Here is a 57,671-nt window from a genome sequence, read left to right as displayed (position 1 = left end):
CCTGCCGTGGCGTGAATAGGCCACGATTTCCGGCTCCAGCCAGGGCTCGACGTGTTCGGGCGGGTAGCGCGTGGCGCGGTAAACGTTTATGTATTGGCCGCCGAAGAAGGGACTGTAGTAGTCCCAGACAATCTCGCCCGACCGGGTTACTTCGAACAGGTGCCCGCAGTCGGATTCGCAGATAAGGGTGTTGCCGTTGGGCAGGCGCTGTTGGCCGGCCCGGAACGGCGAGAAGAAATTCTCCCCGTCGGAGTATTCCCAGATCATTTTGTCGGGATCGCGGGGGTCGAATTCGCGCACGCTGGACCAGCCCCGCCGGGTGCCGTTGTCAAACAGCAGAATGTTCCCTTCCGGCGTCATCTGCGACTGGTGCTGGCCGTCCAGGGTGCCCAGTCCCCAGGCCCAGACGATCGCATGCGAGTCCTGGTCGACCACCGAAACGACATCCAGCTGGCGGTGCGAGAGCAGGAAGTTGCCGGCCCGGAAGCGCCCGTCGGCCCGGCCCACCGGCGTATCGGGCAGAACGGTGATCGTGTTGGTGTGGGCCCAGTCGGCGCGCAATTGCGGCAATTCCAACCCGCTCAACGCGCAGAGCTCGTCAACGTGGTCCGAAAGCCACCACTCCCAGTGCACGCGGGTGTCACGGTCCAGCTTGATGAGCAGGTCGTCCTGGATCGGGCCGCCCGCGAAGATTTCTTCCCGCCAGCGGTCTTTCTGGTAAAGCGTCAGGATGGAACCGTCCCCGTAGCGGTGAAAGTCGTGGTGGGTTCGGCCGTGCCAGCCCCAGGTCACGTTTCCGTCCACGTCGGATTCGAAGATCCCGCCGAAGTAGTTGTCCCAGAAGAGGGTCCCGTCGTCATCGAGCTCGGCCCACTGCGAGTGGACCACCGGCCACTCGTGCACGACGCGCCCGTTCATGTCCACCAGGTACTGACTGTTGCCGAACGCGCTGGAAAACAGCGTGTAGCCATAGAACGCTCGGTCCCGGTCCCAGTGGCGCAATCCGACCGGTCCCTGGTGAACCCGGGCCCGCTTGGCTTCGGCCGGCGGCCCGTAGTCGCGTCCGGGTTCGCGCTCGGTCCCCATGCCGACACGGTAGGACAGGCGGTGGCGGGGCTTGGGCATGATCAACTCCTGCTTTGGCTGGTAACCGAAAGGGTTGGGTGGACCGCGCCGCGCCGGCAGCCGGGAATCGCGCCGGTCACTCGGCTAGTCGCGGTTGACGAAGCTCTCGTCGATAAGGCGGTCCAGCAGCGGTTCGCCCTGGCCGCAGTTGCGCGCCCACTCGAACATGTGCCAGGCCGCGTTCTCCTGCAGCTGGGCGGTCATCCCGCCGTCGGCGACCACCACCGAACCGGTCATGTACGAGGCGTCCGCGCTGGTCAGGAAGGAAATCACCGCAGCCATCTCGGATGGCTGCCCGCCGCGTCGCAGCGGGTAGATCTGGCCCCACGTTTCCATGATCCCGGGTTCGTTGGCGATTGCCGCCATCATCCGGTCGGTAATGATCAGCCCGGGACAGAGCGCGTTTACGCGCACTCCGCGCGGGCCCAAGTCGACCGCCGCTACCCGAGTCAGCCCGATCACGGCGTGCTTGCAGGTGTCGTAGATCGTCCGATCGGCGGCCGCCATGAGACCGTGCACCGAGGCCACATTCACGATCGCCGAACCCTCCTGACGGCAGAGCGGCTCGGTGGCGTGGCGGATCAGCAACTGGGTCGCAACGATCATCACCTTGAACTGCTCGTCCCAGTCGGCAGCCTCGATTTCGGCGATCCGCACCAACGGCCGCATCGGCGCGGCGTTGTTGACCAGGATGTCCAGCCGGCCGAAGTTTTCCAGGGCGGTGTCGATGATCCGTTCCGGTGCCTCCGGATCGCTCAGATCGGCGTCAAGGTAGGCGGCGCGGGCACCGTCCGCAATCAGGCGCTCGGCCTGGGCGCGGCCTTTTTCCTCCTGAACGTCGACCAACAGTACCGCCGCGCCCTCGCTGATCAGGCGCTCGGCGGTGGCCAGCCCGATGTTCTGAGCGGCCCCGGTTACGATGGCGACGCGGTCATTGTGACGCATGGGCAAATTTTTGCAGAAGCACTGCTTCGGTTCCCGGGCGCGACGGGCTAATACTTAAAGAGGATCCGGCGGCGCCGACGGGGATTTCGGCATTTGAAAGAGGCAGTAGCCAGATGGGATCACTCGACGGACACACCGCGATAGTCACCGGCGCCGGCACCGGGATTGGAGTCGGCATCGCGCGCCACCTGGCCTCGGCCGGGGCCTCGCTGGTGCTTTCGGCCTACAACAGCTTTTCGGGATGCCAGGATCTGCAGCGCGAACTCGCCGCGGCCGGCACCGACGCGATCGCGATCAAAGTCGACCTGCGCGGTTCATCGGACGCGACCCAGCTCGTTGACGCCGCCACCGAGCGCTGGGGCAAGATCGACATCCTGGTCAACAACGCCGGATTCACCCTCGCCAAACCGTTCGTCGAATGCAGCGAACGCGACTGGGACGATCTTTTTTCTATCAACCTGCGCTCGATGTTCGTAACCTGCCGGGCCGCCGCCCCGGCCATGATCGAGCGCGGTTACGGCCGAATCATCAACATTTCGTCGGTGCACGGTGTTCAGCACATCCAGAACATGGTCCTCTACGGGGCGACCAAGGGCGGCATCAACGAGTTCACCCGCGGCCTGGCCGTCGAACTGGGTCCGCACGGCATCACCGCCAACGTGATAGCCCCGGGCGCCATATACGTTCCGCGCTACGACCGGGTCGGCGCCGACAAGTCGACGATGGCCGCCACCGTGCCCAACGGCCAGCTGGGCGACGTGGATGACATCGGCCGCACCGCCGCGTTTCTGGCCGATCCAGAGGCCGACTACATCAGCGGCGAAATCCTTTATGTCGACGCTGGACTGACCTCAAAAATGGCCCTGACCGGCGGCGCCCAGCGGACCTAGGGCGCCGCGCCCGCTAGGCTGCGCCTTCGAGAAAGCCGATCTGATCCGGCGAAAGCACCAGGTCGACCGCCGCCAGCGTCTCGGCAAGTTCGCGCTCATTGGCCGACCAGAAGACTCCCAGCGAATCAAATTCCTGGCTCAGCGTGTAGCTGAGCGCCACCTGCATCGGCGAGATCCCGATTTCGGCGGCCAGCTCCCGGGCCCGGTCCAGCCGGGCGAAGTTTTCGTCTGAGTAGTAGGTCGCCACCATCGGTTCGTTGGACCGGTCGGCGGGGTCGTAGATGCCGGCGAAGAATCCGCCGCACTGTGACGACCAGGCAAGGTTTGGTCGGCCGCTGGCGATCAGTCGCCGGCGCTGATCGGGCAGAAGGCTGACGCAGCCGGGCCAGCGCGGGGCCTGCTGGGTCGCCAGACCGAAGTGGTTGGAGAGCAGCGAGAAACCCTGCAGGCCGTTGTCGGCCGCGTATTGATTAGCTTCCTCGAAGCGGTCCAGGGTCCAGTTGGACGCCCCGATCGCCTTGATCCGGCCGTCGGCGATGTGGGCGTTGATGCAGTCCATGATCGGGGCCACTTCGACGTTGGGGTTGTCGCGATGGAACAGCCAGATGTCGATCCATTCGGTCCGCAGGGCCTCGAGCGAGGCGAGCACGTCGGAGTCGATCACCGCTTTGCTCACCCAACCCAGACCGGAGTCATCCCCGCCGCGCGGATGGGCGCCTTTGGTGATGATGGTGACCTGCTCGCGGTTGCCGCGTTCGGCCAGCCACCTGCCCACCACCAGTTCCGAGTTGGGCACCCCGTCCAACGTGGCGTACAGTCGCGCCGTATCCAGCGCTGTCCCGCCGCCGGCGATCCAGGCGTCCAGGATCCGGGCATGGTGATCGTACTGGTGTAGGAAATAGTCTTCAGTGCCCAGGACCACCCGCGAGACCGGCCGGTTGATGCCGGCAATGCTGGTAAACCGCATTAGCGTCCTCCCGCCTGCTACTTGAGCGCGTTCCGCAATGGAATTTAATTGTGCCGCCCGGCCGGCGCGGCACCGGTGTCGCGTCTATGTGTTGCCGCAATCCCCCGCAACGGCGGCGATGAACTCGTCGCTGGTGACGACCGCGTGGGCGAAGGCCGGCCAGTTGACGTTTATCGTGGCCTCCATCTCGGCCTCCGAGAAGGCCGCGATCGCATCCGCGATAAGGGTGGCATGGAATCCGAGTTCGACCGCGTAGCGACCGGTCGAATCGATACAGGTATTGGCCCGGTTGCCGGCAACAACGACGCGTTCGATCCCTCGCTGATTGAGCAAGTACTCAAGGTCGGTGTTGGCAAAACCGCTCGAAGTCCAGTGCTCCTGGGCGATCACATCGCCCGGCTGCGGAGTCACTTCGTCGATCACCCGGGCGCCGAAGCTGTCCTTTGCAAAAAGGCCGAATTCGGCGATTCGGCGGTGTGACGGCGTCGGATGCTTCCAGCCGTCGTAATCGCCACCGCGATTGCTGTGGTGGTTGGCATAGACGACAAGCATCCCGGCCTCGCGCGCGGCCGCGGTGACCCGTTCCAGGTTGGCCACGGTGTCGGCCGACTGCGCGGTCGCCCTGGTCCGCTCGTACAGCTTCCCGCCGGGTTTGAGGAATTCGTTCAGGGCGTCAACAAGCAGCAGCGCAGTCTGGCCGGGCGGGAAAGGTGGCGGCTGCGGCACGGGGGGCTCCATCGCGCAATCTGCTGGTCGGTTGCGGAAAGTCTAGAAGCCGTGCGCCGGGTCAAACCGGTTCGCCGATCCCCGATCACGCCGGGCCGCTGAAAGTGGCGCATTGCCGGGCGGGCGAAGATTGCTGCCAACCTGCCATGCTTGCCCCTGCCGGAGCTTCCCGGCGGGGCGGATTCTGGCTAGTTACTGATCTGGCGCTGATCCTCCGGCAAGCGCAGCACCCGGCAACGGCACGTGTCGCCCGCAAAGGTGAGCCGCACGCCCTCCAGGTAGCCGATGGGCCCACCCCAGGCCCGGTGCGGCCCGCCTGGAACGGCAGCCACCGCACCCAATTCGACGATCCCCCCGTGGGTAACGATCAACGCCTTCCCCGACTCCGGGATCTTTTCGACGATTTCGCGCCAGACGGCCAGCGTCCGGTCGGCAAATTCGGCCGCTGCGCCGCCCGCGCTTACCAGCTTGGATACGGCCGCGAAGGGAAGCGGCCAGCCGTCAAGTGCCCCCGACGGCATCCGGGCCAGATCCTCCACGGTCTGATTGACCTCGAATCCCATCGCGACCGCCGTTTCGACCGCCCGCGGAAGTGGGCTGGCAGCAACCCATTGGTAGGGGCCCGATCGGTCTCCCACCAGGCGCGCCAGTTCGATCCCCGGCTGCGAAAGATGCTGGCCGGGCTTGCGCCGCATCGTATGTCGACGCACGACTAGGGTCCGCATCAGCCGCTTTCGTGGATCCCGGTCGGCGGCTCCACCCGGTCAGCGCTCCCCTTGTTCAAGGAATCTGAGTTGCGCGGGTGAGAGCACCAGGTCAGCCGCAACCAGGCACTGATCCAATTCACCCAGATCGGCCGGCCAGAAGACTCCGAGCGACAAAAAGTCCTGATTGAGCGTGTAGGCCAGCGCCACCTGGGTGGGCGCCAATCCCAGCTCGCCGGCCAGGCTGCGGGCGCGTTCGCGCCGGGCGAAGTTCTCGGGTGTATGGAACGCGCGCCGAAATTCCGGATCGGGGTGCTCAGGCTTTCCCTGGGCAATGGCGAAGAAGCCGCTGCACTGGGCCGACCAGGCCTGGTTGGCCACTCCCAGGGCGGCCAGCCGGGCCCTTTCTTCGGGCGCCACGCTCCTGGTTCCCGGCCAGCGCGGCCGGCATGGGGTGGCCAGCCCGAATTGGTTGGAAAGCAGCGAGAACCCCTGCAACCCGTTCGCCGCCGCGTAGCGGTTGGCCGCTTCCAGCCGTTCGATGCTCCAGTTGGACGCCCCGACGGCCCCGATCAAGCCGGCATCGATGTTCGCGTTGACCCAATTGACTATCGGGGCCACATCGACGTTGGGGTTGTCGCGATGGAACATCCAGACCTCGACCCGGTCGGTGTCCAGACGCTCGAGACTGGTGCGGATGTCGTAATCGACGTAGGCCTTGGTCATGCGCGCGAGCCCGCGCCCTTTCGGCAGGCGGTGCGCGCCCTTGGTAACGATTACGACCTGGTCGCGGACACCGCGCTCCTTGATCCAACGGCCCAGGAGCAGCTCGGATTCGCCGTGCGCGTGCGGGCCGACTGGGGCCCCGATCCCGTACGTGCGGGCAGTGTCCAAAACGTTCCCGCCGCCGGCCAGGTAGGCGTCCAGGATCTCGGCGCGGGCGTCGTATTCGGCCAGGTAGTAATCCTCGGTGCCCAGCACCGCCCGGGCCATCGGTCGCTCGATCCCGGCAACCGGCAAGTAGCGCATCGTCTCATCCCCGCCCTTTCCATCTCGCCATCATCGCACCTCGGGCTGGGATGCGGCCCGAAAATAAGTCTTGACCGATCAACAACCGCTCAATGATTGGATTTGCGATTGGACGTTGGCGATACCGCACCCGATTTTCAGGTCCCATCAACCGGTGGAGGCGATTTTTCGCTGGCTGACGGGGTGACCGCCGGCCGCGTGCTGCTGGCCTTCTACCCCAAGTCGTTTACCAGCGGTTGCACCCACGAGATGGAGGTGCTGCGGTTCCTGCATCCGCGTTTTGCCGGCGCGGGGGTCAGCATCCTTGGGGTTTCGGTCGACAACCTGCAGACCCAGCAGCGGTTCAAGAAGACTCTGGGCCTGCCGTTCGAACTACTGGCCGATGATCAGACCGCCGCGCAAGCCCTCGACTGTCTGCGCGATTCCGGAAAGGCCGAACGCGACGTCTACGTGATCGGACCGGGACGCAGGATCGAATTTGCGATCCACAAGCTCGACCCCCGCAACGAAGACCAGTACCGGCAATTGCTCGAGGCCGTTAACGCCGACACCGAGGGGCTCTGAGGCGGTCCGGCGGCGGCGTTTAACCCGACTGCGGAAAATCGCGCCGCGCGGTGGCCAGGAAACCGAGCCCCAGCAGCACCAGCGCGTAGAGAGAGAGCAACCCGATCGACTCGGCCCGGGTGGGCCCCTCGTACTGGACCGAAAAATCTCCTTCGGCGGACAGCCCCGAAAAAACCGCCATCAGAGTTTCCTGGCCATAGGCGGTGGGCTCGAGGCGGTGCGGCAGGTAATTGGGCAGCTCGTCCCAGAACCCGTCGCCAACCGCGGACGCTATTTCGGTGATGAACGGGGTAAAAAAGCCAAAAACCAGCGGGATCGCCATGCCGGCGGCCGCCGACCGGGTCAATATCGCCACGGCGAAGGCCACCGTTCCGTAAAAGAGCAGCAAGCCAATCGTCCCCAGGTACCGGTCCAGCAGGTCCAGGCCGAAGTTGTTGGGCGGGGCGACCGCGATGGTGCCAAATGCAAGGTCGGCCACCCACATCACCACGCCCGAAATCAGCATCGTCAAGGTGACGGCCGCCGCCACCGAGCCGATCAGCGCCAGCAGCTTGGCCAGGATCACCTCGTGCCGCTGGGGTCCGCGCGCAAATAGCTGGCGGATCGTACCCCAACCGAACTCCGATCCGACAAAGAATGCGGCGAAGACGATCACCAACAGCGACCCGAATTCGACGTTCAGCGCCAACACCGCAAGATAGCCGTTGGGGAATCCGATCAGCGAACCGAGCGCCTCGGTCAGCCCGACGTCGTCGAGCTGGACCTGTGAAATCAGCTTGAAAAGCAGGATCGTGACCGGCCCGACCAGCTGCAGCAGGATAAGCAGGATCCAGGTCATCCGCCGGCCCAGAATCTTTTGGAATTCGGCCGCCACCAGCTGTTTCATGACGCTTCCCCGGCCCTGACCTTGTCCAGGAAAAACGTTTCCAGGTCGATGCTCACCGTCGCAATGGCGGTGACCTCGATCCCGCCTTGCACGAGCAACTGGTTTACCTTGCCGGCGTCCTCGGGTTCGATCTGGACGACCAGTTCGCCGTCGCCGGTGGCAGTCGCGGCGTAGTCGGAACCCGACAGCAGATCCAGTGCCCGCCCGGAGTCGCCGACACGGTAGCGCACACCGCGCCCTCCGGCTAGCAGCGTTGCAACGTCGCCCTGGACGACCGTGTTGCCGGCTACCAGGATCCCCACCCGGTCGCACACCTGCTCGACCTCGGCCAACAGGTGCGAAGAGAGCACCACCGTGGCGTCGGCGCGCTGTGCGACGCTGCGGATCAGATTCCTGAATTCATAGGCCCCGGCCGGGTCCAGGCCGGCGGTCGGCTCGTCCAGCACCAGCAGATCCGGATCCACCAGCAGCGCGTTGGCCAGCCCCAGGCGCTGGCGCATGCCGCTCGAATAGGTCTTGAATTTGGAGTCGGCGCGGTCGGTCAGACCGACCGTTTCCAGCACCTCGTCGATTCGCGCCGGTTCGATCGACCCCCAGTACCTTCCCATCACCTCCAGGTTCCGCCGACCCGAGAGATAAGGGTAGAACAGCGGCGTTTCAATGACCGCGCCGACCCGCCGCAACGCCTGCGGGCGATCCCGGGAGGCCGGTTGGCCGAAAAGTTCGAGCGAACCCGAATTGGGTTTGATCAGGCCCAGCAGGATCCCCAGGAAGGTGGTCTTGCCGGCCCCGTTGGGACCGAGCAGCCCGTAGACGCTGCCGGTGGGGACGTCCAGGTCCATGCCGGCCAGGGCGTGCACCTTGCCATAGCGCTTGTGCAGGCCGCGGGCCTTAATCGTCAGATCGTTACCTGGCACCCGCGGCTCGCAGCAAGCGCGGGTTGGCGGAGCTTTGCAATGCGGGCCAATCCGGGAGCGTTCGGGCGATTTTCGCAGTTTGCCGACCCGCCACGGCCGCCAGCCCCGGTTGCGAATTCGAATATGCCCCTGATCGGGCCACGCAATTGGCAATATGTGAGGAGCGCGCACCCGCGCAGCGGCCCAATTCGCCAAGGCATCGCCCGTGCAAACCAACCTCCTGATCAAGCGGCTGGCCCCGATTGCCCGGATCAGGGCGAGGCTCTACTCCCACTTCGTCGAGCACCTGGGCAACTGCACCTATCCGGGAATGTGGGTGGGTCCGGACTCGGCGATCGAAAACCTAAACGGCCTGCGCAAGTACACCCTTGACCGCCTCCGGAGCGTGAGCGAAGGGACCGTCTACCGCTGGCCGGGCGGGTGCTTCGCCGATCACTACCACTGGCGCGACGGCGTGGGCGACCCAGGCGGCCGACCGGTGACCCGCAACATCTGGTGGGGCGGTCCCGAGACAAACCAGTTCGGCACCCACGAGTTCGTTCGATTTGCTGCCGAGCTGGGCGCCGACACCTACATCTGCGGCAACCTGGGTTCGGGCAGCGAGGCCGAGATGATGAGCTGGCTCGAGTACTGCAACGCCGCCGAAGGCGAGAACTCTTGGGCGCACGAGCGCGCCGGCAACGGCCACCCCGCCCCGTTCGGCGTGAAGTGGTGGGGGGTCGGCAACGAGAACTGGGGCTGCGGCGGCAACATGACCGCCGCCGAATACGCCGCCGCCTACCGGCGCTACGCCAACTACCTGGACCGGATGGACCTGGGCGTTCAGCTGGTTGGCGTCGGGCACACTCCGGACTGGAACCGCGAATTCATGGAAGCCATGCAGCTGGAGCGGGCCCTGCCGACCCTGCACAACCTCTCCCTGCACCGCTACCTCTTCAACGGCGGCCCGGACATCGGGTTCTCCGACGCCGACTACTACGCCCTGATGAGCGAACTGCAGGTCGTCGAGGACGACATCATCCGCGCCGACGGAATCCTCTCGCACCACGAACTGCCGCAGAGTCCGGTCGGCATCGTGTTCGACGAATGGGGCGTTTGGTGTCGTTCGGCGGCCAACCTGGATTCGGGCATAGAGCAGGTAAACACCGTTCGCGAAGCAATCTGCGGGGCGGTGATCTTGGACTACTTCACCAACTGGTCGCACCGCGTGGTCATGAGCAACGTGGCCCAGACGGTCAACGTCCTGCAGTGCCTGGTCAAGGTCGACGGTCCCGACAACTGGACCACGCCGAACCTCGACATCTTCGAGTTCTACCGGGCCCACGTGGGCAATGACGCGGTTCCGGTGGGGATCGCCGACGCCCCGCTGTTGGCCGAGCGGGGCGACGCCGGCCGGCCGGTCCAGCAGCTATCCGTTTCGGCATCGGTCGCCCCCGACACCTCAAGCGCGGCGGTCTGCCTGACGAATCTGCACCTGACCGAGCCGCTATCTGTCCGCGCCCGTGTCGTCGAGGCCCAGATTGCCTCGGCGGGTGCCCGGGTGCTAACCGGCGCCAGCCCGCAATCCCACAACATCGCGCGCGATCCGGACCGGGTGCATGCCTCCGATCATCCGGTCAGGACCGAGGACGGATGCCTGGTGCTGGAGATTCCGGCCCACTCAACTGTCCAGGCAGACCTTGAACTGCTCGCCTGATCCGATACCTGCCGGCAGGGGTCTGAACCCGTGAACCTGGCAAGCAGTACAGTCGGCCTGCTTCACCCGGGCGCGATGGGCTCCAAGGTGGGCGCCGCCCTCGCCGGCAACGGCCACCGGGTTCTGTGGGCCTCGCAGGGTCGCAGCCGGGCCACCCGCCAGCGCGCCGCCGAAGCCGGCCTGGATGACGCCGGCACGCCCGGATCGGTAGCCCGGCAATGCGACGTTCTGCTGAGCGTCTGCCCTCCCGACTTCGCTCTCGAGGTGGCCGAGCAGGCGGCGGCGGCGGGATTCGGGGGCACATACGTGGACGCCAACGCGGTCTCTCCCGCGACCGCCCGGGCGGTCGCGGCGGCGGCCCTGGCCGGCGGGGCGGCCGGTTTCGTCGACGGCGGGATCATCGGGCTCCCGCCGAGCGAGCCCGGCACCACCCGCCTCTATCTCTCCGGGGACCGGGCCCCCAGCGTGGCCGCGCTATTTGACGGCAGCGTCCTTGGGGCCGTCCCGATCGCCGGCGGCGAAGGCGCGGCCTCGGCATTGAAGATGGCCTACGCGGCGTTTACGAAGGGGTCGGCCGCGCTGCTGGCCGGGATACTGGCGCTGGCCGAGGCCGAAGGCGTGGGCGAACCGCTGGCCGAGGAATGGGCGCTCTCGCAACCCGACCTTGCCGCGCGCGGCCGCCGCCGCGCGGTCAGCGGCTCGGCCAAGGCCTGGCGCTGGGCCGGCGAGATGGAGGAAATAGCCGACACCTTCGCCGGGGCCGACCTGCCGGACGGGTTTCACCGCGCGGCAGCCGAAATCTTCAGGCGCCTTGCCGAGTTCAAGGACGTTCCCGAACCACCGCCCCTGGCCGAGGTCCTGGCGGCGATCAATTCCGGCGCGCCGAAAATGACGGGTTCGCCCCGGGAAGCGACCTGATGCCGTCCGCCCGCGGGTCGTTCGAAGTGAACATCGAGCCGGAGCCGCCGTACCTGGAAGACGGCGGAGTGAAACTGAACCTGAACCGGGTCGAAAAGCAGTATTCGGGCGATATGGTCGGCAGCGCCCGGGCGCACATGCTGGCCGCCTACACGACCACACCCGGTTCGGCCGGATACGTCGCGATCGAACACTTTTCCGGCACAGTTAACGGGAAGAGTGGTTCACTGGCCCTCCAACACAGCGGGACGATGGACCGGGGGGAGGCCAGCCTGACGGTTACCGTCGTGCCTGACTCCGGAACCGGCGAACTGGCGGGCATTGCGGGAACGCTGGAGCTAAACAGCGAAGAGGCGGGGCACACCTATGTGTTTGAGTACGAACTCGCCTGAACCATACCGGCTCGAACCGGGTCGGAGGAGTTGATGAAACCGGCAGGATCAGGGTTGGCCGCCAGCCTCCATGCCGCGGGCCGGAACGGCCGGACCGCATGAAGATCCTGGTGGCCGGCGGGTCCGGCGACATCGGCTCGGCGGTGGTTTCGGCGCTCAAAGGGCGGCACGAGGTTTCGATCCTGGACCGGCAACCGTCCGAGGATCACCCCGAGCTGGGGTTGCTCAAAGTCGATCTGGAAAACGCCCGGATGACCGCCAGCCTGGTGCGAGGATTCGACTGCCTGGTGCACCTTGCGGCAATTCCCGACCCCTTTTCCGACCCCGGCGACGTGGTCTTTCGGGTCAACATGCAGGCCACCTACAACCTCCTGGAAGCTGCCCGCAGCAACCGGATCGCCCGAGTCGTCTACGGATGCTCGGAGTCGGCTTCCGGGTTCGGGATCCACAATCGCCGCTTCAAACCCGACTACTTTCCGATCGACGAATCCCATCCCTCGCTCCCGCACGAGGCCTACGGGTCCAGCAAGCTGCTGGGCGAAATACTAGGGCGCCAATACGCGTTCGCCTACGACATCGAGTTCATATCGCTGCGCTACGCCTGGGCCTGGGGCGGACGGCGCAACCGCGAGGACTGGTTCAGGATTCTTCGACACGGTTCCGGCGGGGGCGAAAAGGACTGGCTGGGCGCCTGGATCGCCCATGCCGACATCGCCCAGGCGGCGCGCCTAGCCTGCGAATACCAATTCCCCGACCCGCCACCGCGATTCGAGAGCTTCTATCTGACCGCGCGCGACAACTTCACCGACCTGGATTCGCTGGACCTGGTCGCAAAGCACTGGCCCCAGGACCCGCCCCGGGTGCGCAAACCGGGGCTCTATAGAAAAAACCCCAGGGCTTCGCTGTTTGACATTTCCAAGGCCCGGCGCTCGCTCGGCTACGAGCCGACGACCGGCGTCGGCGACCTACGGGAGCAGTTCGGAATCAAGCGCCAATGAGCACCCGGATCGCATTCCTGGCCGGGCTCGGGTTCGTCTGCTGGCCGGCCGACAAGGTGGTCAAGGCGCTTGGCGACCTGGGCTACGACGGCATCGAGTGGACCACCGCGCATTTCTCGGCCGCAGATCCCGACAAGGCGCGGCGGGCGGTGGAACTGACCCGTGACGCCGGCCTGGAGGTCTCGCGCATCATGGCGCACGAAGATTTCGTGTGCCTGGACGATCGCGAGCGCGAGCGCCGAATCGACGGGGTGGTCGGCGTGGTGCAGCTGGCCGGCGAACTGGGCGTGCCGACGGTGGGGTCCATGACCGGACCGGCGCCGTGGGACGAGCGGGCCCCGCGCATCCCCGCGGACATTTCCGAAGGCGAGGCCTGGGAGATGGCGCTGGACGCGCACCGCCGCATAGTCGCCGTCGCCGAAAACTCCGGCACCACGATCTCCTCTGAAGGCGTCTTCGGCATGCTGGCGCACGACTTCTACTCGCACCGGTATCTGCTCGACCAGATCCCCTCGGCGGCCCTGGGGGTCAATTTCGATCCCTCGCACGGGATCCTGAGCGGGAATTTCGACATCGCCTGGCTGATCGACCAATGGGGCGATAAGATCCTGCACTGCCACCTGAAGGACGCAGTCGGCATCTCGCAGCGACCGGGAGAGTTCATCTTCCCGCTGCTGGGCGAAGGCCGGGTCAATTGGACAGCGTTCTTCCGCGGCCTGGCCGATCGCGATTACGACGGGTTCGCCTCGGTCGAATTCGAAAGCTGGGCCTATTCCGAGCGGGTGCTGGGTAACGACCCGGCCCGCGCCGCCGCCATCAGCATGCGTCAGGTTCGCGCGCTGCGGGAAGCCGCCGGCGCCTAGCCCGGGACCGGCCGGGCTCCGATTGCGGGGCCGGATTTAGACTGCGGAACCGGACGCGGGGCTGCCCAAGCGGGCGGGGCCTCGGAATCGGCGATCGCCCGATGGTCCGGCGACGCAGAGCGCGAAGCAGCGGGGCGGGCAATGGCGCATCACCACCACCACCATGGTGATGGAGATTCCCACGGCCATACCCACGGGGTCGTCGACGCGACGATCGCCACCACCTCGCGCGGAATCTGGGCGATCAAATGGTCGTTCGTCGGTTTGGCAATGACCGCCGCGATCCAAATAGTCATCGTCATCCTGACCGACAGCGTTTCGCTGCTGGCCGACACCATCCACAACATTGGCGACGCCATGACCGCGGTGCCGCTGTGGATCGCGTTCCTGTTCGCGCGCCGGGCCGCCTCGCGACGATTCAATTTCGGGTTCGGGCGGGTCGAGGACCTGGCCGGGGCGGTGATCGTCCTGGTGATCGCGTTCAGCGCCGCGGTCGCCGGATACCAGTCGGTAGAACGCCTGATCAACCCCCGCGATATCCAGTACGTTGGCGCGGTCGCGGCTGGCGGAGCGATCGGCTTTCTCGGCAATGAGGCCGTCGCGCTCTTCCGGATCAGGATCGGGCGCGAGATCAACAGCGCCGCGCTAATCGCCGACGGGCAGCACGCCCGCATCGACGGCCTGACCAGCCTGGCGGTTCTGGTCGGCGCAGTGGCGGTCTGGGCCGGATTCCCGCTGGCCGACCCGATCGCCGGACTGATCATTACTGTGGTGATAGTCAAGATAGTCATCGATTCGGCGAAATCGGTCTTCGGACGCATGCTCGACGGCGTCGAACCCGAAGTCCTGGATCAAATCGAGCACCTGGCGTCACACGTTGCCGGGGCCGACGTGCCGATCCGGGCCCGGGCGCGCTGGATCGGCCATCGGCTGCAGGCCGAAGTTCGCATCGACATCGCCGGCGAGAAAACGGTCGCCACCGCCCGAGAACTCGAGAACCGGGTGGCCGAGGAAATTCGCGCCCACATTTCCTATGCCGGCGAGATCCTGGTGATCGCCCGCCCGCTGGATGCCGAAAACGGCCGTGAGCCCCGCCCGGCGCGGACCGCCGACGCCGATCGGCACGAATAGCCAGTAGGCGCAATACCGCCGGCCGCAGGGCCTTAATGCGTAAATTGCATGCAGCGGCGACCGGATGACCGCGGCAACACAGAGGAGCGAATCAGCGGTTTGGAACTAACTGAAGCACTGCTCTCGATCGGCCTGCTGATAGTTACGGCCAAGCTCCTGGAAGGGGTGTTCAAGCGGTTCGGCCTGAACGCGATCGTGGCCTATGCCACCGCCGGCGTGCTGATGGGGCCGTTGACCGGCCTGGCCCATCCGGGCCCGAGCCTGGAGATCATCCTCGGGATCGGCATCTTCATGCTGTTCTTCCTGATCGGCCTGGAAGAGCTGGACATCAAGGGATTCGTGGCGGCCGCGCGCGGCCGAATTTTGGTCGCGGCAGTGCTGTCGGTAACCATTTCGCTGCTGGCGGCTCTGGCGGTAACCACCGACACCGTAATCGACCTGGAACTGGGCCTGGAATTCACGCACGCGCTGGGGTTGGCCGGCGTGCTTTCCCTATCGAGCCTGGGGGTGGTCGCCAAGGTACTCGTCGACGAGGGGCGGGTCAACGACCGGGTCGGCGTGCAGATCTTCACGGTAGTGATCCTGGCCGAGCTGGTGGCGCTGTTCGTGGTCGGGTTCTCCATCAGCGAGCACATCCACATTTCCGGCAGCAACCCCGGACTCGACGCGCTCGAGGTGCTGTTGCTGATCGGGCAGATCCTGGCCTTTGCCGCCGTCACCTGGCTGGTTTCCACCAAGGTCCTGCCAAGGGTAATCGTCTGGTTGCAGCGCTTCTTGAGGGTGCCGCAGCTTTCGTTCGGCCTGCTGCTGGGCAGTCTGTTCCTGGTCGTGGTCGCCGCCGAGCGGGCCGGCCTGCACGGGTCGCTGGGCGCGCTGCTGTTCGGCGCCGCCCTCTCGACTCTTCCTTACCAGGTGCGACGCGACATCATGCCCGGCATGCGGGGTACCGCCGAGGGCTTCTTTGTGCCGCTGTTCTTCGCCTCTGCCGGTCTCTACCTGAGCCCTGACTTCCTGGAACTTCCCCCGCAGACGATCGTGGCGCTGGTGTTCCTGCCGCTATTTGGCAAATTCCTCGGCTCGATCTTCGGCGCCTACGTCACCCGCCTGGAAGCGCCCTTTGCCACCGCGACTGGGCTGATGGCCAAGGGCGTGGCCGAGGTTGCGCTGCTACTTCTGCTGCTCCAGACCGGGGCCATCAACCAGGCCGTTTTTTCGCTGCTGGCGCTGGTGATGCTCGGCTACATGCTCATCACCCCGCTCGGGATCAGTTTTTCGGTTCGGCGGCTCAAGACCCCGAAGCAGGCCGTCCCGGTCGGCGAGATTCCGAGTTCCTTCGGCCGATTCGCCCTGGAGGGCATCCAGGTTAACGACATCCTCGACCGCTCGCGCAGCCACGCCGACAAAGGAATGTCGGTGAAGACATTCGCCGAGCACTACCTTCTGCCGGAACAGAACGACTACGTGATCGTCGACGAAGGCCAGGTCGCCGGAATGGTGTCGCTGAGCATGCTGCGTTACCTGCCGCGCACCGAGTGGGACGATACCCCGCTCGAAAGGGTGCTGCGCGACCGGGTGGTCTTCGCCTACACCGACGAATACGTTGAGGACGTGCTGCAGCGCATGACCGAGAGTTCGGTATCAACGCTCCCCGTTGCAGAGCGTGAATCGGATGAATTCATCGGTTCGATTGCCAGCACCGAGGTGCTGGAAATGATCGTCGATTCAGCCAAGGGCCACGAGATCTAGGTCGGATTCGGCGTCAACGATCACGGCCAGCTACCCAAGCGTCACCGGCAGCTCCGGCCGATCCCGAGCCTGGCAGTTCATGAATTCAAGTGGCACTACAATAGTGCACACTGTTTTAGTGTATTCAATTGACTTTCGGCGGATTCAGCAATGCGAAACATCACCTTGAGCGCCGACGAAGCGCTCATCGACGCGGCCCGGCGCCGGGCTTTGGCCAACAACTCGACGTTGAATGCGCAATTCCGCTCATGGCTTGAAGAGTACGTAGGGCGAGACCGACAAGCGTTTAAGGCGATGGAGACGGTCGATCGGTTGTCGGCGAATTTGCGTACTGGGGGGCGTCGTTTTACCCGTGAAGAATTGAACGAACGTTGACGCACTTGCTTGACACCAACGTCGTCGTGTACATGTTCGACGACGTCAATACCGGCAAGCGCGACCGGGCCAGGCAGCTAGTCGGTGACGCGATCGGTTCAGGCGAGGGCGTGATCTCTCACCAAGTGGTCCAGGAAGCGCTGAACGTATTAGCAAGCAAGCTCGGAGCTACGGCCGGACAGCAACTGGAAATCTTCGACAACGTCCTTTGCACTCTGTGGCGTATTCCTCCGACTGCCGATTTGTATCGTCGCGCAGTCGCAGTCAGCGAACGTTACCGATTTGGTTTCTACGATTCGCTTGTGATTGCTGCCGCTCTCGAGTACGGCTGCGACTTTTTGTATTCGGAAGACTTGCAACACGGACAAGTCGTCGACACCGTCACCATCCGGAATCCGTTCCTGGATCTCAATTAGCCCGCCGGAAGGTCGCTTTCGTTTGTCGGCGCTTCATCGCACCCATTGGTTCCAAAAGCCGATTCGGGTCCAAATCGAAATTGAGGGATTGCACCCGCCAACTGGCGCCGCGGGAGTTGCTCGGCAGCGAACTTTAAGCGGGCAGGATCGCCAATCGCGGCTCAGGGAAACGCGGTCGGTGCGCATCCACAATCGCGGCTTGCTCTTGGGTCGAAATCGGGCGGAATTCCTCCGCCGCCTCCAGGAGCTTGGGAACTAAAGTCACCTCGCCGGTCGAGGGCGCGGTGTGAACGTCTTGGGAGAAAAGCCAGTTGACGCAGTCTTGGATTTCCTCCTGCTCGCGCACCGGATCGTACCAGGTGCGGCAGTCCTTTTCAGCCGACCCCCAGCCACCGCCCGCCAGGATCTTGATGCACTGGATGCCCACGTCGCGCTCATGGCACAGATCCAGCAGGCGCTGGGTGTCCTCCCGGTATTCCCGGCTGCGCCAGAGCGCCTTGGCCACCGGAAACATGACCGTATCGAAGTCATAGCGCTCCAAGGCGTTCAGGAAAACACGGGGCGCGTATGGGCCGTGACTGGTTATCCCGATCCAGCGGGTCTGCCCCTGTTCACGCATCTCCTCAAGGGCCCGGATCGCACCGTGCGGAGCGAGCGCGGCGTCTAACTCGGCCATCGTGGTAACCGCGTGCAACTGAAAGAGATCGAATCGGTCGGTTCCCAGGCGCTTGAACGTCGAGTGGATGTCGGTCCAGGCCTCGGTACGGCTGCGGCCCTGGGTCTTGGAACCAAGAAATATCTGGTCCCGGATCTTCGGCAGCCAGTCCCGGAATCGCTCCAACGCCTGTCCGTAAGTCGGGGCGATGTCGACGTGGTTGACCCCGTGGGCCAGGAAATGTTCCATTGCCTCATCGACCGCCGCTTGCGACTCCGGCCCGAATCCGGCGGTGCCGACGGTGATTATGGTGCTTTCGTGGCCGGTGCGGCCAAGCCTTCTTTTTTCCATACGTTTCCTCCTGTGCGGCTACCAGACCGAGAGGCGCTCGGGGAGCGGATCGACGGTGAACGCCATCCGGTCGGCGAGCCGCTCGTAGAGTTCGAGTTTTAGTTCGCGGTGATCGGGGCTGTTCCACAGGTTCACGTTCTCGCCCGGGTCGGCCGCCAGGTCGTAGAGTTCGCCGCCGCCGGTGCCGTGGGCGGCCACCAGCTTGGCATCGCGGGTGCGCACCACGGTCACCTGGGCGCTGGGCTCCAGGTGCCAGGGCATGGCGTTGTAGTACTCGGAATAAATGTCCTCGCGGTGGGAATTCAGGTCGGCCCGCCCGGTCAGGATCGGCCAGAGGGACTTTGCCTGCATGCCCGACGGGTGGGCGATGCCGCAGGCGTCCAGGATGGTGGGGGCGATGTCGGAAAGTTCGATCAGCGCGCTCGAGCGGACGCCTTCCGGGATATGGCCGGGCCAAGAGACGATGAAGGGGACCCGGATTGCGCATTCGTACATGTAGGGCCCCTTCCAGTAGATGCCGTGGTCGCCCAGCATCTCGCCGTGGTCGGACATGAAGATTACGATCGTGTTCTCCGCTTGGCCGGAGGCCTCCAAGTGGTCCAGCAACCTTCCAACCTGGTCGTCGATCAGATCGCACATCGCGTAGTAGGCGGCCTTGATCAGGCGGTGGTCGTAATCTGACATCTCCGGATATACGTGGGCCTTGCTGGAAGCGTAGGCCCCTTCGTGGTCGATGCGCTGGAACTCGGGCTTGCTGTCAAGCTCCCCTTCGACGTAATTTGGCAGCGGCAGGTCGTCCAGGCGGTCCAGGTATCGCTCCAGGTAGTCGCGCGGAGGGTCGAAGCTGTGGTGGGGGTCGAAGATGTTGATCGAATACAGCCAAGGCGCATCGAATCCGGCCCGCGAGTTGATAAAGTCCATCGCTTTGTTCACGCACCAGGTGGTCTGGTGCCACTCGGCGTCCATGCCCGCCTGGACGTGTTCATTGCCTTCGTACGGCTGGGTCGAGTATTCGCGTCCGTTTTGCTCGAGCCAGTTGATGTACTGGTTGTTGGGCCAGTTGCGTCCCGGGTGGTGCGACCAGTCAAAAACCGCGTAACCATCGTCGATGCGGCGTTCGCCCATGGGGGCGGCAGTCTCGTTGCAGGCTGAGATGTGCAATTTGCCAGAGAGCCCGCAGTAATAACCTTCTTCGGCCATGATCTTGGTGATCAGGAGCTCATCGGCAGGGATGTTGGCCCCGTTCTGACGTCCCCGGCAAGTCCGCGGGTAGCGCCCGGTCAGAAAGCTGGCCCGGCTCGGAGTGCAGACCGAGCTCTGCGAGAAGCAGTAGTCGAAGGTCATGCCCCGTTCGGCCAGGCGGTCAATGTTGGGCGTGTTGACCCATTCGTTGCCGTAGACCCCCAGCGTGTCCCAACGCTGCTGGTCGGTACAAATCCAGAGGATGTTGGGGCGATTGGACATAAGGCTCTTTATGACTAGTGGCGGAATTGCGACTACTCAATTGTTGCCCGCCCGTGCCCACCATCGGAGCGATCCGGTCCGGTCGGGCTCACGAATCGCCAGGCCGGCCAGGTGAGGTTTAGGTTAGTTGCCCGCGAGTGCTCGAAACTACTGGAACTTTGCATGCCCGGAACGCTCGGATCCGCTTGGGGGAAGGGCATCATAGGATGGCGATGCAGCCTGGCAATCGATCTGGATTAAATTGCGCCCGTCTCCGACCTTGAACCTGAAAACGTGGATCAACCAAGCGTCGTAGCCAACACAGATCTCGGTTGGTTCTCGCACTTTCGTCCCGTCGATCGACTGGTGCAAGTCGACGAGGTCAATTTCTGGCAACCCACCGCACGCCATTCATTCGGGGCCCTTCAGCGCGGCCAGCCGTTCTTTTTCCGCCTCAAGAAGCCCCATTACGCTATCGCCGGATTCGGCCTGTTCGCCAGATTCGACCGCCTGCCAGTGGGACTGGCCTGGGACGTATTCGGCCAACGCAACGGATTTGCCGACGAGGCGTCGTTCCGCAACGCGCTGGCAGATTACCGACGAAGGATGAATGTCCCCTTGGGGCGGGATTTGAATTGCATCGTGCTGGGCGAGGTCGTGTTCCTGCCATCAACGGCTTGGGTTCCGTGGGGCGATTCCCAGGGGTGGAGCCGCAATCTTGTCAGTTTCAAGAAATTTGACTTGGCAGATAGTTCAGGTCGACAGTTGGCCGATATCCTCGCCACCTGCGACCATCAACCGCTGCCTGTATTTGGGCACGAATTCGAACCGCTGGCCGTGGACGACAGAAACTACAAGTTCGTGCCTCGCGCCGAGCGCCCGGGCCAACGAGCGTTCAAATTACAGCTGCTTGCCGCCTACGACAGGCAATGCGCGGTCACTACCGAGCACGCATTGCCGGTGCTGGATGCTGCGCACATCCAGCCTTACCGGGGCCGGGATTCCGATCACCCTCAGAACGGCATCATCCTGCGGTCTGATCTCCACCGGCTCTATGACCGTGGTTATTTGACGATTACCCCGGACCTGGAGTTGGAAGTCAGCCAGCGGCTGCGCGATGAATTCAATAACGGCAAACGCTATTACGATTTGCAGGGGAAGCAGATCATCGTGCCTGGGGATCCCCGCCTAGCGCCAAGCCGGAGCGCCCTGGACTGGCACGCTTCGCACGTTTTCCGCTGAATCGGGAGAAGGCCGAGAACGCCCGATTGCAACCGGGCGTAAACGCGTGCCGAAGGGCATGCGGCCATCAGAACAAAGGGCAGATCCGACAGTGACACCCGGTGCGCGCCGCGGATGGGATTCGACTTTCCCAGAGTTTGGAACCGCGCCCCGTTCCGAGGTTCTCTCCCAACTGCGGCGGGCGTATCCGGAGTCTTCTCCCCAAGAAGTCGATTCTTGGCGACGCAACGTCCCTGAGCTGCAGCGCGAAGTCAGCGAAGTCGTCAGAATCCAAACCGACGCCGCCGATTTCACCGCGGTCATGGAGTACGAGCTGCCGATGGAATCGCGGCGCGCCGATGTAGTCCTGTTGGTGGGCGCAGCAGTTGTCGTACTGGAGTTGAAGGGTAAGGTGGCTCCCTCCGACGCCGACATCGATCAGGCGCACGCCTATTCGCGCGACTTGTCGTGCTATCACCGCGATTGCCATTCCCGCCCCGTTCATGCGGTGCTTGTTCCAACCCGCATGCCGGGCCCAGTTCGCACCGAGCGCGGCGTGACGATCTGCCCACCCGATCTCTTGGATGGATTGATCGCCGATCTATCGGACGCGGCTACGCCGGACCCGCTGGTGGCCTCGCGATTCCTAGATTCCGACGCCTACCGACCGATGCCGTCGCTGGTCCGAGCCGCCCGTGAACTCTTTCGGCACAAACGCCCCCCGCAGCTCTGGCGGGCAGCTGCAAACACCGACGCAGCGGTCGAATGCGTGCAGACGATCGTCCGACAGGCATATCAGAAAGGAACCAGGCACCTGGTCCTTGTCCGAGGGGCGCCCGGGTCGGGCAAGACGCTGGTCGGCCTGCGACTGGCCCATTCACCGCGGCCGGGCGAATATGCCGCCGATGGCGATGGCCCGCAGGCGATTTTTCTGTCCGGCAACGGCCCACTAGTCGAGGTTCTCCAGTACGTCCTCAAACCCGGAGGAGGCGGCGGCAAAACATTCGTTCGTCCGATCCGCGACTATGTAAAGCGCTTCTCCCGCAATTCCAAGGTTGTTCCCGGAGAGCGGCTGGTGGTATTCGACGAGGCCCAGCGCGCGCATGATCGCGCCAGGGTCGCCGATGTGCACAAGACTCCTCCGCAGGTTGCAAGATCCGAACCGGAACATTTCATCGAGTTCGCCGAACGGCAGCCGGACTGGTCGGTCGTAGTCGGGCTGATAGGCGACGGGCAGGAAATCCACCTCGGCGAGGAATCGGGCCTTGCGCTGTGGGCAACCGCCTTGCGTCAGAGCCCGCAAACCAAATCCTGGCGGGTACACGGTCCCCAAGCAATGGCCGGGCAATTCGAAGGGTTGGACTTCTCGGCGCAGCCCGAACTCAGTCTCGACGAGACGATCCGTTCACACTTTGCCTCACGGCTGCACGAATACGTCGCCCGGATCGTGGCCGGACCCGAACAATCCGGAACGGGGATGCGGGCGCTGGCTGCCAGACTGGAGCGCGAAGGCCACGATCTGCGCATTACCCGCGACCTGGAAAAAGCCAAACGGTACTTGCGTGAGCGTTACGCCGATGATCCCGAGGCGAGATACGGACTGATCGCATCCAGCCGGGATCGGGATCTTGCCGGATTCGGCATACCAAACGACTGGCAGTCCACCCGTCGGGTCCGCTACGGACCCTGGTACAACGATCGCGAGGACGACCCGGCCGGGCAGTCCTGTCGCCATCTTGAAGAGGCCGTTACCGAATTCGGCGCCCAGGGTCTCGAATTGGATGCGGTCCTGCTGGCCTGGGGGACCGATTTTCGGATCGTAAATGGGAGCTGGTCGATCGACCGCGCCAGGAAGTACCGCCCTTCAGGGCACTCAACAGTCAAGGATCCGGCGGCACTGCGCGCCAACGCCTACCGCGTGCTGCTGACTCGCGGACGCGACGCCCACGTGGTGTTCATGCCCCCACTTGAGGAACTGGACGAGACGATGCGGTTCCTGTTGGACAGCGGATTTCGTCGCCTCCGCTAGGGTCCTGCACCTCGCTCCAGGTGCGAGCCACGGCCGCATAGACTGCCGCGTACCCACGCGGTGCTCTTAAACAAGGTGAAATCCTTGCCGGTCTACGACGCACAGACCCGGTTTTACAGAGGAATGTCTTGAAACCAAACATCGTTTTCGCATTCGCCGACGACTGGGGCAGATACGCCAGCGCCTACCGCGACCGGCCCGGCGAAGGCACCCTCCACGAACTCATCGACACCCCCAACTTCGACCGGGTGGCCGACGAGGGCGCGCTTTTCCTCAACGCGCACGTGCCGGCGCCAAGCTGCACTCCCTGCCGGAGCTCAATACTCTCGGGCAGGTACTTCTGGCAGACCGGCCTAGGAGCGATCCTGGCCGGCGCCAGGTGGGATGAGAGCATTCCGAGCTACCCCCTCATCCTGGAAGAGGCCGGCTACCACATCGGCTACACGTACAAGGTCTGGATGCCCGGGCTGGTCGAGCACGCCCCCTACGGCGGGGAGCGCACCGCCTACGAGTCGGCCGGCATCAGGTTCAACAACTTTTCCGAAGAGGCGACGCAGCGACTCAACAGCGTTTCCATCGAATCGGCCAAGCAGGAACTGCTGGACGAGGTCGGCGGCAACTTCGACAGCTTTATCGCCGCGAGGCCTTCCGATGCACCGTTCTGCTATTGGTGGGGGCCCACCAACACCCACCGCACCTGGCAGCGCGGCTCCGGCGAGCAGCTCTGGGGCCTCGACCCCGACGAACTTTCCGGCCGCATGCCCGAGTTCCTCCCCGACGTGCACGAGATACGCGAGGACTTCAACGACTATCTCGGCGAATGCCTGGCCTTCGATGCGGGACTGGGAGTCATCATCGAACGTTTGGAGTCGATCGGCGAACTCGAAAACACTTTGCTGGTCGTCAGCGGCGACCACGGCATCCCGGGATTCCCGCGGGGCAAGTGCAACCTCTACGACTTCGGGACCGAAGTGGCCATGTCGGTTCGCTGGCCGGGGCACGTAAAGCCGGGTCGCGTCATCAGCGATTTCGTGAACTTGATGGACTTGGCGCCCACCTTTCTGGACGCCGGTGGGGTGGAATACCCCGACGGGATGGTGGCGCGCAGCCTTATGCCCCTACTGGACTCCGACAAGAGCGGGCGCATTGAGGAGGAAAGGGACTTCGTCGTAACCGGCCGGGAACGGCACATGCTCGCCAGGGAGGGATATCTGCCGTACCCGCAGCGGGCGATTCGCACCGACTGCTTCCTGTACATCCACAACTTCGAGCCCGACCGCTGGCCGGCCGGGGATCCGGGCGGCCTGGACGATGATGCGGCACTGCCGCCGCCGGACGAGGACATCCTGTCGAATTACCTGGCGGTGTACGGAGACCTGGACCTGGGTCCCACGAAGTTGTGGATGATCCGCAACCGGGCCCGGGAAGACGTCAAGCCGCTATTTGAGTTGGGCTTCGGCAAGAGGCCGCGGGAAGAGCTCTACGACCTGCGCGTGGATCCCGACTACATGAAAAACGTGGCTTACGAAGACGAATACGAGCCGGTGCGCGCCGACTTGAACGCCCGCCTCATGGCGGTCCTGGAGGAACAGGATGATCCGCGCGTGGTCGAGTCACCGCCGAGGTTTGAGTTCCCGCCCTACGGGGGGCCCGTGCCCGAAGCGTGGCATGCCGAAAACAAGCGGCTGCTCTTTGCGAAAGATCCGAGGGTGTACGCGATGGTGTACGGAAACGAGGCACCCTGAACTGCCGCATTGCCACTACAAACCATCGGTTGGATGGTTCCAACGATGAAAGTGGGTGCGCGTTCTGTGATTTCCCGCTACCGCAGGCGTCACGTACGCAAAAGCTTCTGAATAAGTACTCCTGGATCCAAATACCGTGGCGGTGGCGGAACAGCCTGCGCAGCAGTAGATCAATCGACACCGCGTCCCGGATTTGAATTCGTTACCTGATTCGGCGGTTGGCCTTGTCGTGGACTGAAATCACGGTCGGTTCTCCCTGCTGCACGCCTTCAATTGCGGCCACGTGAGCAGAGCGCGAATTAAACACCTGCGGCCTGAAAAAGAAGATTGCCGAATCTCCCGGCCGGACTATTTGGCCGGCATCAGGGTATAGCCAGGCGTAGTAGTCGATCCAGCGCGCTGCGGGAATCTCGGCGGGCACCCTGTTGCCGGAAAGTGAATCCGGTTGATCGCCTACCAGCGCGGCCGAAACCGCCCATGGTCCGTCCTGGCGGGCAGGGTAGAACCCGCCGCCATAGACCATCACCCGGTCGCGAGCCCGGTGCGACACCTCTGTCAGATAGACCTGTCCGGGCCGACCGACATCATCGCCGAACAATTGCTGGGGGGCCATTCCCCAGAAGGCGGAACCGGGCTCGGCGTCCGTACCGCCATGGGCCGCGATCAGGTCCATTGACGCGCACGAAGAGTTGCCCGGACAGTTGATCTGAGGCATTTCGATGCCCAGTTCCTCCTGAACCCGGCGCGCCGCGTCTACAACCGTGGCCATGTTGGGCAGCGCCGTCAACCGGTTCGCGTCATGGTCGTAGTCAACGGTCGGAAAACCGGTGACGCCGACGATACGAACACCCGGCAGGTCCCGGATATTGCGGGCGAAATCCACCACCTGCTTGACGGGAATTCCGCCCTCTTGGCCCGCAAACGTGAAATCATCCGGTCCGGTGACTTTCAACAAGAGGTCCTGACGAATGACTCTGGCCGTTGCCGCTTCGGAGATCGCCTTTGCGTTCTCGTGGCCGTACACCGTCCAAACGTCCGGCCGCATAGACAGGACTTCCGGAATCCAAAAGCGGGGAATCTGGGAAAGATGCCCCACGTGGGCTACGTCGAGTCCCTGGGCGCTGATGGCACGGGCCCCTTCAATGTCGACGGCAACGAACTTTTCGACTCCGGCCGAGGAGATCGCCTCAAGGATTGAGGGATTGCGGTTGAACTGCTTGGTCATGGCATAGATCCGCAGATCGTTGGCCTCGGCGCGCTCGGCCAGCCGGGCGGCGCTCTCCCTGACGACTTCCAGGTCCACCACGTAGCAGTCCGGAGGTATATCGCCGCGTTGATGCAGGCGGCAGGTGGACTCAATCAGGGCGGGATTGGTTCGCTCGACGATTTCCAGCATGCTGCCAGACTAGACCCGGCAACGCAGGTCGCGCCGGTATTTCCCGAGACGCCCCCCGGCAGCCAGCTCGAAATGCTCGCGGACGTGCGTTCGCCTACCGGGCGGCCCGCCCGGTTGACGACTCCACAATGTTGATCGCAGAGGGGACCGGGATACTCCCGTTCGACCCATGAGTGGGATATCCGTCTCGCTTCCACCAGTCCAGGCCGCCGATGAGCTCGCGCACCTGGAACCCGAGCTCAAGTAGCTTAAGCGCGGTCTTGGTCGAAGCGTTGCAGCCGATGCCGTCGCAGTAGCACACCAGCACGCTGGATTTGTCCAGCGCGGCCGCAGTAGCAGCGCTGATCGATCGGTGTGGGAGGCTGATCGCGCCAGGGATGTGTTCGGCTGAATGAGCCTCGGCCGAGCGGCCGTCGATTACGGTGATCGGTTCGCCACGATCCAGCGCCGCGTGCAGATCGGCCGAATCGGTCTCATAGGCGAGTTTGCGTTGCAGATGACCAAGTTGGTCGACGTTGGCATTCATGGGATGCTCGCTCTATCTCGGATGGCGAAGTGGCCGTTCAATTTGCTCAGCCATTGTGATCACAAAAGTCGCGGATTGGGTCGCCGAACCGGAGGAGATTCGCGGCAGTCTGCATGAGGGAGCCGCGGGGGAGAACGCTGCGGAGTCCGCAGGGCCGCGGTTGGGTTCAAATGCCGCGCCGAAGCGGCAGGTTGCGTTATCTAGCTCAATAGACGATGTCGTACGACAGAAGGCGGGCGTTTATGACGGTGATGGCGGCAATCACCACGAAAAGCACCACTGACATTGCCGACCCATAACCCATTTGCAGGTTTACGAGCGCCTCGAAGTAAATGTGCATCACGATTGTGATCGTCGAATCCAAAGGGCCGCCGCAGATCGAGTCGACACTCAGGCAGGCCAAGACGAACACCTGCGTGAACATCTGCAGCGCGCCGATGAAGTAGACGATCACCACGAAGTACGTGGTCGGACCCAGCAGCGGAATGGTGATCCGGAACATCTTCGATATCCGCCCGGCGCCGTCGATCTCGGCCGCCTCGTAAAGGTGCGGCGGTATCGACTGCAGGCCGGCCAGGTAGATGACCATGTTCAGGCCCATGTTCTTCCAGATGCTCATCAGGATGATCGAGAGCAGGGCGGTGTCGGCGCTGCGCAGCCACTTCAGGCCGGGAAACCCCACAAACCGCAGGATCTGGTTGCCGACTCCGAATTGGGGTTCGTAGATCCAGAGAAAGATGACCGAAACCGCCACGAACGAGGAAACGACCGGCATGTAGAACATGGCCCGGAAGAAATAGATGCCGCGAATGGACCGGTCGATCAGGACCGCCAGGAGCAGCGAGCTGATCACCCCGGCCGGAACCGTGCCTAGCGCAAAAACCAGGGTGTTGCGCATTGCCGGGTAAAACTGCGGGTCGCTCCGGATGTCGGTGTAGTTGCTTGCCCCGGTCCATTCGGGAGCCGTCAGAAGGTCGTAGGAGGTGAAGGAGTAGTAGACGGCACCGAATATCGGGACGATCACGTAAATCCCGATGAAAACCACCGACGGCAGCACGAACAGGTAGGCGGTAAAGCCGCCCCGGGTAGTCAGGCCCAGGCGACGGCGCAGGGACACCATGCGTTTGGTTCCAGTCAACCGTGCTCCCACCCCCGAAAGCTCGCGAGTCACATACTATATTTGGCCGCAAATGACGACCTCTGCCGGAGGCTCTGGCCGCCGCGACCCGGCTCGCCGCGATTGGGTCTCGATCCGGACAAATGCGGCCAGATTCTCAATAGCTGCTCCGTTGCAAAGGCTGTGAGCGCGCATGCAAGATGGATCGATTGCCGGGACCTGGCGTCTGACCAAATACGAAGCCCGCGGCGCGGACGGGTCGGTCAGCAGCCCGCTCGGTCCGGACGCAGACGGCTAGCTTATTTACACCGACGATGGGTTCATGTCGGTGGCGATGATGTCGGCCGGCCGGCAAGGCTACGCCCAGGAGGACCTGCTGGGCGGGACCGACGCCGAAAAACTGGCCGCGGCGGAGGGATTCTTCTCCTACTGCGGGCGCTACGAAATCGACGGCGATTCGGTGCTCCACCACATCGACGTGGCCTTTTTCCCAAACCGAATAGGTTCCTCGCAGCGGCGCTACTTCCGCCTGGAAGGCGACCGCCTGCTGCTTACGACTCCTCCGATGATGATCAAGGGCGTGGAAAAAATAGGCCACATCCATTGGGAGCGCGCCCGCTAGTGCCGGCTATGGAAGGACGGCGCCGCACCCTTGCCTGAGAGTCAATACGGGCTGCCCGGGCCATCGATGATCACTATCCGGCGCGCCCGACCGCGGGATCTGGAAACGATCGTGGATTTCAACGTTCGGCTGGCCGATGAATCCGAGGGCGTGGAACTCGATCGCGACCGCCTGCGCTCCGGGGTTGCCAACGCGCTCGCCGACGAGCGCCGCGCGTTTTACCTGATCGCCGAGTCAGATGGTGCTCCTATCGGGCAGCTGATGATCACCTACGAGTGGAGCGACTGGCGCGACGGTGAGTTCTGGTGGCTCCAGAGCGTGTTCGTAAGGCCCGAATTCCGGCGCCAGGGCGTCCTCAAAGCCCTGTACGGGCGTGTGCTGGAGCTGGCCGACGAGCGCAACGTGTGCGGAATCCGGCTGTACGTCGAACGCGAAAACGTAGCGGCCAAAGCCGCCTACGAGAGCTTTGGTATCACCGCGGCCGTGTTCGAAATGCATGAGCATGACTTCGTCATCCAGCGCGGCCCGGACCACGCGAGCAGCGAATAGCAGGCGGCCCGAGCCCCCCCTGGAAGTCATCCGAATCCGGTTTACCGCGGTCTGGGCGGGACCCTCGAACGCGGACCGTTGAGCATCGATCCCAGCAGCGAATAGCGGACCAGGTAACGATAGCTGACCAGGGTCACGGCGCCGGTCAGGGCGCAGGCAATCAGGAACTTTGCCTCGGCGCCGAATTCCAGGCCAATTCCGAAATCCAACCTTCCCTGCCGGTCACGGTGGGCGAACCAGAAGGTCAGGAAAGCCACCAGCGGCAAATGGAGGATGTATACCCAGTAGGCGGAGTCGGCGAGCCAGCGGACCCATTCCAGCGGACGCTGCAAGACCCGTTCGAACAATCCGATCAACCCGGCGCAAATCAGGGCCCCGGCGGCTCCGTAGAAGATCGTACCCAGCAGCCAGATGGATTCAATCTCCTCTTGGGCGGCGCCCCGGTTCGAGGCATCGTCAAGCGCCCCGAGCAGCACGAAATGGGCCAAGAATGCCGCCAGCGCCGTGACCCAGAGAGCGGCCAGGACAACAGGGTCTTTCCACCGTTCGATCAAATGGCGGCGGGCAAACAGTCCGTATCCGTAGAAGAAAAACAGTGCGCCGTACAACAAGTCCGGCCAGTTGAGCGGCCAGATCGGTTTGGACTCGTCGCCGCCGCGAAAAACCAGCAGCGCGATGCCGGCCAGCGCAAGAAGCAGCGGAAATCGCGCGTAAACCGCAATTCCTGCGCGCCCGCACCATTTCTTCAATTCAGCCGAGCGCAGCACATGCTGGGCCATTCCCGTACTTGCCAGCAATCGAAACGCCAGCAACGCGGCGTACATGAGCAAGAGCTGGTAGAGGAACCAGAGGTGGGCGACCAGTTCACCGCTCGAACCCAGGTCCTGTGACCCCCGAACCACTACCCAGAATGTTTCGACCGACATCTTGCCGGTCCACCCGTATACCCAGATCGGCGGGATCAATACCGTCATCACGGCGCCGAACAGCACCAGCGGCAGGCCGACACGCTTCAGTCGGTCCACGGCAAAGATCTTCATCGCGCGGCGACTGAGCACCAGATGGGCGAAGAATCCGGCCATGAGAAAAAACACCGGCATCCGCCAAGCGTGAATGAAGTCGAACACCAGGAACAGTAGCAGCGACTGATCGTCGTCGGCCGGCCAGGCGAACTCGAATCGGAGCAAACGCGAAAAATAGGGAAGTGACGCGTGCACGACTATGCCGAGCAGCATCGCGAACCCGCGCAGGCCGTCCAGCCCGTGGTATCGCCGGCTCGAATCCTGAGCCGGGGTGCTCATCCCGACGGTCGGGCGGCGGGCGTTGGCCGGCGCCGAATCAGGTGTGCACCGAGCGCTGCGACCCACCTCCGGCGGCGATCACTTCCCCAGTGACGCATTCGGACTTGGGCGAGGCAAGATAGGCGGCCAGCCAGGCCAGGTCCTGCGGCCGCGGCAGTCGCCTGATAGCCACGCCGGCGGCCGATTCGCGCTCCAGCTCCTGGCGCGAGATGCCCCGCTCGGCAGCCTGCCTGTCCAACCGTGCGTCGACGGCCTCGGTCACGGTGAGGCCGGGGTGAATCACGTTGAGCGTAATCCCGTCCGCACCCAGTTCGTCAGACAGGGTCTTGGACATGTGGACGACCGCTGCGTTGCGGAGGCCGTAGATCGACGAGCTGCGCGCCGACAGCCCGCCGATGCTGATGATCCGCCCCCATTTGCGGGCCCGCATGTGCGGCGCAACCGCCTTGATGGTGCGGAAGTAACCGACCACCTTGGTGTCCAAGTCTTCGATCAGGTCCTTCTCCTGGGCCTCGTCCAGGTCGCCAGTGACCTGGCCGCCGGCCATGGCGGCCGAGTTGACCAGGATGTCGATGCGTCCAAATTCGGTAATCGTCTTGTCCACCAGATTCTGGACGGCTGCGGTGCTGGTCGTATCCGTCGGTACTCCAATCACCCGGCGCCCGGTCGATGCGGCAATCTCCTTGACGGTTGCCTCCAGCGGGCCGGCGGTTCGGGCAGCCAGGGCCAGGTCGACACCTTCGCGGGCAAGTTCAATCGCGATCGCTTTGCCAATCCCCATGCTTCCGCCGGTGACTACCGCTACTCGGCCACCAAGTTCCAAATCCAAGTCAATCTCCAATACCAGGAGGGCCCAAGTTAGCTGATTTTGAATTCCGGAGGCGCTTCACATCGCGACCGAGTTGGGGCCGCAATGCGCGAGCTAGATGATCGCTGGGCGTGCCTTTCCCTATGTGTCCGGGTGCGCAATCGCGACATCACAGCCCTGCGGTGATGGGCGGCGATCCATATTCAATTCCGTCAAAATAACGGCGCCGATTATCGTCCTTATTGCATGCTGGCGACAATATGGAAGGAATTTCAACTCTTTATTGCCCTCAGGCAACAACAAGAATCATTTGACGAGAGCATCGAATTTGAGCTCGACTGCCATCGGCCGCGCAGGTCGATACATTTCCCAGCCCGCCGGATACCGGGCGTTCATCCCACGCTCGTTGCCACCAGACCCACCTCTGCAACTGGACGAGACCGGACACTCTCTGCTTTCAGAAGCCGGAATCGCGCTTGGCCGCCTTGACGGATCAATCCAAATCTTGCCGGACGCCGACCTGTTCATGTACATGTTCATCCGTAAAGAAGCCGTACTGTCTAGCCAAATCGAAGGAACGCAAAGTTCGCTAAATGATTTGCTGGCCGCGGAGGCCAAGCTTTTCGGGCTGCACGAACGCGACGATGTCTGGGAAGTGATTAACCACGTCCAGGCACTCAATCACGGGCTGGAGCGCCTCGAAACGTTGCCGCTATCGATGCGCTTAATCAAGGAAATCCACGGCGTTTTGATCAAGGACGTTCGCGGATCGCAATACCGTCCGGGGGAATTCAGGACATCCCAAAACTGGATTGGAGCTGCGGGCAGCACCATAAACGAAGCGGTATTCGTGCCTCCCCCGCCGCACGAGATGCAGACTGCGCTTGGGGAACTGGAAAAGTTCTGGCATTCAATGTCGGACTTGCCGATATTGGTCAAGGTCGCACTGGTGCACGCGCAATTTGAAACCATTCATCCATTCCTCGATGGAAATGGGCGAATCGGGCGGCTTCTGGTCACGTTCTTGCTGATCATTTCACGGACCCTGCGCAAACCCGCGTTGTTTCTTTCGGAGTACTTCATCCGGCGCCGGGACGAATACTACCTCCGCCTACAGGCGGTACGGGATGAGGGCGCCTGGGAGGAATGGGTTATGTTCTTCCTCAGAGGTGTGTTGCAGGTCAGCGACCAGGCCGCATTGGCAGCGGCCGAGGTTGTCGCTCTTCGCGAAGAGCACAGGCAAAAAGTTACCGAGAACTTCGGGCGCTCGGCCGCCAACGGATTGCGCATATTGGAACTCCTGTACAAGTTCCCGGTCGTTAATGTGAACCTGGTGAGCCGCAACACAAAGATCGGCTTTGGCCCAGCCAATCTCTTGATCGCCCGATTTGTGGAAGAAGGTTTGCTGGCAGAAATCACCGGGAACAAACGCAACCGGTTGTTCCAGTACAAGCCATACACGGATCTGTTCGCGGGTGGCCCTTGAAACGGCGAATCGCCCGGAACCAGCCCCTGGCCGTGTTTGGATTCGCGGCGACGGCGAAGAGGTTTGGCGCTATCCGGCGGGCCGATGGACGCCCTTCTTGGCGGGTTTAAACGATGCGTAAACGGGGCGGGGAATTCGTTTACTCGGCCACCGACCTGGTGGGTTACCTGGAGTGTGAATACTTAACCCGGCTCGATCGGGCGTTGGCGGCAGGGCTACTGAATCCACCGCTGGAAGACGATCCCGTGCTGGAAAGAATCGCCAAGCGCGGCGAATTGCACGAACGTCGGTTCCTCGGGACGCTCAGGGAAAACGGTGCATGCGTCACCGAAATCGAATTTGACGAGAGTCTTTCCACCGAGGGGCGCCTGCGGGCCGGCCGCGACGCCACGATTGCAGCGATGCGAGCCGGGGCGGGGGTCATTTACCAGGCTGTTTTGTACGACGGTCGCCGCCTCGGATTTGCCGACTTTTTGCGGAGGGTCGAGGAGCCCAGCAATCTGGGCCTGTGGGGTTACGAAGTGTGGGACACCAAACTTGCCCGCTCGCCCAAAGCCTCGGCGGTCCTGCAACTGTGTTTTTATTCGGACCTGGTCGCAGGGATCCAGGGAACCCAGCCGCAAAACATGTACCTGGCGCTGGGCGGGTTTGCGAGAGAAGAGGCCCGTTTCAGGGTCGCCGATTACTCAGCCTACTTCCGACTCGTGGCCGGCTCCTTCGAACGGTTCCTGGAGGACGGTTCCGATCTTCCACCCAAATCGACGCCGGATCCGGTCGCGCACTGCGAGGTTTGCCGCTGGAGCGTGAATTGCCGGCGACGCTGGCGCGAATCAGACGACTTGGCGCTGGTGGCGAACCTGGATACACGGCACCGGTTGCGGCTACGCCAATCCGGCATAACAACACGCACAGGTCTTGCCCGGCTCGCGGACGCCCAACTCTCGGAAATCGAAGATATCGGCCGACACTCCCTGACGCGGGCCCGCGATCAGGCCGAGATCCAGGTCAGGGGCGACCGGATAGGAGAGGTGATTTCGGAGAGGATAGGGCCGCCGGCCGGCCGCGATGGTGGGTTGTTGGAGGATCATGGCCTGCTGATGTTGCCGGAGCCGACCCCTGATGACCTCTTCGTCGATTTCGAAGGCGACCCATTCTTCGAATCAAGCGAATTCGACGGAATCGAGTACCTATTCGGAGCCTTGGAGGCCGGCGCCGCGGACGACCTCAAATTTCACGCTTTCTGGTCGATCGAGCGGGGTACGGTCACGACCGCCGCCGAACGCCGCGCGTTCGAGGAGTTCATCGACCTGCTCACGGGGCGGCTCGAGAAGAACCCCGATCTGCACGTCTACCATTACTCCCCGTACGAACCGGCGGCAGTACGACGTCTGGCGGGACGCCACAACACCCGCGAAGAGGAGGTTGACCGCCTGTTGCGCGGCCGGGTGTTTGTCGATCTTTACCGGGCCGTGCGCCAGGGTATCCGCGCGTCGGTGGAGAGCTATTCGATCAAAAAACTCGAACCGCTTTACGGCTTTGACCGCAAAGTAGACCTACGCGAGGCTGGCCAGAGCCTGGTCGAATTCGAAACCTGGTTGGAACTGGACAACGAGGAGGCGGGCAGGGAACGCGAATCCCTCCGGCAGGCGATTCAGGACTACAACCGCGACGACTGCATTTCCACGCTTCGGTTGCGTGATTTTCTGGAGCGTGAGCGCTCAAAACTACGGGACGAACTGGGGCGCGAGCTCCCACGTCCGGCTGCACCGCGGCCGGAAGAGACCGGCGATTCGGAGCAGCAGCAGGGGGTGAACCGCCTGGTCGACGCGTTGTTGGCGAACCTGCCAACCAATACCGCCGAGATGGACTCCGATCAGCGTGCGACTTGGCTGTTGGCACAGCTGCTGAACTGGCACCGGCGCGAGGACAAGTCCTTCTGGTGGGAGTACTTCAGGCTTCGCGACGAACTCGACGATGCCGAACGGATCATCGACTCGTCAACGCTGGGCGGGCTCAGCCCAGCCGGGTCCTGGCCTGATCCCCGACCCCGCTCCAGGTCGACCATATACGCCTTCAGCTATCCGGCCCAGGAACACGCAATTGAGCTGGATACTTCGCCCCACGACCCCGCGACCGGAAAAGCCGCGGGCAGCGTCGTTAGCGTCGACGACCGCCGGCGCCAGATCCAAATCCGCCGCGGCAGCAGTCGTCCTGCCCCCCGGCCAAACTCCCTGATTCCTTTCGATCACGTCAATCCTGGACCGAAACCGGAACGGCTCCGGCAGCTTGCCCGCTGGACACAAGAGCGCGGAATCCAGGCATCTGGCCCCAACCGGGCCGGTAGGGACCTATTGCGGCGGGTTCCTCCGCGGCTGGGCAACAAACCGGGCCAGCCGCTGCACTTGCCGGGGCAGGACCCGGCAGAGGTGGCGCGGCAACTGGCTCTGGGACTTGACGAGAGTTATCTGGCAATTCAGGGACCGCCGGGCTCAGGAAAGAGCACCACCGGGGCCGAGATCATCGTCGACCTGGTCGAGTCGGGGCTACGGGTTGGAGTAACTGCGAACAGCCACAAGGTATACGGCGAACTGATGGCCAAGGTCGCGGCGGCGGCAGAAAAACGCGGCCGCCGCCTGCGCATGGGGCAGCGTTCACCGGACCAGTCGATTACTTATGCCGACAGGCTAGAGACCGGCGACGCAGTCAAGGCTTTGCTTGGCGGCGCCTACGACGTCATCGGTGGAACGACCTGGCTATGGGCCCGCGGAGAATTGATCGACTGTATAGACGTATTGGTGATCGACGAAGCTGGTCAAATGTCGCTGGCCGACGCGCTGGCCGCTTCGGCCTGTGCCCGGAATCTGGTTCTGCTAGGAGACCCGCAGCAGCTCAATCAACCGCTGAAAGGCGTTCACCCGCCCGGGGCCGAGCGTTCGGCCATGGGTCACATCCTCGACGGCGATCGGGTAATCTCCCCTGAGATGGGCGTCTTTCTTGACGGGACCTGGCGGCTGCACCCGCGGATCTGTTGCTTTACATCCGAAGTCTTCTACGAGGGTCAATTGCGTTCGCGCCCCGATCGCGAGAAGTGGTTGCTCGAGGGTGCGGGCCCGTTGTCTGGGGCCGGAATCAGATTGGTTCCGGTGAGCCACGCTGGCAATTCGAACAAATCAGCCGAAGAGGCCCGCGAGCTGTCTCGGATCGTAGGCAGTCTGCTTGCGTCCGGGCCGCGCTGCCGCGATCCTTCCGGGTCCATGAGGCCAATAACTGACGAAGACGTCCTGATAATCACTCCCTACAACGCCCAGGTTGCCCAAATTGAGGATGCCATGCCCGGAGCGCGGGTGGGAACGGTCGACAAGTTTCAGGGTCAGGAAGCTCCGGTGTCCATCTACTCGATGGCCACTAGCAGCCCCGCCGACGCCCCGCGAGGAATGGAGTTTCTCTACAGCCTCAACCGACTAAACGTAGCCACTAGCAGGGCCCAGTGCCTGACTGCAGTAATTGCCAATCCGGACCTGGTCCAAGTCCGCTGCCGCACGCCACGGCAAATGCGGCTCGCGAATGCGATGGCCCGATTTTTCGAACTGGCGGAACTCCCTCCGGATGGGTCGGTCGGCAGGGAGTCAGACAAGCCCGACGTGGACCGAAATGGGCCTTCGTGAGCTGTTGATCGGGGCCGCGGCAATGATCGACCCGCGCCGCAGCACCCGCGCCCTGCGGGCCGCCCGTACGGGCAATGTGAGCGAACTTGGCGCATTACTTGAATCAGAACCCCGATTGGTGCACGCTCGCGCAAGCGGTAACACGACTCTGGAGTGGCTCACCCAACCCGGCTTCGCTCCGCCCGACCCGGCGGTGGTAGATCTCCTGATCAAGGCCGGCTCGGAAGTGGACCGGGCGCTGAACCTGGCCGGATGTTGGAACCTGCCCGAAATGTGCAGGCAACTGCTGGCAGCCGGCGCCGACCCTTCGGCCCGCGCCGACGCCGGAATCACCCCTCTCGAATCGGCGGCGATGCACAGCTCCAAAGAAGCCGCCGACGTGCTGGTTGATCACGGCCTGCACCGACCCTCGCTCTGGCTGGCCGCGGCGGCCGGGCAGCTGGAGGCCGTGCGCGACTGGGTGTCGCCGGACCTGACTCTCCGTCGCGACCCAGGTCCCTACCGGCCAAACTGGGCCGACGTGGGTCGACCCGCGGGGGAGCCCGCGTCGGCGGATGACCTTGAAATCATCGGCGAAGCCTTAGTCTTTGCCGCTTTGAACGACCGGCGCAGCGTGGTTGATTACCTGCTCCAAATCGGCATCGACGTCGACTCCCGCCCCTACCGCAACACCACCGCCCTGCACTTCGCCGTCCAGTTCCACCGCCCTGAAATGGTCAGAAACCTGCTGGATCGAACCGCAGATGTTTCGATCCGGGACGACTTATTCGGGGCCGATGCCAAAGGCTGGGCCGAAGCCTGCCGCGACGGCAGCCCGGCGTCGGGGGAGATTCTCAGAATGCTCGAGGGTGCCAGCGCGCACTGATCGCGACGCCCTTCGGTGGTTTCAGCAGCGATCCAACTTGAGGGACCGCCTGTCCTTCAATCGCGCCCGCGCCGGATCCGCGCCGCGGCCCCGGCGACGAATTCATTGAAATTGCGCAGCAGTTCCCGGCTGTCCGCGCCAGCGGGGGGATCGAGCAGCCAGGCGAAGGGATCGGGGAGCGGCCGGGCGGCCGCGGCCAGCTCCCAGAACGCGAGGTTCTTGACCGCTCCGGCCCCGGCCTCATAGCGCCGCAGGAATATGTCGGCGGCCTCCTTGATCCCGCGCAGGTGCATCTCCATCCGAAAGTTGCCGACATCCACCGCCCGGTCTCCCACCGCGGCACCGTCCCAGTCGACGATTGCCGCAATCCGGTCCCGGTCCCACAGGACGTTTCCGGGCCAGAAGTCCATGTGCAGAAACGCCTGCCGGGTGCATTCGAGCTCGGGACGCAGCTCTTCGATCGCCCCGTAAATCTGCTCTGACAGCGGATGGCGGGCGTTGGCGGCGGGCCAGTGACCGCTAAGGAAATAGAGCCCGATCGCTTCCCCGTCATAGAGGCCGTCCCGCTCGTCTGCCGAAGGGGCGATGTCGTGAATCGCCAGCAGGGCATCGGCCATCGCCTCAGCCCAGGCCGCGACGTCTTTGGGGCGCATCACCTGGGCGCCCGCGACGAATCCGGTTACCAGTCCCGGCACTCCCAATTCGCTGCCCGAAGCGTCAAGTAGCAGCGGCTCCGGGACCGGGATGCCGTGCCGGTGGGCGATTTCCAGCCCCCGAAACTCGGCGGTCGCCCGCTCCGCGTCAAGTGAATCGGTCAACTGCTTGATCACCAGGCAGATTTCGTGGCCCCGCGGCGAAACCGCCCTGACGATGTGGACCCGGTTCGTGTAGGCAGCCCCGGCCGGGGTCACCGACGCCAATCGATGACCGGGTGCGACCCGGTCCAGCAGCGGCTGCACGACTGCCGAGTCCAGTGGCCTGGGGCGCCCGGATTTCAATTCCGGCCGCCAAGCTTGCGCGCCGGAGATCGGGTTTCACCAGGGCAGGCCCGCGGTATGGCCGAATAGACTGCCCGGGGATTGGCCCCGATTGCAACCGAACAGGAATGGCCGCCATGGCAGAGCGCCGGACCGGATGGGTCTATCACGAGTCCTACCTGTGGCACGACACCGGCCGATGGCAGGCGCTCGGACCCGAGCACGGACGCTGGCTGCAGGCCTGGGAACATTACGAAAACCCCGATACGAAGCGACGCTTCAACAACCTCCTGGAAGTTTCGGGTTTCTCCGAGGAACTGGTCCGGCTAAAACCGGAGCCGGCCACTATCGAACAGGTGCTGCGGTTTCATACGCGCGACCACGTCGAACGGGTGCGGAAACTCTCGGCCGCGCGCGGCGGCGATGCCGGCATAGGCGCCGAGTTCTCCACGGGCGGATTCGAGATCGCGCTGCTTTCCGCCGGCGGAACGATCAGGGCGGTCGACGCAGTGCTCGACGGCGAGGTGGACAACGCCTACGCGCTGGTACGCCCGCCCGGTCATCACGCCGAGCGCGACCAGGGAATGGGGTTCTGCATCTTCGGCAACGTCGCGATCGCGGCCATGCACGCCCTGTCCGAGCGCGGATTGAGCAGGATCGCGACCCTGGACTGGGACGTCCACCACGGGAACGGCACGCAGCAGGCTTTTTACGATCGCAACGACGTTCTGACGATGTCGATTCACCAGGACGAGTGCTTCCCGCGCGACAGCGGCACCATCGGCGAACACGGTGAAAGCGACGGCGACGGCTTCAACATCAACATTCCCCTGCCGCCGGGCAGCGGGCACGGAGCCTATACCGAAACAATCCGCCAGGTCGTGGTCCCGGCCTTGCGGGCTTATAAGCCGGACCTGATCATCGTGCCGTCCGGGTTCGATGCCAGCAATTTCGACCCGTTGGCACGGATGATGGCGCACTCGGACACCTTCCGGGCAATGACGCGAATGCTGCTGGAGGCCGCCGACGAACTTTGTTCTGGGCGACTGGTTATGAGCCACGAGGGCGGTTACAGCCCGATCTACGTCCCGTTTTGCGGACTTGCCGTCATGGAAGAACTAAGCGGCAAGAAATCGATCGCCGGCGATCCCTTCGCAACCCACATCGCAACCGGAGGAGGGCAGGACCTGCAGCCACACCAGCAGGCCGCCTTGCACAACGTAATCCCATCGGTTGAACGGCTGCGAGAACTCGAAAGTAGCTAGGCGCAATTTCGGCGTTTGGAGTCATCCCCTCCGGGGGTTGGCGCCGAGTCGGGACCGAGGCAACGAAGGTCAGAAACCGAACGCCACCACGCTTCGACAGGCCTCGTCAACCAACTGCGGGATCGTCGCGCCGCGACCGAGATCGGGACGTTCCCACCGCCAGCCGATCGACGCCAGGCTTCTGATCACCAGGAAAAGCGGGATTAAAGCCACCGCTTCGTCGCTGATCGGCCGCAAGGACCGGTATCCGGTCAGCAACGCCTGCCGGACCTCTTCAAAACCGGGCTCCCCCTCGAGTTCCCACAGCACCGTCGCCAGTTCGTACTGGTGCCAACCGAAACCAGCATCGTCGAAGTCGATTACGTGCAGATCGCCGGATGCGGTTACCACGAAGTTCCTGGGGTGAAGGTCGGAGTGAATCATCGAATAAATGCCGGGATCCTTACCGTAACCGCCCAGGTAATTGGCTACCCCATCGCGGGCGCGGAGCAGTATTGCGCGCTGCTCTGGGCGCAGGACCGGCACGTCCCAGAACCGACCCCAGAACGGGGACTCGCCGACAAATCCGGGCACGTCGAATTCGTGACGGACGAATCCCGGCGGCGGTGACCAGAGGCTGGCCTGGTTGTGGATCCTTGCAGCGATGCGGCCGATTTGCTCAAAGCGGGCCGCGATCCGATCGGGGTCGGATTCGAGCTCGATCTCGTCATCCAGGATCTGGCCCTCGGTCCAATCGATCAGGCCGACGAACCGCGAGGACTCCCCGTCGGGGGTCGGGACTTCCGCGTAAGCGCGACCGTCCAGGGTCGGGCGGCCGACCGACACGCTGATGCCGGCATCGGCGAGGGCCCGTACCCACTCCAGCTCAGATTCGAGCTCGGTCAGCGAGTGGTAACCGGGGCGGTGAATCCGCAGCACGTATGCCCGCGAATCCGGCATCTCCAGCCGAAACACGCAGTTCTCGGCGTTGGCGACCAGTTCAATGCGGGCGGGTTTGAGTCCCCAGTAGGGCAACGCGCGTTCGGCAATGGCGTGGAATTCGGCCGCGCCGAGGTTGGTCGGTTCAGGCAAGTGCTCAGGTCGGCTTGCTGACGGCGGCCGCGAACCCCTCCAGAAAAAGGTCGGCGTGTTCGCGCTCAAACACCAGCGGGGGTCGAACCTTCAGCACGTTGCCGTGCTGTCCGGATCGTCCCATCAGAAAACCGGACCGGCGCAGCCGATTCATGATTTCCTCGGCCCCGTCTGGATCAGGGTCCTTGCTACCTCGGTCCTTGACCCATTCGATGCCAACGAACAGACCGTGGCCGCGCACCTCGGCGATAGCCGGGCAGTCCCTGCCGATGGCGCGCAGCTGCTCTCGCAGATAAGATCCGATCTCGGCGACGCTGGCGGTAAGGTCTCGCTCCTCGATTTCGTCGATCACCGCCTGTCCGACCGCGGCCTGTAGGGGGCTTGAGGCGAACGTGTTGAAATAGCGCGTCTTGGATCGGAATGCGTTGACCAATTCGCCGGAGGCGGCCACGCCGGCAAGCGGCAGGCCATTCCCCATCGGTTTGCCCATCACCGCGACATCGGGAACAAAGCCCGAAGTCTGATAGCCCCACCATTGGCCGGTGCGCGCGAACCCGGCCTGCACCTCATCACAGATCAGAAGTCCGCCGGCGGCCCTAACCAATTCGGCCGCCCGGAGCATGAATCGGGGCGGAATGTCGGGCAGACCCTCGTTGGCCAGGATCGGACAGAACAGCGCCCCGGCAAACGGCACTCCATCGGCGGCAAACCCTTCGATCTGCTCCTGCAGCAGTTCGAGATAGGCATCGGTTAACGCATCGTCGGCCAGACCATCACGGACCGGCCGGTAGCGCTGCGGTGTCGGAATCGAGCGGTATTCGGGGTTTTCCTGTTTGCGCAACCGGGTCAGCTTGCGCACCTCGGTGGAGTTGCCGTGATAGGCGGCGTCAGTGCAGACCAGGCCCTTGCCGCCGGTCGCGGCGCGCGCCATCTGGATCGCTACCTCGTTGGCCTCGGTCCCGCTGCAGGTGAACACCACCGTCGTGATCGGATCGGCGTGCAACCCGGTCAGGCGCTCAGCGTAATCGAGGACGCCCTCGTGCAGGTAGCGCGAGTGGACGTTGAGGGTTTCCGTCTGGCGTCGCATCGCATTTACGACACGGGGATTGGCGTGCCCCACGCAGGGCACGTTGTTGTAGACGTCGAGGTAGCGCCGCCCATCGGCGTCATATAGCCAGACACCCTCTCCACGCACGATGTGGACCGGATCCCGGTAAAACGTGGTGACGCCGGTGCCAAGCAGCAATTCGCGGCGAGCCAGCATTTCGGCGGTAGATCGCTTACTCATAAACAGCCATGGTCGGAAAAAATCCCGCTCGGGTCCCTTGCAAACCTACGTGCGCCGGCGCCGGGAATCCGGCTAGCTTTCGCCGCGAATGATTGCGGCAATGCGTTCCCCAATCATCATCGTCGACAGATTGGTGTTTGCCCTCACGCAATCGGGCATGATCGACGCGTCAGCCACCCGGAGTCCGGCGATTCCGTGTACCGATCCGGTATGGTCGACCACCGCTCCGGGGTCGGACGAGGGACCCATCTTGCACGTGCTGGAAACGTGGTGGCTGGTCCGGATGTTGCCGGAGATCCAGGCATCCAGCGAGCCGTCGGAGACCAGGTCGGCGCCGGTCGGGTTCAAAGGACTCTCAATAACTTCGGCGTAAGAATCCCACTCGCCAAACCTGGCACACAGCCGCACTCCCTCGCGCAGGCGCCGTCGGTCGGATTCTTCAACCAGGTAGTTGTAGTCCAGCAGCGGTTTGTCGTGGGGATTTGCCGAGCGCAGCTGCAGATGCCCGCTGCCTTCGGCAAGATACAGCGCAACGATCATTCCCATCCCGATTGGCTTGCCGGTGGTTGAGAGGTAGAAACTCCGATCGGTCACGTAGGAAAACGCGTGGATGAACATGTCGTTGCGCAACGACGAACCTGACGCGGTGTACTGCAATCCAACCTGCATCGTCGGCGACAGCGGATCGAGTCTGTGACCGGGCCGGGCCAGCCAGTCCAGCTGCACCTGCGGGTGGTCGCGCAGGTTGCGGCCGACGCCGGGAAGGTCGTGGACGACCGACACGCCGGCCGCCGCCAATTCGTCGGCCGGCCCGACACCGGAGAGTTGCAGGATGTGCGGTGAACCGATCGATCCCGCCGAGAGGATCACCTCTTCGGCCTGCACCTCGAACAGTTCGCCGCCGCTCTCGACCAGCACTCCGTGGGCACGCCCGTCGGAGATGAGCACCCGGTGAACGTGGCAATTGGCCCTGATCGTGAAATTTAGGCGATGCCGGGCCTGCGGCAGATACCCGACCGCGGTGCTGTAGCGGATTCGGCCCGGGTTGTTCATCGGCATTGGTCCGACCCCGGTCGACCCGGGGTCGTTCAGATCGGGGCTGTGCGGGAATCCGGACTCGCGCGCCGCGGTGTAGAACGCGAGCTCGTCGGCCAGCCACTCTTCCTCCGGCCAGCGACGGGCGATGATGGGTCCGCTGGCTCCGTGGACATCGGTTTCACCGTAGTCGCGGTCGGATTCGACCGCCTTGAAGTACGGCAGGACGTCCTCAAACGCCCAGCCCTCGTTTCCGGCCGCCGCCCAACTGTCAAAGTCCTCGGGAATACCCCGCAGAAAAATCTGGGCGTTCACCGCCGAAGATCCACCGACCACCTTGCCGCGCGGAATCATGATCGCCGGGAGGTCGTCGGTGGCCCGAGCCTCATATTCCCAGTTGTACGGACTGTCGTAGCCGAACGCTTTGGCCCAGATGTTCTGTTCGCCGTAGCCGTACTTGATCTCGTCCGGCAATTGCTCCAGATCCGGATAGTCGGGGCCGGCTTCCAACAGCAACACCGACCTGTCCGGGTCCTCCGAAAGCCTGGTAGCCAGCACCGCGCCGGCGGAACCGGCGCCAACGATTACGGTGTCGTACCTGATCTTGGAAGCCTCCTGTAGTCACCGCGCGGGAATTAGGGCAGAGATCCTGTTGGGGGGAACTGGATTTTGGCCGGAGTATGACGCCTGAATCATCACGAAACGCGAAGCGGCCTGGCTCCGATCGAAAGCTGGACGAAGCCGGGTGGCATCGTGCCTCGCCAGGAAGTTGATCATCGCGCGCTGCTCGGGACTTGCGGGACCTATGAGTCGGATTCGCGTTGCGATCGCGCCGCAACCCCGAGCGCGGTACTCTTGCACCGTCAGCGGAAGGGACGGCAATGGAAAACATCGTAGTGCACTGGGAGCTTGGATCCCACGACCCCGAATCTTTGGGTCAGTTCTATGCGGGACTGTTCGGATGGCGGATCGAACCGCAGGAGACCATGGACTACCATGTCGCCTACACGCGCAGCGAGCGCGGCATCAACGGCGGGATCATGCGGGTCGAAGAGGGGATACCCCCTTACCTCGTCTTCTACGTGGTGGTCGAAGACCTGCAAGCGACCCTGGACCGGGCCCAGCAACTGGGCGGGCAAACTGTATTCCCGCCGACACCTATTCCCGGCGTTGGAACGTTCGCGCACATCACCGATCCGCAAGGGTTTCTCATCGGAGCAATCGAGCCCCCGCCCGATTGGGACGAACAGGCCGCCGAACAACAGCGCAAAGAGGAGGGTGGATTGCCGGTCATGCACTGGGAAATTGGCTCCGGCGAGCCCGCGGAACTGCATGCCTTCTACACTGCGCTCTTTGGCTGGACAATCGACACCGACACACCGCTCAACTACCCGATGGTGCGAACCGGTGGTGCAGGTGGAATCGACGGCGGGATTTACGAGGCCGAGGACCCCGACCACCGGTTCCTGACGATTTACGTTCAGGTGAACGACCTCTCGGCGACGCTCACGAAGGCCGGCAGTCTTGGCGCCAGTTACGTGGGGGAGATTGCGTCCGTTCCAGGGATCGGAAGGTTCTCGATAGTCGGTGACCCGGAGGGACGTTTCATCGGCGTCATGGAGGAGGAGTGATCCACGAACCGGATTGCGTGGATTACTGAGGTAAACCGACCGCTGCGTAAAAAGGGGTTTGGCAGAACGATTGACCCCGTGGACCAGACTCACCGTTGAGAGGTGAAGAAGGAACCTGGATTACGGATTCCCCGGAGTCCACGGACCGCTGCCGGAAAACGCGCAACCGGCGCGAATCAGATTGCGCTTTTGCTGCGAGAGCAATACGCGGGAAGTTACCTCCTCGGGGTCAAACCTCGCCATGGCGATGGCCCGCATGCGCTGCAATACCTTGGCGTAGGCCGGATTTGAACTCTGGTCGTTCAATTCGACCGGATCGGCACCCAAATCAAACAACTCCTCCGGCTCCCCGTGGTAGTAGTTGTACTTGAGATTGCCGGCCCGCACCATTCGGCATGCTGACCAGCTTCCGTCGGCCAGGAAATCAGAAATCACCAACCCCTCGCCCTCGACGGCTTGGCCTTCGGCCAACGGCAGCAGGCTATTGCCGGTCCAGTGATCGGGCGCGTCGGACCCGGCCGCGTCAACGATCGTACGCGTCAGATCCACCAGCGACACGGGCTGGGCCACGCGCGTTCTGGGTGGAATTCGGTCCGGCCAGCGGATTTGCAACGGTACGCCGACCGAGTTTTCGTAGAAGTTGTGCTTGTTCCACATGCCGTGCTCGCCGGCGCCCTCGCCGTGGTCGGATGTGTAGACGACCACCGTTTCATCGGCCTGCCCTGATTGGTCGACTGCATCCAGCAGCGAACCCAGGCACGCGTCGGTGTAGCTGATCAACCCGTAGTAGCCGGCCCGGGCCCGGGCCGCCAGCTCAATTGGGACGTCCATGAACGAGAACCATTCGGCCAAGCGGCGGTTGTGCGGATGCAGATCGTCCTTGTGGGCCGGAACCTCGGGCAAGTCGACGTGGTCCGGAAAGTAAAGGTCCCAGAACTTGGGCCTGACCACAAACGGGTAGTGCGGTGTTATTAACCCGACCAAAAGAGCCCATGGACGTTTGGAACCCTGCCGCGAGCGGATGTAGGCGCCGGCCTGAGAGGTGGCGATTTCGTCGTATGCCGAATAAGGGTGCTCGCCCGGGCCGACCTCTTTGAACATGGACAAGTCGGCGGCGGCGGTTTCGGTCAACCATCCGGTCCAGTTGGCGGCCAATTCCGGGCTGGAATCGCCATGCACGTCGGAGAGGATGCGGCGCTGGAATCCGTGCAGCTGGTCTGCCCCCTGGAAGTGCATCTTGCCGGATAAGACGGTCTCATAGCCGGCGGCATTGAGCAGATGGGCCCAGGTGGGCAGATCGCTGTGCAGGACGGTCGCGTTGTCCCAGGCCTCCACGTCCGGCACGTACTGACCGGTCATGAAGGAAGCTCGCGAGGGGCCGCAGATCGGCGAGTTGCAGTAGGCGTTCTCGAACGTAACCCCTTCATCGGCCAGGCGTTGCATGCTGGGGGTCCGGATGAATTCGTGACCGTAGGGCGAAGCGTAGCGGCGCGCGTGCTGATCGCTCATCACGACCAGGATGTTCGGCCTCATCGGATCGGGCCCGGCCAAACCGGACCGGGTTTCCCAACGCGCGCTCGGTGGCAGATGGTGGCCGTTCTCACTTGCCGCTGTGCGGGCGTTTGCAGCCGGGCCCGGTCGTTCCACGGGGGCCCGACCGACATGGATGCGCCTCCCGACGCGCCTACAGCGGCGGCCGTTGCCAGCCGCCCAGCGCGTCCTCGACCCGTTGCGCCAGAGACAGCGCTATGTCTTCCCGCCAGGGCCTGGCGACTATCTGCACGCCGATCGGCAAACCGGTGCTGGACGCACCCGCCCGAACCACCGCCCCGGGCCAGCCGGTCACGTTGTAGACCATCGCGTACATCGAACCGTCCTTGTACCTGGGCGTGTTGGAAAGGCCGTGCGCAATCGACGGGTGGGCATGGGCCGGGCACAGCACCGCATCGAAGTCGTCCATGAAAGCCAGCATCTGGCTCCTGAAGCCGTCAATCCATACCAGGTTCTCGGCCAACTCGGCCGGTGACAGGCTGTATTCGCGCTGAAAATCAATCGCCTGCTGCAGGAGCGCGTGCGATCTGGTCGTCCGGTTCGCCTCGAGGGTGCGGCTCAGCTGGTCACCGCTCATCGCGGCGTTGAACGCGTGAATCTGATTCCTGATCGAATCCAGGCAGTCGGGCCGGGCCTCGGCGACCGCGATTCCATCGGCTGCGATTGCGGCCGCCGCGCTTCTTATTGCGCCGGCGACGTCAGAGGTGACCGGGACCTCGGGCAGGGCGGTGTAGTACGCCACCCGCAGACCTGCCGGATCGACATCGGCGGGACGCTGCAGGGACACGGGAACCGTCGTCGGGTCCCTGCCGTCGGGCCCAGCCAGGATTGGCAATGCAAGGGTCAGGTCCTCCACGAACCGCGCCATCGGTCCCAGCTGCCACAGGTGGGAGAAACCTCCGGCAAATGACGGGAAGTGGCCCGTTCCGGGAACGCGTCCGGAGGTGGGTTTGATCCCGGCGATTCCACAGAAGTGCGCCGGCCCGCGAATGCTCCCGCCCACATCACTGCCAACTCCCAGTGGGGATTGACCGGACGCGATCGCGGCCCCCTCCCCGCCGCTGCTGCCGCCCGGATGTCGTTCAGGGTCGTAGGGGTTGTTGGTTCTTCCGAAGACCAAGTTGTCGGTCTCTCCGGCCGCGGAAAGCTCGGGCATGTTGGTCTTGCCGATTACGACCGCGCCGGCACGCTTGTATCTGGCCACCACCGCTGCGTCGGCGCCCGGAACGAATCCTGAGCGACCTAACGTACCTCCGGTCGTGGTTACCCCGGCGGTTTCAACGGCATCCTTGATCGTCACCGGAACACCGTGCAGCGGTCCGGCCACTGTTCCGCGAGAAAGGGCCGTATCAAGTTCGCGGGCGCGGTCGAGGGCGGAGTCCGCAAGCACCAGTACGACCGAATTGAGTACCGGGTTCACAGCTTCAATTCGGTCCAGGTGAGCTTGGATCACCTCGACCGAGGAAACCTGGCCCGCCCGAATCATTCGCGCAAGGGAGCGCGCGGACTCAAAAACCAGTTCGTCCACCGAGATTGCCGCTCATTGGGAGATTTAGCCCATCATCGCACCCCTTGATTGGCGATTTCGAGTCCTTTCTCCACAGATGGGAATCATGAATTGAACGTTTACATAGACTTGGCACCCCAATGCACGCCTGACCGAATCGCAGGTGGCAACCCGGGAATCCTTGTCCCCCTCCTGATAGGCGCGCCTGGAGTGATGGAACATTTCCAGCGCCGGAGGATTGCAGTTGCAAGGCCAGCTTGAACGCGCGGTCATTTGCGCGACGCGCATAGCCAAGCAATTCGGCAACGTCGCGGCTGTGGATGACATTTCCTTCGAAGTGCGACGCGGCGAAACGTACGGTCTGCTGGGCCCGAACGGCGCTGGGAAGACGACGACCATGCGAATGGTGAGCGGTCTTTCGCCGCTTACCTCTGGAGCGTTGACCGTCGCGGGCATCGATGTCGCCCGCCAGGGACGGGAGGTGCGCAACGTACTCGGCGTTGTAACCCAGCAGGACGGTCTCGACACCGACCTGAACCCCAGGAACAACCTCATCGTGTACGGCTACATGACCGGGCTGTCCCGGTCGGAGGCTCGCCGTAGGGCCGATGCCGTGCTGATGTACTTCGATCTCACCGACCGCGCCGGCGACGAAATCGACAACCTATCCGGCGGCATGAAACGGCGCTTGGCGATCGCCAGGGCATTCATGACCACGCCCCAGGTCATCGTGCTGGACGAACCCACGACCGGCCTTGACCCGCAGGGACGCAACCGTGTCTGGCAGGAGCTGGAAACGATGAAACAGGCCGGGGTCACGATCCTGATGTCGACCCATTACATGGACGAGGCATCCGCTTTGTGCGACCGACTCGCGATCATGAACGACGGCAAGATCCTGGCCGAAGGGGCACCGGACGAACTGGTCAACAGTTACGCCGGCGATGAAGTGGCTCTGGTTCGCACCTCTAATAGCTCGCGCAAAGACGCGATTGACTGGATCCGAAATTGCGGCCTCAACTACCGGGAAGCCGGCGCCGTGATTACGGTTACGGCCGCCAATGGGGGGCGCCCGGACCTGTCTTCTCTTGACGGAGTGCGAGTTTCGTATCGCCCCGCCAACCTGGAAGACGTTTTCCTTTCGGTGGCAGGGAGAGGGTTGGCGGACGAATAGTGGCCGCAGCGCAAGGCAGCTACATCGCGGGCGTCAGGCCCCGCAGCATCGCGGGGATATGGTTCCGGCATGCCCTCGTACTAAGGCATACGTGGTTAACCGCCATGTCCTGGTACTTCCTCGAACCCTTCGTCGCCCTGATCGCCGTTGGCATCGGTATTGGGAGATTGGTACAGGACGTTGAAGGGATACCCTACGCGATCTTCCTTACTCCCGGTGTCATCGCTGGGTCGGCGATGTTCCACGCAATCTTTGAGTGCTCCTGGGGCGCATTCTTCCGCATCCAAAAAGGCGTATTCGAGACGACGCTTACCGCCCCCGTCAGTACGCGCGAATTGGCTCTGGGGGAAATTTCCTGGGCCGTGACCAGGGCGATTATTACGGCCGTATGCGTGGGCGCGGTCGCTGCCGCGATCGGTTGGATCGAATCCGTATATGGCGTGGGCGTGCTGCTTGCCGCGGCCCTGATCGGGGTGCAGTTCGGCGCGCTGGGATTGATTTTTGCCGCTTTGGCCCCGAATATCCACGTCCTGTCGCTGACGTTCACGGTCGTGGCGTCTCCGCTTTACTTCTTCAGCGGAGCGTTCTATCCGATATCGGCGTTGCCGGATTGGGTTGAACCAATTGCCTGGGCCGCACCGCTCACGCCCGCCGTGCATCTGGCACGCGGGTTCACCACCGGCAATCTGGAAATGTCGCACCTGCTGGCGATCGTCTACATGCTGGTCCTGAGCGCCGTCTTGATTCCCATAGCAGCGACATTGCTCCACCGTCGCTTGGTCAAATGACCCGTGCCCGGACAGGGACGAACCGGGGAAGCCCATACGGATCTGAAGAGCGCGCACGGAGGCACATGTATCGGGCCGAATTGGGGCGAAAAAGCATGTTCTTGGACCAGGCCCCAATTCTTCGCCTGAGCTCAGTCGTGCTGTGCGTGATGCTGGCCGCCGCCCTTTCATCGTGCGCCGATTCGAACCAAGATCGTGACGGGGAAGTCCAAGCGCGCAGCCAGGTGGATTCGGGTGCCGGACTTGGGAATGGACTCGAATTAGGAAGTCAAACATCGCTGCCGGTCTACACCGACCAATCCGCCGTTGATGTCCGGTCGGACGGTCCCGACGAAGAGTCTCAGGAATCTCGGACGAACGCTCAATCGATCAGTCCAGCCAAGCCCGCCAAAAGTCAATGGCCTAAAGACGAGCAAGCCTTGGCGCTGAAGGGCCAAGTCGCAGCGAGGACCGCCGCGCTGGCAGAGCATTTCGGTGGGTCGGTCCAATTCGTGGAACATCCCGGGCGCGATTTGCCCTCGGTACTGATCCTCCCGCAGCAATTTGTCGACGGCGAAACGCCGCTTATCGTTTCTCTCCACGGATTCGGCGGGAATTCGGCAGATCACGCCGAGTATGTGCCCCTCCACGAGCGGGTCAACGACGCCGGGTTCGCTCTGTTGCTGCCGAACGGATTGCCCGATGACGAGGGGAACCGGTTCTGGAATCCGACTGACCGATGTTGTGCGGGCGGCAAAACCGGCGAGGACGACGTCGCCTTCCTTTCTCAAGTCGTGGCATCGGTCATGGACGTCAATGAGTTCGGGCCGGTTTATTTCTTTGGTTACTCCAATGGCGGATTCATGTCGTACCACATGGCCTGCAAAGGACTCCCTGGATTGCGCGCAGTCGCCAGTGTTGCCGGTACGAGTTACGTTGAAGACTCAAGTTGCGAAGGAGCGCCGGCCGTTTCGGTGCTGCACATTCACGGCACCGAGGACAGCGTGATCAGATTTGCCGGCGACGAATCCGAGCGGTCGCAAACAGGCGAGGATGAGCGGGCGTTTTACGCCGGGGCCAGGGAGATGGTTGTGCGTTGGAGCGACCGCGCCGGTTGTGGCTGGCTCGAAGGCACCAGCGCATACGCTTCGCTCGACGTGGACCAATTCGTACAGGGGGCAGAAACCCAGGCTTTTAGCCTGGAATCGGTCTGCAACCAAGGAATAGAAATCGAATTGTGGGTCTCCGAGGGCAGCGGCCATTCAATGGTTTTCACCGACGCATTCATAGATGCGTTACTGGAATGGCTGTTGTCGCAGAAGTAGCCAACACATTTAGAACTTAGTCCCGCGATCGGGACGTTTTAACCCAACCGGGGTGCGCGTAAGGGTCTGCGCCTCCGGAAATCGGCGGGCAATCCGACCTACTGCTGCCTTAAGGCGTCAGATCAACGAATACCTCAATGACGTCAACGCAAGTGACTTTGCTTCGAGCGGGGTATTAATTGGCACCTAGGGGACATGCCCCCCCTCCTAATGACTGGCTGGACCTGCGGTCAGTCGACTTCCCGAGCGTTCAACTCGACCGCGGCACCATTGATTCCCGAGCCTTCCGCAGAGGCGAGAAAAACTATCGCGTTCGCGAATTCCTGCGGCGTGGCAGCCGCTGCGAATTCATCCGGACTAAGGTACTGCCGAGCCCTTTCCGTGCCGATGCCGCCCGCCACCAAACAGTTGGCCACGATGCCGCGATGCTTGTAGTCGCGCGCTATGCCCTTGGTCAACGTAACGATCGCTGCTTTCGTCGCCCCAAACAGCGCCCTCCCCGGCGCCGGGTCGACTGCACTGCCGCCGGCAATCGTAACGATGTGCCCGCCTCCAGCCTCGAGCATCGGCGGCAATACCGCTCGCGCCAGGTTGTAGGTCGTATACAAACTGCCGAGCACCAACTCTTCGAGTTCTGCCAGGGAGGTCTCGGCAAAGGGACTTTGCCGGAAGGGTGTTTGCGCCAACGTAGTCATGGAGTCGAGCCGCCCCCAGCGCTCTAGCGTTGAGTTGACTGCGTCCATGGCCGCGTTCGGCTCGGACAACTCGGCGATGACGGTGTGAACCGCTTCGCTACCAGGTATCACCGCGAGGGCCGCCCGCAAGCGTTCCGGGTCGCGTCCGGTAACCGTGACTGCATAGCCGGCTTCTAGGAATGCACCAACAACTGCCGGGGCGGTCCGGGCGGTCCCGCCGCCGATCAACACGGTTCGATTTGGAGTCATCCTCCGCCCCTTGCTTTGACTGAATCCCCATCATATGAGTCATTGGGCGGCGTAGTGGCGCTTCCGCTGACAACCGATGCGATTCCAATTCGCGGCGCCGGGACGACTAACCAGGATGCAATTAGTTCTTAGGCGGTAAACGTTGCAAGCTTGCGGGAAACGAGAAGATCAAGCCTGCCTGGGCCGGCGTTCTTTAAAAACTGCAATCGGGCGAACTTGAGGTCCGCTGTCAGCCGCAATTCCATTGCTGTACACGGAATTTTGTCAAACATTTGGCTGACATTAGTAATAAGCACGGTTATATCCAATTCAAATTCGATATGGAAATGCTCCAACAACACGCTTAAATGGTCACCGTCTTGTAGCTTCGTTTGCCACTGCCTGTCCCGCTCAAAATCAACCTCATGAATTGTGCGGATTCAAGTCGCCATTCAAAAGCGCAACCCCGGTGCGATGCAGCTGTCGGTCAGGCAACGGTCGCGCTTTAACAGAAAACCGCAAATGAATTAGTCAACTCGGTTCCCTCACAAGGAACTACAGTCGATTCACGGCTAAGCAACCCCCAGGGCCTCCCAAAGGAAAGTTAATTGGATTTGAGATTTGGGCGGAGTCGACCGCATATCAATTTGAAAACTTCCCTCACCAAATGGGTTTGGCAATTGAACAAATCGACCGAATTCACGTGCGGTTTAAGCGGCGGGTTTATGCGGCGAGTTCAGCAAGTTTGGACTTCACGCGCTCGCAGTGAATAAGCGACTCCCCCAGAACATCGAACCCGGCCGTCCGTTTGACTTCGCCGTAACTGAGCTGAGTCGGTGCGGCGGCACATGGAAACCGCGTGCGGGATTGCTCCCTTTGTCGGTAACCGTCCCCTGAAGCGTGGACGTGCCTTCGTACTCACACTCCCTGCCGCGGGCACGCGTTGGATACGGCTCCAGTTCTTTGGGATTGGTCAATCGCGCCAAAAATGTATTCCGTTCAAAGGCACATATGACAATAAATCGAGCAAGGCCGCAGGTTTGGTAGCATCGCTCGGCCGAACGGCCTCAGTTGGCACTCTGGATAGAAGAATCGGTCAGAATTCTGACGCAATCGCATGGATGGTGGTCCATGGTAATTCATCATCGTCGGCATTGATGGTTCTGGCGGTCTAGGTTGAACCTTTATTCAATCTGGTTAGATGAATTGATACCTCGCGGAACTGACGTTGAACTGAACGCACAAAGCGATCTTCCAAGATCGCTGTCGAATGCAAATCGTCTTGGTCAAGGTCATGTGCCGGCGTGATATCGGACGGGGACCATGGCAGCGAAACGATTGCGAGATTTCGCTATCAAGCAGAAGTGACTCTTCCGTTCTGCGTGTCGGCATTGTTGGGCGAAAACGATATCGTGGCAGTCATTCCAGAATATCTGGAGGACATCGCCTTAGAAACTAAGACCGGATGGCGGTTTCTACAGGTAAAAAGCCGCAACCCGGAGCGCGGGCTGTGGACGGCGTCTGCCCTTTTCGCCAAGAAAAGTGGAGCACTACGCTCGCTCTATCGCACCTATTTGCTGACCAGAGGTCAAGATCATTCGTTGGAGCTTGTACTGGAAGGAGCGGTGAAAACGGGTAACGAAATTGGCGCCCTTCGCCCCCAACAAGACCGCTCTCCGCTCGTACCGATGGTCATGACAAAGCTCCGGGCAACCCGCGAATCGGCAGAGGATTTTTTGCGTAGAGTGACACTCAACGAGAGTGCAGCCCATCGAACTGACATTCACGCGACAAACGCGCGGTTGTTGCACCAACATGCTCCGTCTCTAACCCATCCCGAACTCGAGGCTTTGCATGAGTCCTTGCTAAACGAAATCGAGACGCGGATGCAGCGCCAACGATTGAGTGCGGCTTGGCCGCGAAGCGTCATTCACCCAGAGAGCCGCTCTGGCGTAACGGAAGAGAGGATCCAGGCAAAGAGATTGGATGCTGAATGCCTTCCTGGCGTCGCCGAAGTGCTACGCAGTTCGGGAATTCCTTTACTCAAACGATTCGTAGAAAAGGGTGGCGGGCCAGTCTCTGTGCTCACTCAAAAGCTCATATTGGGAGGAGCCACCCCGGAGCTAATCGAACGTGCGCGCTTTTTGCAGGCCAATGCTCGCCACCATCGCCTATCGCGCTCGGCGCAGAATCTCACCGCCGTTGACGCTTTGGTCGTTGACTTGGAAGAACGCATTCATACACATGCAGCCACAGCGGCGGCAATGCACGGTTCGTCACCGCATCCGGCTATTGGGATGTGGAATCATTTGCTCAACACTTTCGGCACCCAAGCCGCGGCCATAGATCGTCACAAACTAGTCCGCGCAGATCCAATGCTCTTGATGGGCGAGGGATGCATCTTGTCTGACAAATGCGTGTTCGGTTGGGGGGAGTCAATCGATGTCCCTTGACGAATTCCAACCGTCACTTGACGCTGAAGCTCGGCTGCTGCTGCTGATAGAGGCATTCAGTCGGGGCAACAGGGTGCTTGAGGGCCGCACCAAGCTCGCCAAACTCGATTTTCTAATCCGTTACCCTAGCTACTTCACTCGGGCACTTCAGATCAGGCGGCCGGAATTGTCGGGCGCACTGGAACAATCTCAACCAGACTTGGAATCGCGTATGGTTCGCTATCGGTACGGTCCGTGGGACCCGGCTTACTTCGCTGTCCTCGGCAGATTGATCGGAAAAGGATTGGTGCAACCAGCTCCTTTCAATCGCGGTATTGGCTATAGGGCGACGAATGAGGGGCGCGCAATCGCGGTCGCCATAGGTGACGAGGCGGCATGGCGAGACACCGCCGATCGAATCAAACTGCTTCGACGGCACTTTGATCTATCTGGAACCAACCTAAAGAATTTCATCTACCGGCATTTCCCCGAGGTGACTCGCGCGACTTGGGGAGAGTCGCTGTGAGGGTGCAAGTAAACGAAATCAGGTTAGAAGGCGCGAATCGTTCTATCGCCTTTTTTCCGGGCCTGAATATCATCACGGGGCCTATCGCCTCCGGGAAGACAACGCTAGTCCGCTACCTCCGCTTCCTACTTGGAAGTTCACTAAAACGCCCTCCTTCCGAAGCGAGAAGAAATGTATTCGCGGTAACTGGTTCATTGGAGCTTGCCGACAGGACGTACTTAGTCATGAGGCCAGCCGTGACTACTAGGAATGCACGCGTCGAGATTGCAGGCGGTGACGAAACATGGAGGTTGCCAGCATCTGAATCGCCTGATGGCAACACTTACTTGAATTGGTTGCTCGCGCGATTGAATCTCCCGCGGATCGCCGTCCCTTCCGCACCAACGCGGCCCGATTCGGATCCAACTCCAGTCAGCATCAACGACTACCTCTTGTACTCATATTTGGCGCAGAACGAATTGGGGTTTTCGGTATTTGGTCATCACGACACACACAAGAACATAAAGAGGAAGTATGTCTTTGACATCACATATGGTTTCTACGATCTCGATACAGCACGGATACAGGAACGCATTCGAGAAGTTCAAGGTCAACTGAGGGAAATACGTTCTCGCCAAGCTCTTTTTGACACTTTCTTCGAAGGTACAGAGTTGGAGAACAGGGTACGAATCGAGCACGAACTGAAGGAAGTGGAAGATGAACTTGGCCGTGTCGAGGGTGAGGTTCTGGCATTGGCGGAGGTGCCTAGGAAGACTGAAGATACTGCGCAACTGCAGAGCGAAATCCTGGAGCTTGAGAATCTCTCCGCTCAACTCCGGGCGGCGATCGATGCAGAAAAGCGATCGCTCAGCAACTTGGAGGAACTCGCAAAGCAACTTGAAGCGCAGTCCGGCAAGCTGACTCGATCAGTCGTCTCGCACAAGCACTTGACGGATCTCGAGTTTGTCGTGTGCCCGCGCTGCGGTTCTGAACTCGCCTCAAGCAGGCAAGCCGAGGACGCTTGCTACCTGTGTCTCCAAGAACCCTCGCTTGAGTTTTCGCGCGAGATATTGATCTCGGAACTAGGAGCCGTCGAGCAGCAATTGTCCGAAACTCAAGATCTTTTTCGAGAGCGCGAGGCGCGAACCGTCGTCCTGGAACGTCAGTTGGAAGAATCGGGTGGTGAGCTTGTCAAGAAGCGGCAAGACCTTGACTTTCAAACAAAGAGCTACGTCTCCGAGCAGGCAGCAATCATCGCTGCTGCGTCGGCTCAAAGGGCCCGACTGTACGCTGAGTCCGAAAAACTGAAAGAGTACTTGAACGTTCTCGCGAAACTCGATGACGCCCAGTTATTGGAAACTCAACTCAAATTCGAACGAGATTCCCTTCAGCAGGAGCTTGAAGCCGCGTTGGCGGAGACCGCCGACAGTTATCACAAAGTGGACCATCTCAAAAGCCGATTCAACGAGATTCTGGAACGGCTGAGGCCGCCAAAGTTTGGAGAGAAAGAGTCTTCGGACATTGATCGCAATACGTATTTGCCTGTCTACTATGGACGGCCATTCGCCGAGGTCAGTTCACCAGGTTTGGCGACGCTAATCAATGTTTCCCACGCGTTGGCCCACCACCTTACAGCGTATGAATTGAACCTAAAGCTTCCGCAGATCTTGATCATCGATGGATTGAGCGAACACCTCGGACACGAAGGGCTGGATCCACAACGATTGGAAGCCATCTATGACTTGTTGATTGAGATTTCGTCGACCCACGCTGAGATCCAAGTCATTGTTGTCGACAACGAGGTACCCGAGAGGGCTCGCCCTTACGTACGCCTCGAATTGTCCGAAGATGATCGGCTGATCCGAAGTTCTCAAGAGTAGCAATTTGGCCGGTTAGATTCCACGAAATCCGTGTGCGACGAAATCAATAAGTGAAAGTCCGGAAGTCGCCTATTCAAGACTCGCGTACCGAAGCATCGTGGGCATGGTCGTCTGAAATCCAAAAGTGATTACGCCCAACAAGTGGAAACAAATGCTGATGCCTTGGTTCGGCTAACAAACGGAGGACATCTACCCACTGTCAACCGGGAACGAAGCGTGCTCCATCGCAGCACCGTACCGATGCCAGGGCCATCCACAAAAATCAATCCTCCGGGCAATTGCCAGGGACGGCTTGACCGACAACATGTCCCCGACACAAATGTTTCGTTACCTTCTTTCGGCGTGATTCTTCGTCCCTTACCCACCACAGTGAAAACAATGCCTTAAGCCGATTTGTAAATTTTCACGCCTGCAAGTGATTCCGGCCAAACTGTTGGATTAACGGCAATGGTTCAACTCGTAATGATTGAAACGTGTCCGCCTTTTTGCGGCCAGTACATTCAACATAATGAGATTTATGTTCAGTTCATGGGCTTGGGTTGTCGCACGAATACCGTGCCCGGGTCGACTCCTCTGGATTTGAGTATGTACCTAGATATGCGAACGTGATCGCTAGCTGAACCGTGTCCATCAATCCACAGACCCTTTACTTGAATGGGGTCAATGAATCGACTTCCATCTTTGCGCTCCGGCCGTACGTGGACATAATGCGTGCCACGGGGAGACGTTAGCGGGCAATCCACTAGAGCTAACCGCCGCGTTTCAACCAACCACGCAATCACGCTTCGCACCAGTTCCCGCCAGCGTCTGATTCTTTTTTCGGAACTGTCGGGGAACTTCAACGATTGCGGTGCGCGCTGATGGGCCTTTGGCGACACCTCGCTCAATGCCAATAGATCAGGGCCTGTCTCGACAACGGGTATTCGCGGACCAGGCGGTTCTGGCGGCAACTCTACATCAATTGGATCGCCAGTGCTGAAGTTTGCTCGCCAAAACCAGAGCATTGTCATAGTCGTTCGCTGCGAAGCACTTGAGATGCTGAAATCCAACAGTAGTTTTTGATCCAGCGGGACCGGTTTGTGCGTTTCATATACACGCCACTGGTCTCCGTCAGTTACAGCAAAGTACTTGACGCCATGGGTTAGGCAGTAATTTATAGATTGTGAAATCCCATCCAAGACGTCCCGGCCTAGTCTTTTTGCCTCTACGATGACAACGTGTCAATGATCACCACCTATAGTCCACTTCGCCAACACCTTTAGCCCACCCATGT

At 62.3% G+C, this 57,671-nt stretch carries 50 protein-coding genes (2 of these 50 only partly in view); 27 read left to right on the top strand and 23 right to left on the bottom strand.

Features of this window, described 5'->3' with window-relative positions; all coding sequences use genetic code 11:
* Positions 1-17, bottom strand: partial view of a YihY/virulence factor BrkB family protein gene (locus F4X41_10115; GenBank protein ID MYB17363.1) — the 5' end (the start) only. It extends 892 nt beyond the left edge of the window; 17 of the gene's 909 nt are visible here — the first part of the coding sequence; its start codon is at positions 15-17; the stop codon falls past the left edge of the window.
* Positions 1-1,125 carry the 5' portion of a hypothetical protein gene (locus F4X41_10110; protein MYB17362.1) on the bottom strand. The gene continues 6 nt to the left of window position 1, outside the view, so only the first 1,125 of its 1,131 coding nucleotides appear in the window; it begins with the start codon at positions 1,123-1,125; the stop codon falls past the left edge of the window. The genes F4X41_10115 and F4X41_10110 overlap by 23 nt, the downstream gene beginning before the upstream one ends.
* Before the next feature lie 84 nt (positions 1,126-1,209).
* Positions 1,210-2,070: an SDR family oxidoreductase gene (locus F4X41_10105; GenBank protein MYB17361.1), complete on the bottom strand. Its 861-nt coding sequence runs from the start codon at positions 2,068-2,070 to the stop codon at positions 1,210-1,212.
* Positions 2,071-2,183: 113 nt separating this feature from the next.
* Here F4X41_10105 and F4X41_10100 point away from each other — a divergent pair, with 113 nt between their 5' ends.
* On the top strand, positions 2,184-2,960 hold the full coding sequence (locus tag F4X41_10100; protein MYB17360.1) for an SDR family oxidoreductase: 777 nt from the start codon (positions 2,184-2,186) through the stop codon (positions 2,958-2,960).
* 13 nt (positions 2,961-2,973) lie between these two features.
* On the opposite strand, the gene F4X41_10095 is transcribed toward F4X41_10100, so the two are convergent.
* The 4 genes from F4X41_10095 to F4X41_10080 all read right to left on the bottom strand — a co-directional run bounded on the left by F4X41_10095 (position 2,974) and on the right by F4X41_10080 (position 6,386).
* Positions 2,974-3,927 (bottom strand): aldo/keto reductase, encoded by a 954-nt coding sequence (locus tag F4X41_10095; GenBank protein MYB17359.1) that lies wholly within the window; start codon positions 3,925-3,927, stop codon positions 2,974-2,976.
* A gap of 84 nt (positions 3,928-4,011) precedes the next feature.
* Positions 4,012-4,665 (bottom strand): cysteine hydrolase, encoded by a 654-nt coding sequence (locus F4X41_10090; protein MYB17358.1) that lies wholly within the window; start codon positions 4,663-4,665, stop codon positions 4,012-4,014.
* A 176-nt stretch (positions 4,666-4,841) separates the two neighbouring features.
* The gene (locus tag F4X41_10085; protein MYB17357.1) at positions 4,842-5,378 is read right to left on the bottom strand and encodes a histidine phosphatase family protein; all 537 of its coding nucleotides are present in this window, start codon (positions 5,376-5,378) and stop codon (positions 4,842-4,844) included.
* A 39-nt stretch (positions 5,379-5,417) separates the two neighbouring features.
* Entirely contained in the window at positions 5,418-6,386 is a 969-nt protein-coding gene (locus F4X41_10080) for an aldo/keto reductase (protein ID MYB17356.1), read from the bottom strand.
* A gap of 96 nt (positions 6,387-6,482) precedes the next feature.
* Here F4X41_10080 and F4X41_10075 point away from each other — a divergent pair, with 96 nt between their 5' ends.
* A complete protein-coding gene (locus F4X41_10075; protein MYB17355.1) occupies positions 6,483-6,950 on the top strand; it encodes a redoxin domain-containing protein in 468 nt (155 codons plus the stop codon).
* 19 nt (positions 6,951-6,969) lie between these two features.
* Here F4X41_10075 and F4X41_10070 read toward each other — a convergent pair whose 3' ends face one another.
* Together F4X41_10070 and F4X41_10065 are read right to left on the bottom strand one after the other, a co-directional pair.
* On the bottom strand, positions 6,970-7,836 hold the full coding sequence (locus F4X41_10070; GenBank protein MYB17354.1) for an ABC transporter permease subunit: 867 nt from the start codon (positions 7,834-7,836) through the stop codon (positions 6,970-6,972).
* Positions 7,833-8,753: an ABC transporter ATP-binding protein gene (locus F4X41_10065; GenBank protein ID MYB17353.1), complete on the bottom strand. Its 921-nt coding sequence runs from the start codon at positions 8,751-8,753 to the stop codon at positions 7,833-7,835. Before F4X41_10065 ends, F4X41_10070 begins: the two co-directional genes overlap by 4 nt.
* Positions 8,754-8,958: 205 nt before the next feature.
* Between F4X41_10065 and F4X41_10060 the strand changes: the two genes are divergently transcribed.
* From F4X41_10060 to F4X41_10020, 9 genes are all read left to right on the top strand, one after another.
* Complete coding sequence (locus tag F4X41_10060) at positions 8,959-10,449, top strand: hypothetical protein (GenBank protein ID MYB17352.1); 1,491 nt, start codon at positions 8,959-8,961, stop codon at positions 10,447-10,449.
* 75 nt (positions 10,450-10,524) lie between these two features.
* Positions 10,525-11,367 (top strand): NAD(P)-dependent oxidoreductase, encoded by an 843-nt coding sequence (locus F4X41_10055; GenBank protein MYB17351.1) that lies wholly within the window; start codon positions 10,525-10,527, stop codon positions 11,365-11,367.
* Complete coding sequence (locus F4X41_10050; GenBank protein ID MYB17350.1) at positions 11,367-11,759, top strand: DUF3224 domain-containing protein; 393 nt, start codon at positions 11,367-11,369, stop codon at positions 11,757-11,759. Before F4X41_10055 ends, F4X41_10050 begins: the two co-directional genes overlap by 1 nt.
* Before the next feature lie 98 nt (positions 11,760-11,857).
* Positions 11,858-12,757 (top strand): NAD(P)-dependent oxidoreductase, encoded by a 900-nt coding sequence (locus tag F4X41_10045; GenBank protein MYB17349.1) that lies wholly within the window; start codon positions 11,858-11,860, stop codon positions 12,755-12,757.
* Positions 12,754-13,620: a sugar phosphate isomerase/epimerase gene (locus F4X41_10040; protein ID MYB17348.1), complete on the top strand. Its 867-nt coding sequence runs from the start codon at positions 12,754-12,756 to the stop codon at positions 13,618-13,620. Before F4X41_10045 ends, F4X41_10040 begins: the two co-directional genes overlap by 4 nt.
* 141 nt (positions 13,621-13,761) lie before the next feature.
* Complete coding sequence (locus F4X41_10035; protein ID MYB17347.1) at positions 13,762-14,751, top strand: cation transporter; 990 nt, start codon at positions 13,762-13,764, stop codon at positions 14,749-14,751.
* 48 nt (positions 14,752-14,799) lie between these two features.
* The gene (locus tag F4X41_10030) at positions 14,800-16,497 is read left to right on the top strand and encodes a CBS domain-containing protein (GenBank protein MYB17346.1); all 1,698 of its coding nucleotides are present in this window, start codon (positions 14,800-14,802) and stop codon (positions 16,495-16,497) included.
* 150 nt (positions 16,498-16,647) lie between these two features.
* Complete coding sequence (locus tag F4X41_10025) at positions 16,648-16,872, top strand: hypothetical protein (protein MYB17345.1); 225 nt, start codon at positions 16,648-16,650, stop codon at positions 16,870-16,872.
* A 32-nt stretch (positions 16,873-16,904) separates the two neighbouring features.
* Complete coding sequence (locus F4X41_10020; protein MYB17344.1) at positions 16,905-17,288, top strand: PIN domain-containing protein; 384 nt, start codon at positions 16,905-16,907, stop codon at positions 17,286-17,288.
* A 133-nt stretch (positions 17,289-17,421) separates the two neighbouring features.
* On the opposite strand, the gene F4X41_10015 is transcribed toward F4X41_10020, so the two are convergent.
* A complete protein-coding gene (locus F4X41_10015; GenBank protein MYB17343.1) occupies positions 17,422-18,294 on the bottom strand; it encodes an aldo/keto reductase in 873 nt (290 codons plus the stop codon).
* Between the two features lie 18 nt (positions 18,295-18,312).
* A complete protein-coding gene (locus F4X41_10010) occupies positions 18,313-19,758 on the bottom strand; it encodes a sulfatase-like hydrolase/transferase (protein MYB17342.1) in 1,446 nt (481 codons plus the stop codon).
* 495 nt (positions 19,759-20,253) lie between these two features.
* On the opposite strand from F4X41_10010, the gene F4X41_10005 reads away from it, so the two are divergent.
* From F4X41_10005 to F4X41_09995, 3 genes are all read left to right on the top strand, one after another.
* Positions 20,254-20,979 carry a hypothetical protein gene (locus F4X41_10005; GenBank protein ID MYB17341.1) on the top strand — a complete coding sequence of 242 codons (726 nt, stop codon included), beginning with the start codon at positions 20,254-20,256 and terminating at the stop codon, positions 20,977-20,979.
* Between the two features lie 58 nt (positions 20,980-21,037).
* Positions 21,038-22,987, top strand: coding sequence for a DUF2075 domain-containing protein (locus F4X41_10000; GenBank protein ID MYB17340.1), 1,950 nt, complete (start codon positions 21,038-21,040; stop codon positions 22,985-22,987).
* An 80-nt stretch (positions 22,988-23,067) separates the two neighbouring features.
* On the top strand, positions 23,068-24,732 hold the full coding sequence (locus tag F4X41_09995) for a sulfatase (GenBank protein MYB17339.1): 1,665 nt from the start codon (positions 23,068-23,070) through the stop codon (positions 24,730-24,732).
* Positions 24,733-24,934: 202 nt separating this feature from the next.
* Here F4X41_09995 and F4X41_09990 read toward each other — a convergent pair whose 3' ends face one another.
* From F4X41_09990 to F4X41_09980, 3 genes are all read right to left on the bottom strand, one after another.
* A complete protein-coding gene (locus F4X41_09990; protein MYB17338.1) occupies positions 24,935-26,128 on the bottom strand; it encodes a YhfX family PLP-dependent enzyme in 1,194 nt (397 codons plus the stop codon).
* 94 nt (positions 26,129-26,222) lie between these two features.
* Entirely contained in the window at positions 26,223-26,654 is a 432-nt protein-coding gene (locus tag F4X41_09985) for a rhodanese-like domain-containing protein (GenBank protein ID MYB17337.1), read from the bottom strand.
* A gap of 205 nt (positions 26,655-26,859) precedes the next feature.
* A complete protein-coding gene (locus F4X41_09980; GenBank protein MYB17336.1) occupies positions 26,860-27,774 on the bottom strand; it encodes a sugar ABC transporter permease in 915 nt (304 codons plus the stop codon).
* Positions 27,775-28,093: 319 nt separating this feature from the next.
* Here F4X41_09980 and F4X41_09975 point away from each other — a divergent pair, with 319 nt between their 5' ends.
* Positions 28,094-28,393, top strand: a complete 300-nt coding sequence (locus F4X41_09975) for a lipocalin-like domain-containing protein (protein ID MYB17335.1) — start codon at positions 28,094-28,096, stop codon at positions 28,391-28,393.
* Between the two features lie 66 nt (positions 28,394-28,459).
* Positions 28,460-28,942 carry a GNAT family N-acetyltransferase gene (locus F4X41_09970; GenBank protein ID MYB17334.1) on the top strand — a complete coding sequence of 161 codons (483 nt, stop codon included), beginning with the start codon at positions 28,460-28,462 and terminating at the stop codon, positions 28,940-28,942.
* Between the two features lie 41 nt (positions 28,943-28,983).
* Here the strand turns inward: F4X41_09970 and F4X41_09965 are convergent, their stop codons facing one another.
* The gene (locus F4X41_09965) at positions 28,984-30,243 is read right to left on the bottom strand and encodes an acyltransferase family protein (protein MYB17333.1); all 1,260 of its coding nucleotides are present in this window, start codon (positions 30,241-30,243) and stop codon (positions 28,984-28,986) included.
* A gap of 37 nt (positions 30,244-30,280) precedes the next feature.
* Positions 30,281-31,072 carry an SDR family oxidoreductase gene (locus tag F4X41_09960; GenBank protein ID MYB17332.1) on the bottom strand — a complete coding sequence of 264 codons (792 nt, stop codon included), beginning with the start codon at positions 31,070-31,072 and terminating at the stop codon, positions 30,281-30,283.
* A 97-nt stretch (positions 31,073-31,169) separates the two neighbouring features.
* On the opposite strand from F4X41_09960, the gene F4X41_09955 reads away from it, so the two are divergent.
* From F4X41_09955 to F4X41_09945, 3 genes are all read left to right on the top strand, one after another.
* On the top strand, positions 31,170-32,537 hold the full coding sequence (locus F4X41_09955; GenBank protein MYB17331.1) for a Fic family protein: 1,368 nt from the start codon (positions 31,170-31,172) through the stop codon (positions 32,535-32,537).
* 113 nt (positions 32,538-32,650) lie between these two features.
* A complete protein-coding gene (locus F4X41_09950; GenBank protein ID MYB17330.1) occupies positions 32,651-36,202 on the top strand; it encodes a TM0106 family RecB-like putative nuclease in 3,552 nt (1,183 codons plus the stop codon).
* A complete protein-coding gene (locus tag F4X41_09945) occupies positions 36,102-37,067 on the top strand; it encodes an ankyrin repeat domain-containing protein (GenBank protein MYB17329.1) in 966 nt (321 codons plus the stop codon). The genes F4X41_09950 and F4X41_09945 overlap by 101 nt, the downstream gene beginning before the upstream one ends.
* A gap of 56 nt (positions 37,068-37,123) precedes the next feature.
* Here F4X41_09945 and F4X41_09940 read toward each other — a convergent pair whose 3' ends face one another.
* On the bottom strand, positions 37,124-38,095 hold the full coding sequence (locus F4X41_09940) for a phosphotransferase (GenBank protein MYB17328.1): 972 nt from the start codon (positions 38,093-38,095) through the stop codon (positions 37,124-37,126).
* Between the two features lie 86 nt (positions 38,096-38,181).
* Here F4X41_09940 and F4X41_09935 point away from each other — a divergent pair, with 86 nt between their 5' ends.
* Positions 38,182-39,309, top strand: coding sequence for a class II histone deacetylase (locus F4X41_09935; GenBank protein MYB17327.1), 1,128 nt, complete (start codon positions 38,182-38,184; stop codon positions 39,307-39,309).
* Between the two features lie 69 nt (positions 39,310-39,378).
* Here the strand turns inward: F4X41_09935 and F4X41_09930 are convergent, their stop codons facing one another.
* From F4X41_09930 to mftG, 3 genes are all read right to left on the bottom strand, one after another.
* Positions 39,379-40,380, bottom strand: coding sequence for a phosphotransferase (locus F4X41_09930; GenBank protein MYB17326.1), 1,002 nt, complete (start codon positions 40,378-40,380; stop codon positions 39,379-39,381).
* A gap of 4 nt (positions 40,381-40,384) precedes the next feature.
* On the bottom strand, positions 40,385-41,668 hold the full coding sequence (locus tag F4X41_09925) for an aspartate aminotransferase family protein (protein ID MYB17325.1): 1,284 nt from the start codon (positions 41,666-41,668) through the stop codon (positions 40,385-40,387).
* Between the two features lie 72 nt (positions 41,669-41,740).
* On the bottom strand, positions 41,741-43,306 hold the full coding sequence (gene mftG, locus F4X41_09920) for a mycofactocin system GMC family oxidoreductase MftG (GenBank protein ID MYB17324.1): 1,566 nt from the start codon (positions 43,304-43,306) through the stop codon (positions 41,741-41,743).
* A 278-nt stretch (positions 43,307-43,584) separates the two neighbouring features.
* Between mftG and F4X41_09915 the strand changes: the two genes are divergently transcribed.
* Positions 43,585-44,334, top strand: coding sequence for a VOC family protein (locus F4X41_09915; GenBank protein MYB17323.1), 750 nt, complete (start codon positions 43,585-43,587; stop codon positions 44,332-44,334).
* A gap of 120 nt (positions 44,335-44,454) precedes the next feature.
* On the opposite strand, the gene F4X41_09910 is transcribed toward F4X41_09915, so the two are convergent.
* Together F4X41_09910 and F4X41_09905 are read right to left on the bottom strand one after the other, a co-directional pair.
* On the bottom strand, positions 44,455-45,867 hold the full coding sequence (locus F4X41_09910; protein MYB17322.1) for a sulfatase-like hydrolase/transferase: 1,413 nt from the start codon (positions 45,865-45,867) through the stop codon (positions 44,455-44,457).
* Between the two features lie 151 nt (positions 45,868-46,018).
* A complete protein-coding gene (locus F4X41_09905; protein ID MYB17321.1) occupies positions 46,019-47,413 on the bottom strand; it encodes an amidase in 1,395 nt (464 codons plus the stop codon).
* A gap of 199 nt (positions 47,414-47,612) precedes the next feature.
* Between F4X41_09905 and F4X41_09900 the strand changes: the two genes are divergently transcribed.
* The 3 genes from F4X41_09900 to F4X41_09890 all read left to right on the top strand — a co-directional run bounded on the left by F4X41_09900 (position 47,613) and on the right by F4X41_09890 (position 50,658).
* On the top strand, positions 47,613-48,566 hold the full coding sequence (locus tag F4X41_09900; protein ID MYB17320.1) for an ABC transporter ATP-binding protein: 954 nt from the start codon (positions 47,613-47,615) through the stop codon (positions 48,564-48,566).
* Positions 48,563-49,354, top strand: coding sequence for a hypothetical protein (locus tag F4X41_09895; GenBank protein MYB17319.1), 792 nt, complete (start codon positions 48,563-48,565; stop codon positions 49,352-49,354). Before F4X41_09900 ends, F4X41_09895 begins: the two co-directional genes overlap by 4 nt.
* 95 nt (positions 49,355-49,449) lie before the next feature.
* Positions 49,450-50,658, top strand: a complete 1,209-nt coding sequence (locus F4X41_09890; protein ID MYB17318.1) for a hypothetical protein — start codon at positions 49,450-49,452, stop codon at positions 50,656-50,658.
* A 230-nt stretch (positions 50,659-50,888) separates the two neighbouring features.
* On the opposite strand, the gene F4X41_09885 is transcribed toward F4X41_09890, so the two are convergent.
* A complete protein-coding gene (locus tag F4X41_09885; GenBank protein ID MYB17317.1) occupies positions 50,889-51,602 on the bottom strand; it encodes an SDR family oxidoreductase in 714 nt (237 codons plus the stop codon).
* Between the two features lie 1,238 nt (positions 51,603-52,840).
* Between F4X41_09885 and F4X41_09880 the strand changes: the two genes are divergently transcribed.
* From F4X41_09880 to F4X41_09870, 3 genes are read left to right on the top strand one after another with little or no spacing between them, the layout of a single operon-like run.
* Entirely contained in the window at positions 52,841-54,034 is a 1,194-nt protein-coding gene (locus F4X41_09880; protein MYB17316.1) for a DUF4297 domain-containing protein, read from the top strand.
* Positions 54,024-54,539: a hypothetical protein gene (locus F4X41_09875; protein ID MYB17315.1), complete on the top strand. Its 516-nt coding sequence runs from the start codon at positions 54,024-54,026 to the stop codon at positions 54,537-54,539. Before F4X41_09880 ends, F4X41_09875 begins: the two co-directional genes overlap by 11 nt.
* Before the next feature lie 2 nt (positions 54,540-54,541).
* Positions 54,542-56,398: a hypothetical protein gene (locus tag F4X41_09870; GenBank protein ID MYB17314.1), complete on the top strand. Its 1,857-nt coding sequence runs from the start codon at positions 54,542-54,544 to the stop codon at positions 56,396-56,398.
* Positions 56,399-57,671: the final 1,273 nt, after the last annotated feature.

This window comes from Chloroflexota bacterium, from assembly GCA_009840625.1.
Classification (GTDB): domain Bacteria; phylum Chloroflexota; class UBA11872; order UBA11872; family VXNJ01; genus VXNJ01.
The sequence above is the reverse complement of the archived record's forward strand: the minus strand, read 5'-3'. Positions and strand labels throughout refer to the sequence as shown.

What these genes read in the sequence shown, in the direction of transcription:
- F4X41_10050 (MYB17350.1), top strand. Translation starts at nt 11,367, where the DNA reads ATGCCGTCCGCCCGCGGGTCGTTCGAAGTGAACATCGAGCCGGAGCCG.
- F4X41_10105 (MYB17361.1), bottom strand. Translation starts at nt 2,070, where the DNA reads ATGCGTCACAATGACCGCGTCGCCATCGTAACCGGGGCCGCTCAGAAC.
- F4X41_09925 (MYB17325.1), bottom strand. Translation starts at nt 41,668, where the DNA reads ATGAGTAAGCGATCTACCGCCGAAATGCTGGCTCGCCGCGAATTGCTG.
- F4X41_10000 (MYB17340.1), top strand. Translation starts at nt 21,038, where the DNA reads ATGCGGCCATCAGAACAAAGGGCAGATCCGACAGTGACACCCGGTGCG.
- F4X41_10010 (MYB17342.1), bottom strand. Translation starts at nt 19,758, where the DNA reads ATGTCCAATCGCCCCAACATCCTCTGGATTTGTACCGACCAGCAGCGT.
- F4X41_10025 (MYB17345.1), top strand. Translation starts at nt 16,648, where the DNA reads ATGCGAAACATCACCTTGAGCGCCGACGAAGCGCTCATCGACGCGGCC.
- F4X41_09980 (MYB17336.1), bottom strand. Translation starts at nt 27,774, where the DNA reads ATGGTGTCCCTGCGCCGTCGCCTGGGCCTGACTACCCGGGGCGGCTTT.
- F4X41_09965 (MYB17333.1), bottom strand. Translation starts at nt 30,243, where the DNA reads ATGAGCACCCCGGCTCAGGATTCGAGCCGGCGATACCACGGGCTGGAC.
- F4X41_09885 (MYB17317.1), bottom strand. Translation starts at nt 51,602, where the DNA reads ATGACTCCAAATCGAACCGTGTTGATCGGCGGCGGGACCGCCCGGACC.
- F4X41_09970 (MYB17334.1), top strand. Translation starts at nt 28,460, where the DNA reads ATGATCACTATCCGGCGCGCCCGACCGCGGGATCTGGAAACGATCGTG.
- F4X41_10015 (MYB17343.1), bottom strand. Translation starts at nt 18,294, where the DNA reads ATGGAAAAAAGAAGGCTTGGCCGCACCGGCCACGAAAGCACCATAATC.
- F4X41_09915 (MYB17323.1), top strand. Translation starts at nt 43,585, where the DNA reads ATGGAAAACATCGTAGTGCACTGGGAGCTTGGATCCCACGACCCCGAA.
- F4X41_09990 (MYB17338.1), bottom strand. Translation starts at nt 26,128, where the DNA reads ATGCTGGAAATCGTCGAGCGAACCAATCCCGCCCTGATTGAGTCCACC.
- F4X41_09935 (MYB17327.1), top strand. Translation starts at nt 38,182, where the DNA reads ATGGCAGAGCGCCGGACCGGATGGGTCTATCACGAGTCCTACCTGTGG.
- F4X41_10070 (MYB17354.1), bottom strand. Translation starts at nt 7,836, where the DNA reads ATGAAACAGCTGGTGGCGGCCGAATTCCAAAAGATTCTGGGCCGGCGG.
- F4X41_10055 (MYB17351.1), top strand. Translation starts at nt 10,525, where the DNA reads ATGGGCTCCAAGGTGGGCGCCGCCCTCGCCGGCAACGGCCACCGGGTT.
- F4X41_09945 (MYB17329.1), top strand. Translation starts at nt 36,102, where the DNA reads ATGCGATGGCCCGATTTTTCGAACTGGCGGAACTCCCTCCGGATGGGT.
- F4X41_10080 (MYB17356.1), bottom strand. Translation starts at nt 6,386, where the DNA reads ATGCGCTACTTGCCGGTTGCCGGGATCGAGCGACCGATGGCCCGGGCG.
- F4X41_10030 (MYB17346.1), top strand. Translation starts at nt 14,800, where the DNA reads ATGCAGCGGCGACCGGATGACCGCGGCAACACAGAGGAGCGAATCAGC.
- F4X41_09875 (MYB17315.1), top strand. Translation starts at nt 54,024, where the DNA reads ATGTCCCTTGACGAATTCCAACCGTCACTTGACGCTGAAGCTCGGCTG.
- F4X41_10095 (MYB17359.1), bottom strand. Translation starts at nt 3,927, where the DNA reads ATGCGGTTTACCAGCATTGCCGGCATCAACCGGCCGGTCTCGCGGGTG.
- F4X41_10090 (MYB17358.1), bottom strand. Translation starts at nt 4,665, where the DNA reads ATGGAGCCCCCCGTGCCGCAGCCGCCACCTTTCCCGCCCGGCCAGACT.
- F4X41_09890 (MYB17318.1), top strand. Translation starts at nt 49,450, where the DNA reads ATGTTCTTGGACCAGGCCCCAATTCTTCGCCTGAGCTCAGTCGTGCTG.
- F4X41_10045 (MYB17349.1), top strand. Translation starts at nt 11,858, where the DNA reads ATGAAGATCCTGGTGGCCGGCGGGTCCGGCGACATCGGCTCGGCGGTG.
- F4X41_09950 (MYB17330.1), top strand. Translation starts at nt 32,651, where the DNA reads ATGCGTAAACGGGGCGGGGAATTCGTTTACTCGGCCACCGACCTGGTG.
- F4X41_10020 (MYB17344.1), top strand. Translation starts at nt 16,905, where the DNA reads ATGTTCGACGACGTCAATACCGGCAAGCGCGACCGGGCCAGGCAGCTA.
- F4X41_10035 (MYB17347.1), top strand. Translation starts at nt 13,762, where the DNA reads ATGGCGCATCACCACCACCACCATGGTGATGGAGATTCCCACGGCCAT.
- F4X41_10085 (MYB17357.1), bottom strand. Translation starts at nt 5,378, where the DNA reads ATGCGGACCCTAGTCGTGCGTCGACATACGATGCGGCGCAAGCCCGGC.
- F4X41_10040 (MYB17348.1), top strand. Translation starts at nt 12,754, where the DNA reads ATGAGCACCCGGATCGCATTCCTGGCCGGGCTCGGGTTCGTCTGCTGG.
- F4X41_10100 (MYB17360.1), top strand. Translation starts at nt 2,184, where the DNA reads ATGGGATCACTCGACGGACACACCGCGATAGTCACCGGCGCCGGCACC.
- F4X41_09910 (MYB17322.1), bottom strand. Translation starts at nt 45,867, where the DNA reads ATGAGGCCGAACATCCTGGTCGTGATGAGCGATCAGCACGCGCGCCGC.
- F4X41_09985 (MYB17337.1), bottom strand. Translation starts at nt 26,654, where the DNA reads ATGAATGCCAACGTCGACCAACTTGGTCATCTGCAACGCAAACTCGCC.
- F4X41_09975 (MYB17335.1), top strand. Translation starts at nt 28,094, where the DNA reads ATGTCGGTGGCGATGATGTCGGCCGGCCGGCAAGGCTACGCCCAGGAG.
- F4X41_09955 (MYB17331.1), top strand. Translation starts at nt 31,170, where the DNA reads ATGATCGCTGGGCGTGCCTTTCCCTATGTGTCCGGGTGCGCAATCGCG.